We start from the raw sequence: 57,671 nt of genomic DNA, 5'->3' as shown, positions 1-57,671 counted from the left end.
CTTCTAACAAAAAATCAGAAACAACAGTAAAAAAACCTGATGATAATAGTAAAAAATCTAACAATTCCTCATTGAAATCGACCGATGAAAAACAACAAAACACTGTAAGTCCGAAAACAAATGCAACATCCAAAGCGAACACTACTGCAAAAACGGATTCAAAATCTAATGCAAAAACAGAATCAAAATCAACCGCGAATCAACATAATAATTCAAATAAAAAAAATACAAGCACGACAACAAAGTCTCCTGAGCCAGTCTTAAGTGTTACGATATCCGTTATAAGTAATGATCTAAATAAGACCATTCTTTCTCCGACGAAAGTATCCATTCACGAAGGGGATACTATTCTTACTGCTACAAGAAACATCCTAAAACAAAAAGGTATACCTATTAGTGTGAGAGGCAGCGGTGCGTCTGCATATGTAGAAGGGATTGGCAATTTATTTGAATTTGATCATGGACCATTAAGTGGATGGATAGCTGAAAAGAATGGCATCAAACTTGACCGCAGTGCCGGAATTAAAACAGTCAAAAATGGTGACACCATTCGATGGATATATACAACAGATTATACGAAGGATACGAAATAAATGAATAGAGGGTTTCGTTCATTTCATCCATTTGTTAGTTTCTTCTATTATGTGGGAGCAGCAGCACTGGTTATGCTAAATAAGCATCCGGTGTTTTTGTTTATTGGCGGCATCATTCTAATTTGTTTTAATATTGCTCTTGATCGAGGAAAGACATTGAAAAAGTGGTGGAGGACGCTAGTAATACTTTCCCTATTTTTTCTAATTGTGAATCCATTGATTAATCACCGTGGAACCCATATTTTATTTTATTTTGGACAAAACCCGATTATGTTGGAGGCAATTATCCAAGGGATAATTCTTGCCTTATCTTTATTTTGTTTAATGGTTTTGTTTTCTTCTTATAATCTAGTGATTACTGCTGATAAATTTTTATATTTATTTTCAAAATGGCTCCCACAATGGGCATTATTAACAATGATTTCTATGCGATTTGTTCCGTTATTACGGAGAAGATTGAAGGAAATTCAAACGGTACAGCGGGGCAAAGGCCTTTCGGTTAACTCGGGAACAATGAAAGAACGTGCAAAGAATGGTATTCAGCTTGTGCAAATACTGCTTACATGGTCACTGGAGGAAGCCTTGCAAACAGCTGATTCCATGGCTGGAAGAGGGTACGGATTACGAAAAAGAAGCCGCTACATTCCTTTTAAAATGAAAAGAAAAGATTGGCTGGCTATTATATATATGGCGATAGTTGGAAGTATCAGTATATTTGGATGGTGGCTTGGTGATGGTGTATTATCCATCAACCCTATTTTGGAACCGATTTTTTTAGAAGGCAGGGAATGGTTTTATCTTTTTATCTTTATTTTATTTTTAGGTTTTCCGCTAGGCATAGAGGAAAGAGAGGCACTTAGATGGCACTATTGGAAGCGAAAAATATAATATTTCAGTACCCAGATCAAGCAAGAAAAGCTCTGGATCAAGTCTCTTTTCGTGCGGAGCAAGGGGAGTTTATTGTTCTTTGCGGTCCGTCTGGAAGTGGCAAATCAACCCTATTAAGGCTGCTAAAAAAAGAAATTGCACCACATGGAAATGTATCGGGGAGACTACTTTTACAGAATCAACCTCTGTCTCAGTTTTCAAGTGAACAATTAGCTCAGACTATTGGAATGGTATTTCAGGATCCAGAAAATCAAATTGTCATGGATCAAGTCATGGAAGAACTGGTTTTTGGATTAGAAAACATCGGAATGCCGACAGAAGAAATGAGAAAAAAAGTAGCAGAAATGATTCATTTTTTCGGATTAGAACATTTACTTCATAAACGAACACATGAATTATCTGGCGGACAAAAGCAATTATTAAATTTAGCATCTGTAATCTTAATGGAACCGCAAATTTTACTATTAGATGAACCTACCGCACAATTGGATCCTGTCGCAGCGAAGGATTTTATCGGTATGCTTCATCGCATGAATGAAGAATTTGGGGTTACCGTAATCATTGCTGAGCATCGGTTGGAAGAGCTGTTTGCACTTGCTGATCGAGTAATTGTGTTGGAACAAGGAAGGAAAACACATGATGGACCTCCACGTAAAATTATAGAAGAAATAGGCAATCCGTCAAACAATATGTATTCTTATCTGCCTGGCAGTGCTGTACTTTATCTTGAGCACACACATGCAGTGCGTGAAGAAGAGATACCGTTAACGATTAAAGAAGGAAAACGCTGGATAGGCAACTTAACCATAGAAACAAAACAGCAAATGAAAGTAAAATTTCCAATGTCCAATCCCTTAATAAAAATGAGGGAGATTGATTTCCAGTATGATAGGAACCAAAAAAAAGTTCTGGATGATCTGTCAATGGAAGTGTATTCCGAAGAATGGCTTGCAATTGTTGGGGCGAATGGGACCGGAAAATCCACTTTGCTTAGAATCATGGCAGGACTACAGAAACCACAGCATGGGACAATCACATATAGAGGAAAGAAAGTAAAGGGGCCATTGCCAATAGAGATAGGATATCTCCCGCAAAATCCAAAGCTTTTCTTTTTACAAGATACGATTCTCTTGGAATTAACCGAGATTGCAAAGAAGCAAAAGCTAAACGATCCAGATGGGAAAATTATTAAAATCCTTGAAGCATTTGATTTAATAGAATTAAAGGATCGTCATCCATACGATGTCAGTGGCGGCGAAGTACAAAAGGCAGCCCTAGCTGGGGTAATGCTTTCAAATCCTTCTATCTTATTAATAGATGAGCCCACAAAAGGCCTCGATCCAGAAGCAAAAATGAAGTTAGGACAGTTATTGAAGTCTTTGCAAAAAGACGGTTTGACCATTGTCATGGTTACACATGATATCGAGTTTGCAGCCCAATATGCAACTCGTTGTGCAATGATGTTCCAGGGGAATATTACTGTTACAGACTCACCCGACAAGTTTTTTCGAGGGAATACATTTTACACAACTGTCATTAACCGAATAACTAGAGGAAGTCATGTTCCAGATGTATTAACGGTGGAGGAGGCACGAAAAGTATGGCACGTTCTCGGTACATCCTAGGAATTCTGGTAATCTTTCTCTTATTTCTTTTAGTTGCTTTTCAGTTGATTGCTCAACATCACTATATTATTGTAAGTATCTTGTTTATGATTTGCACATTTCTACCGTTCATCATACGTTTCGAACGACGCAATATATCTGGAAGGGAACTTGTGATGTTGGCTGTTCTAGCAGCAGTGGCGGCGGTCAGCAGGGTTCCATTTGCTTCTATACCAAGTGTACAGCCATCCACTTTTGTGATTATTGTAACAGGCATTGCCTTAGGCGCTGAAAGTGGATTTGTTGTAGGTGCACTAACTGCATTAGTATCCAATCTTTTCTTAGGTCAAGGACCTTGGACTCCGTGGCAAATGTATGCGTGGGGGATGATTGGCGTGGCAGCAGGATTACTAAGGGATACATGGTTCATGCGGACAACTATAACTAGATGCATCTTCGGCTTTATATCTGGAATTTTATTTGGCTGGATTATGAATTTATCATATGTTGTGGGAATTTTTCAAAACATTACCCTTGCCCAATTTATTGCATATTACGCAAAAGGCTTTTACTTTGATCTAGCACATGCCCTTTCAAATGTTTTCTTCTTGGCCATTTTTTCAAATAGTTGGGTAAAGATTCTATTAAGATTTCGAAAAAAGTATGGATTAATGGATATACAATGAAAATGAATGCACACGAGATTCGTTCGGAATTCTTGAGTGCATTTTTTTATTTATAACTCACTAAAAACGATAACGGACAGCATTTGAAAGGTAGGAAATCAAGTGTGTTTTAGAAAGGTTCAAAAGGACCAAGTAGGTAGAAAAAGAGGATCAAGTGTCCTTTAGAAAGGGTCAAAAGGACAAAGCAGGAAGAAAAAGAAGGTCAAGTGTCTTTTAGAACGGTTCAAAAGGACAAAGCAGGAAGAAAAAGAGAGTCAAGTGTCCTTTAGAAGTGCTTAAAAGGACAAAATAAGAAGAAAAAGAGAGTCAAGTGTCCTTTAGAAAGGTTTAAAAGGACAAAGCAGGAAGAAAAAGAGAGTCAAGTGTCCTTTAGAAGGGTTTAAAAGGACAAAGCAGGAAGAAAAAAAGGGTCAAGTGTCCTTTAGAAGGGTTTAAAAGGACAAAGCAGGAAGAAAAAGAGGATCAAGTGTCCTTTAGAAAGGTTCAAAAGGACAAAGCAGGAAGAAAAAGAGGATCAAGTGTCCTTTAGAAAGGTTCAAAAGGACAAAGCAGGAAGAAAAAGAAGGTCAAGTGTCTTTTAGAAAGACTCAAAATGACAAAGCAGGAAGAAAAAGAGGATCAAGTGTCCTTTAAAAGGAACAAAAGAACAAAATATGAAGTAATAGATTGTTAATATCCTATAGAAATGGTGTTATAAAAGTCGTAAGCCATTAAAAAGAAAAAAACTTACATTTACATAATCTCTTTAAGTAAAAATTAAGAAATCCCCCCCATAATAGGCTTATCTCAAAAACCATTAAAAATGGATATTTAATTGTGAAAGGAGTAAAGGGATTTGAAAAAGTGGATTATATCGATTGTTGTTCTCGTTCTTGTAATTGGAGGGGGATCCTGGTTTTATTACAGCAAAAAGCAAAATGAAAACCAGGTTATGGCGGTGGCCAATCCAGTTACATCTGTGCAAAAGGGGAAATTACAAGTTCAAATTAGCGGATTAGGATCTGTTGAATCAGCAAGTTCGGAAGATGTAAAAGCGAGTACTAATGCAGAGGTAGATGAAGTATTAGTGTCTACTAATGAAACGGTCTCCAAGGGACAAGAACTCGTTACATTCACTGATGGCAGCGATCCTATTACAGCACCGATAAAGGGAACCGTTACTTCCTTAACTGTCGCAAGCGGGGACAGGCTTAATAGTGGAACGGTTGTAGCACATATTACCAATTATAAGGATTTGCAAACCACAGTAAAAATTGATGAATTAGATATTTCAAAAATTAAGAAGGGGCAAACTGCAGAAGTAACTGCAAATGCTTTTCCTGATACAACATTTGCAGGGAAGGTCACGGACATTGCTGAGGAAGGTGACACATCAAATGGTGTATCCACTTTCAATGTTACCGTTCAACTGACAAGCCCAAAAAATCTTAAAGTAGGAATGACAACCGAAGCAAAAATCTTGACTGCGAGCAAGGATAATGTCCTTTATGTACCGGTAGAAGCTGTACATACGAATGGAAACCAGAAATATGTTATGGTAAAAAGCTCAGACGGACAGATTGCTAGTCAAGTGGTGAAAACAGGTATTAACAATGATAGTTATGTGGAGATTACAAGCGGTTTGCAGGAGGGAGAAGAAGTGCAACTTCCTTCTATTACAAAAAGTTCGACGAATAGCTCAGGCAACATGCGCGGCTTTGGCGGCATGGGGGGCATGGGAGGCATGAATGGAATGAACCGTGGTAACTGGGGCAATAACGGCGGAGGTATGAAAAACGGAGGAGGCAATTAATCATGACAAAACCTCTTATTTCCATTCAAAATATGGTAAAGGCATATAAAATCGGTGGAGAAACGGTTACTGCTCTCCACCGGATATCTCTAAAGATAGAATCCGGTGAGTTTTTGGCGATTATTGGTCCATCTGGTTCTGGAAAATCGACATTGATGAATATGATTGGCTGTCTGGATAAGCCCGATTCTGGAGATTATTTTCTGGAAGATAAAGACGTTGGCCGTATGAGCGATAATCAATTAGCTACAATTAGAAATCAAAAAATCGGTTTTATCTTTCAAAACTTCAATCTTTTATCCAAATTAACTGCATTAGAAAATGTGGAATTACCACTTTTATATAAAGGCATACCCACTCAGGAACGAAAAGAAATGGCACTTGAAAGTTTGAAAAAGGTTGGGCTTTTAGATCGTGCCGCTCATCTTCCAACACAATTATCAGGGGGGCAGCAACAGCGTGTTGCAATTGCTCGCGCCTTAGTATGCAATCCGCCGATATTACTAGCGGATGAACCTACTGGTGCATTAGACAGTAAAACAAGCAAGGAAATTATGGATGTCATGAAAGGGTTAAATGAAATAGGGCATACCGTTATTTTAATTACACATGATTTAGAAGTAGCCGAACAAGCAAAAAGAATTGTGCAGATAAAAGATGGCAAATTATTTGAAAAGGGAGGGGTTCCTCGTGAAGCTTCTTCCGTCCATTAAAATGGCACTACGAAATATTAAGAGTAGTAAATTAAGAGCTTTTTTAACGATGTTGGGGATTATTATCGGAGTATCTTCTGTTATCGTGCTCGTTTCGATAGGGCAGTCCTCCACCAAAACCGTGACGGACCAAATTAATAGTCTTGGAACAAATTTATTAACTGTAAATGTCCTCGATTCGAGTTCAAGTAATTTTAATGAGGCTGATGCAGAAGGTTTAAAGAAAATCACTGGTGTAAAAGATATTGCTCCTGCCGTTCAAGGAAGAATAACAGCAAAGAATGGTCGGACATCGACACAGGTAAGCATGATTGGAACAACGGCATCCTATAAAAATATACGGAATACACCTGTCTCAAATGGTCGCTTTCTGGCCGATATTGATAACGAGTTTCGAATGAAAGTAGCGGTATTGGGATCGGATACAGCACGAACCCTTTTTGGAGCGGATAATCCAGTTGGAAAATATGTTCAAATTAATGGGACTTCTTTTAAAATCGTTGGGGTATTAGCGTCAAAGGGAAGCTCCATAGGGGAAAGTGGGGATAGCGTAATTATTACTCCACTAAGTACAGCAGAACGTGTTCTTGCTTCACTAAATGTTCAAACAGTGTATGTGCAAGCCCAAAATGAAAAGCAATTAACCTTTGTCCAAAATATGCTTGAACGATCATTATTATCTATTTTTCATAGTCAAGACAGTTATAGTGTCGTAAGTCAACAAGATTTGATGGATACAATGAGTTCTGTTTCGAAGACAATGACGATGATGCTCGGAGGTATTGCGAGTATCTCACTATTGGTAGGCGGAATCGGTATCATGAATATTATGTTTGTTTCTGTGACTGAAAGAACGAAAGAAATCGGCATTCGTAAAGCGATTGGTGCAAAAAGAAAAGATATTTTAATCCAGTTTTTAATCGAATCTATTGTTCTTAGTGCGATGGGTGGAATATTTGGGATTGTAATTGGCTTTATTGCAACCAAAATCTATGGTTCGCTTACGGATTCGTCGATTGTCTTTTCTTTACCGGTGACCGCTATTGCCTTTATCTTTTCTTTATTAGTGGGAGTTGTTTTTGGTGTTTTCCCGGCAAACAAAGCTTCCAAATTACATCCTATTCATGCCTTACGATTTGAGTAAGCTAGGCGCTGGAGCTAGACATAGAATAGATTTGTAAATTCACTTAATGAAACGGTTGCGTATTTGGCGCAATCGTTTTTAACTCTCAAAGCTTTTTGAAGCGCTTTGATCCCCATTTTTTTATGGTCGATACTAATCTGGTAAAATAAACAGAAATGGAGGTTGTTTATCGAGATGAAACTATTAATTGTAGAGGATAATGAAAACCTGTTAGAATCAATGAAAAATATCCTTAGTGACGAATTTGAAGTAGAATCGGCAACAGATGGAGAAGAAGGGTTATTTCTAGCTTTTCAAAATATTTATGATGTCATTATACTGGATGTCATGTTGCCGGAAATAGATGGATTTGAGATTTTAAAAAAGCTTCGTGCGGATCGAATTATGACACCTGTTCTATTTGTTACCGCTAAGGATGCATTGGAGGACCGTGTGAGGGGACTTGAAATTGGTGGTGACGACTATCTTGTCAAGCCGTTTCAAGCACCGGAATTAATTGCAAGAATTCGCGCATTGTTAAGAAGAAGCGGAAGTCTAACCATTGAACATACAATGCGGTACCGGGGAATAGAGTTATTTGGAAAAGAACAAGAAATTAAAATAGATGGAACACCCATCAGATTAACGATTAAGCAATATGAGCTTTTGGAATATCTAATACAAAATCATGGGAAAATTTTAACAAGAGAGCAAATATATGACCGAATTTGGGGCTTTGATTCTGATACTACCGTTGCCATTGTCGAAGTATATATTCATCATCTACGGAAAAAGTTAGAGGCTTATGGCTATCATAAGGATATTCAGAATGTCCGCGGGGTAGGGTATATTTTGAAAGAATTTAAGGAGTAATATATGTTTAAGAAAACGCGAATAAACCTTACCATTTTAAATTCAATTGTTTTTATCGTAATCATCAGTATTTTAGGCAGTATGATTTACTCATATATCCGTCTTTATGTATATAGAGATGCAGATCGTTCATTGCAGGATATGGTAGGAAGAGTGGGATTAACGGGTGAAATTCCGAAATTTGGGGGGCAAGGACGGGACCCCCATAATAATATTATTGTTTTGATTTGGAATAAAAACAATGTGCTCATAAATAAGGATGATATTCAAGATAATTACCAAAATCATTTTATTCCGCACACTTATAATAAAATACAAACTACTGAAGTAGATGGGTATTATTTTCACACTATTTCTGTTCGCGCGACCATTAATAATCAGCCTGTAAAGCTGGAATTTATTCGTAATGTAGATATCGAAAGAAACATCTTGCGCCGCTTACTTTTGATGATGTTAATTGGGGGAGCGCTTGGAATTATTCTTGCTATTGCAGCTGGTTTATTTCTGGCGGGAAGAGCGTTGCGGCCAATCAAAAACAGTTGGGATAAACAACAGCGGTTTGTATCGGATGCTTCTCATGAATTAAGAACTCCATTAACTGTTATTCAGACCCGTGGGGATCTATTATTAAGGACACCAGAAGCCACGATTCAAGAAAAGCTTCCGGATATCTCGATCATTTTAAAAGAATGTCGCAGACTTTCAAAGCTTGTTGCGAATTTATTAACTTTGGCAAGATCTGACTCAAATGAATTGGAACTGGAACGAAAAGAATTTAATCTAGGTGAATTATTAAGAGATATAGTAGAGCACTTTTCAGAAGTAGCTTCCTTCCAAGGAAAGACGATTACATTAACATCTGCCCCCCCGATAACCTTTGTTGGTGACCGGGATAGGTTCCATCAATTGATTGTGATTTTATTGGATAATGCGATGAAATATACAGATGACAACGGATTAATTGAATTATCCTGTTTTGAGACGAAGAATCATATTGGATTAACGATAAAAGATAATGGGATTGGGATGAAGGAGGAAAATGTTGGTCGAATTTTTGATCGATTCTATCAAGTAGATAAATCAAGAACTAAATCCGAAAGTCTAGGACTTGGACTCTCTATTGCTAAATGGATTGTCGATAAACATGCAGGAAAAATAAAAGTAGAGAGCAAATTAGGGGAAGGAACGAAGTTTGAAATATTATTCTCAAAAAGAAAAAAAATATAAAAAGCGAGGCTGCGAATCGGTCGCAACCTCGTTATTTTTATATTTGTACGGATTCTTTCTTTTTTCTTTTCTTATTTGCCTTGCCGATAATAACTGCTAAGACCAGCCCAGTACCAGTCATTATTAGCATCCCAATTCCGGCAATGAGTCCGAAGATGCCACTATGCAATTTTCTTAATGTCATCCCAATAGAGTTCATACCGCCTTGTCCTTGTCGGTTAAAATTCATTTGGCCCCGTTTGGCTGGAGGTTGCTGGCCCATGGCAAAGGATTGTCCATTTTGCGATGATGAATTGTTATTATCGGAAGAATCTGAGCCTGCTCCTTGCTGATTTTCATAATTAGCTTGGTTTTGTTGAAACATAGCTTGTCTGTTTCCGAATGAATTTTCTCTGCTTTTTTCTTGAAAAAATAAGTAAATTCCTGAAACAGATTCAATAAATAAAAATATACAGGAAATGATTCCAATCCAATAATGTATTTTTCTTGTTTTTCTCATAATCCATTCTCCTTCTAAATAAATTTAATATGATTATGAGAGATATAACTTAATTTTTACTTAAAATTGATAAGGAATACTAATTAGAGGTCATAATAGAGAGGACAAAATAAAAAAAGACCTATGTACAGTCTTTTGTAAAATAAAGATGGCGAACCTGAAGAAATCATGATATGATTAAAAATGGTTGACATTAGTTTTTAGATGACAATATAAATACCCTATATTAACATTATCACAAATTCAAATGGATGTCAACTATTTTTCCTCGGAGGTGTTTTCATGGAATTTCAAAGCAATGAATGGAACCAGGAACAGGAGAGAGTAGACTACACGGTTAAAAAAGTAAGGAATCATATAAATACTTTAGTAGCAAGTGCTGAAAATGTGAAACAAGAGGCAGAGGAAATTCGCAAAAACTTCTGGGAAGACGTCACGGTCAATTTTGATGAACCGGATGATGTCATTGAAACAATGACCAGCATCAAGCAGCAAGTGGAATTGCTGTCTGAGCGGGAGCGAAGTTATGGTCATGTAGAAGAAAGCGTTAAAACATTGCAGAAACTTGCTTCCTCCCCTTATTTTGCAAGGGTGGATTTTCGTGAGGACGGGGAACCGTTAGAGCAAATCTATATTGGTATTGCCTCCTTTTTGGATGAAGCAGATAATTACCTTGTGTATGATTGGCGTGCGCCGATTTCAAGTATATATTATGATGGGATTCCGGGGCCGGTATCTTATAAAACACCGGAAGGAACACGAAAAGGTGAAATGGAATTAAAAAGGCAGTTTCTCATTCGCGATGGTGTCATTCAGTCAATGTTTGATACTGGTGTGACGATAGGAGATGAAATGCTGCAAGAAATATTGGGGGCAAAAGCCAATACGCATATGAAAAGTATTGTTGCAACCATACAAAAGGAACAGAATAAAATTATTCGCGATATTAAAAGTCAGCTTCTTTTTGTGCAAGGAGCTGCTGGAAGCGGGAAAACATCGGTTGCCCTGCAACGTATTGCTTTTCTATTGTATCATTTTCGGGAATCTCTTAGCGCGGAACAAATTATTTTATTCTCACCTAATCCGCTATTTAACAGCTATATTTCTAAGGTGTTGCCAGAGCTAGGTGAAAATAATATGATTCAGACAACTTTTTTCGACTATGCTCGCCATCGAATCGGCAAGGACTTGGAAGTCGAGAGCTTGTTTGAACAATTTGAAAACCGCCTTCAAGGTGTGAAGGAGCATGCGGAGATTCGGGATAAGGCTATTATGGTAAAAGGAAGCTTGGATTTTTACCATGTCATCGAAAAATATGTAAATCAGCTTTTGAAAGGTGGAGTACATTTTCGAGATATCGTTTTTCGAGGAAAGGTGTTAATTTCAAAACAAGAAATTTCTGAGCTATTTTACTCCTACGATTCATCTTACTCACTGCCTAATCGTTTCCCATTAGTGGCAAAAAGGTTGCTGAAAATCTTAGATGAAAAAGCACGTGAGGAAGAACAATCGGAGTGGGTGGAAGAACAAATGGACCTACTTGATAAGGAAGATTTTCTTGATGCCTTTAAAAATGTGAAATCCAATAAGAAAGGCGATGTTTTTGATTCCTTTGATCAAGAGAAAGCGTATCTTGCAAAGCAAATAGTTCGTCGTTATTTCAAAAAGTTAAAAAGAAGTGTAAAACAATACCGCTTTTTCCAAAGCAAAGCTCAATATGTTCATTTCTTAGAACAGGTTCCTAAGTTGTTAAGCTTGGAAAAGCAAGGGATTTCAGAATCGGAGTGGGAGTCGATTAAATCACATACCATCGGAAATCTGCGGAAAAAGGAAATACGAATGGAAGATGTAGTGCCTTATATGTATTTATCAGATCTTATAGAGGGGAAAAAATCGCAAACCTCTATGAAATATGTATTTATCGATGAAATTCAAGATTATACACCTATTCAGCTGGCATATTTACGATTTTTATTTCCTTATAGTAAATTTACGATGCTTGGGGATATTAATCAATCTATTCATGGAGCGGAGAATGAATCCCAAATTCAAATGGCGGAGGATATATTTGCGGGGCAAAAAAGTGAAATTGTCTATTTGAGAAAAAGCTACAGATCTACTTTGCCGATAACACGCTTTACAAAATCTATTTTAGCCGATGGGGAAGAAGTGGAATTATTTGAACGTGAAGGGGAGTTACCTAAGGTTTTGGTGACTAAAAATAAAAATGAAATGCTGGAAAAGATTTATGAAGAGGCAAAATACCTTTCAGAATGCAGCAATACAGTTGCGATTATTGGCAAATCAATGGAACAATGTGAAGAAGCCTATAAATATTTACAAATGCGCATGGATGTCACTCTTTTAGGTATAGAAACAAGAGAGTTTAATGAAGGAATCATAGTAATTCCTTCGTATTTGGCGAAGGGCCTTGAATTTGATAGTGTTATTGTTTTGAATGCATCAGATGAAGTTTATGGGAAAGAGACGGAAAGAAGACTGCTATATACAATTTGTACTAGAGCGATGCATCGTTTAGTGGTAACAAGTATAGGAAGTCCAACAAGATTATTAAATTCTGTACCAAATGATTATTATCATATTTCAGTTACAGAAACTACTGGAGAATGAAATGAACTTTTCATTCTTTTTTTTTAACAACTATACCAGGAAACCATATAATAAAAAAACGATATCAGAAAAGTATTAATTTCGTACCCTTGGCTGTTTCACCATTTGCTATAAATCCTAATAAGGCTTGGCTTCACAGCAAAAGGTCTATTGATAATAACGACAACAAAGTTGTGACTAAAGTTTTTGTACAAAAAAAATAACAAAGTTTAAGAAAACAGCCTTACCCCATTGTCCTTTCGAGATTTTGGGTATAAGATAAACAAGAAGCATACTGTAAAGGGGTTGGTATATTTGGATTCCAATGGTCCTGAGCCAAGTAATTACGAGGAAGTCAAAAATCTTACGTCGAAAAGGAATTGGTACTAACTAAATATCCACTCTGATGAAGGTGCAAGTGGCTTCCTCAATATAGGAGAGGAGGTTGTTTATGCTTGAAATTTACAAAACAAATGCAGAATCTAAAAAACTTGAAGTAGTGGATGAAATCACAAAAGGATGCTGGGTAAATTTAAGCTCACCAAATGAACACGAAATACAGAGAGTCGCAAAAGAAGCGAATGTCCCTGTTGATTTTATCCGTGATGCTCTGGATGATGAAGAAAGATCCCGAATTGAGAAGGAAGAGGGAGATGTCTTTATCATTATAGATTATCCGTATATGGTGAAGGATGAGTCCGGTTATTCTGTTTATGAAACACTTCCATTAGGAATGATTTTGACGGAGGAATGTTTCATTACGATTTCATTAAAAGACGCACCTGTATTAACGGAATTTAAAAACAATAAAATTAAAGAATTTTATACGTATAAGAAAACCCGTTTTGCTTTGCAAGTTCTTTTTGTTATTTCATCTTATTACTTAAGATATCTAAAACAAATCAATAAAAAAACAGATGATGTGGAACGAGAGCTTCATCATTCATCTATGACGAATAAGGAATTATATTCATTATTAGCATTAGAAAAAAGTTTGGTTTACTTTACCACTTCTTTAAAATCCAATAAAATGGTTCTAGATAAAATTCTAAGAATAAAATATTTAAAATTGTATGAGGAAGATGAAGATTTATTAGAGGATGTTATGATTGAAAACACGCAGGCAATCGAAATGGCTGCGACCTACAGCTCGATCTTAACAAGTATGATGAATGCTTTTTCATCCATTATTTCGAACAATCTAAACGTAGTGATGAAGTTTTTAACTTCGATTACGATCATTCTTGCTCTTCCTACGATGGTTGCTAGTTTCTTAGGAATGAACGTTCCGCTGCCATTTGGTTTGGAACATTATCCACATGGATTTTTATCGGCAATTTTAGTATCCATATTATTGGCAGCAATCATAGCGTTTATTTTTTGGAAAAAGAAATATTTTTAATTAAGAAAAGCGTATTTTAAAAAAGATTAGGCAACTCGTATAAGATGATCTCTGTATTGAACAGGGGTCATCTTATTTAAGTTCCATCGATATCTTTAATGGTTACAAATAGGTCATATAGTTTTAATTTCTTGTTTTAGTTCTTAATTTTTCATTCCTATCGCTGTAAAGTGCTGTTTACTCATTTGGTTTGCCCGAATTCAACAAAATAGAACCCTATAGGGCAAAGTATCTACTCTATAGGGTACATAATACTTGTGACCAGTCTTTTTACATATTATCGACAAAAGTACATAACATTTCTTTTGGGTTGCATACAATAAAAGGACATCAACATGTGAATAAAGGATACGGAATGGGGGTAATTTTTCATGGCAATAGAGGAAAAAGAGGAACACGTAAAAATAGACGAACAAAGGGCCTCACACCATTCTGAAAAGACGAAAAAAAATTTAATGACACGCTTAAATCGGATTGAAGGACAAATTAGAGGGATTAAAGGGCTGATCGAAAAGGATACTTATTGTGATGATGTCATCACGCAAATTTCAGCAACACAAGCAGCCTTAAATAGTGTGGCCAAAATATTATTAGAAGGACATATAAAAAGTTGTGTTGTAGAGCGGATCCAGCAAGGGGATTACGAAGTGCTGGATGAGATATTAACGACTTTTCAAAGACTAATGAAAAAATAAACTTTTACTTATAAGGATTATAACCAAATGAAGATAAAATAAGTATTACGCTTATAAGAGTAGTCATTATCAACATCAAATGCCTTTAAACGTTTTAAGCTAGTCTTGTTGGATGAGAAGTAAATAAATGAAGGAGGGCCGATTCAAACTTGAATTGGCCTTTATTAATCTAAAATTCTGTATACTAAAAATTCCATTGCGTAAATCCAAGTTCAGTGCTATGTTTTTATCTGTTGAGGCTGCAAATAGCCTATGATAAAACCAAAATGGAGGATTTTGCATGTTTAAAGTACATACATTAAAGCGGCTTCCAATCGCACTAGTGCTTATAGCAGTAATGTTAGTAACTGCTGCATGTGGAGGCAATAACACAAAAACTCAAGAGCAAACAACTTGGGATAAAATAAAGGACAAGGGTGAACTAACCGTAGCGACATCTGGAACCCTTTACCCAGCTTCATATCATGATTCCAAATCCGATCAATTAACAGGATATGATGTGGAAGTAGTACGCGAGGTTGCAAAAAGACTTGGCTTGAAAGTAAAATTTGTTGAAATGGCTTTCGATGGTATGCTTACTTCGGTTAACAGTGGAAAAGTAGATCTTGCCGCAAATGACATTGCAATCACAAAAGATCGTGAAAAGAAATTTAATTTTTCAGCACCGTATAAATATTCGTTTGGTTCTGCAATTGTTAGAAAAAGCGACAGCTCTGGCATTCATTCTTTGGATGATTTGAAAGGAAAAAAAGCGGCAGGAGAAGCAACCACTACTTATATGAAAGTGGCACGTGAGCATGGCGCAAAAGAAGTTATTTACGATAATGCAACCAATGATCAATATTTGCGTGATGTTTCTAATGGAAGAACAGATGTTATTTTAAATGATTATTATTTACAGAAACTAGCAATTGCTGCTTATTCAAAATTAAATATTATGATTGAACCGCATATTCGTTTTTCACCTAGCAGTGCTGGAATGATCATGAAAAAAGATAATCAAGAGTTAAAAGATAAGATTGATAGCACGTTGAAAAAAATGAAAGAAGATGGCACCATTACTAAATTATCCAAACAATTCTTTGGCGGAGATGATGTATCGAAAAAACCAAATATCAAATTCTCAAAATAAGCTAAGGGGGAAGGTCAATGAGCAATATTCAGTGGGAATATCTATTTAATCTTAAACTTGCCATCAAATCCTTCCCGTATGTGCTGCAAGGAATTGGTTATACCATGCTGCTGTCTTTCGTCAGTATGATATTAGGACTTATTATTGGCTTTTTCTTAGCTCTAGCAAGAACTTCTAAATATCAATTACTAAGATGGTTGTCTAGAATCTATATTTCCTTCATGCGTGGAGTGCCTATCCTTGTAGTATTGTTTATCTTATACTATGGATTTCCTATTATAGGAATTGAATTTACAGCTGTCACAGCAGCGATTATTGGCTTTACGTTAAATAGTGCAGCATTTATGGCAGAAATTTGGCGCTCCTCCATTTCATCTGTTGGAAAGGGACAATGGGAGGCAGCTGCATCTCTTGGTTTTACCTACTGGCAAACGATGAGAAGGATTATCCTGCCTCAATCAATTAGGATTGCAATTGCTCCTTTATTCAATGTATTTCTTGATTTAATAAAAGGAACCTCATTAGCAGCCATGATTACTGTACCAGAAATGTTTCAAAAGGCAAAAATCGTCGGTGGCAGAGAATTTGATTACATGACCATGTACATTTTAGTAGCACTCATTTATTGGGCACTTTGTACGTTAATCTCTTTTATCCAAGATTTTATGGAAAAGAAATATGAAATGGATATACAATAAGGGTCACTTCAAAATGAAGTGACCTTATTTTTATTCTATGTTTTTTTCCTTCTTTTTAAACTTCATTAAAAACTCATATACTACTGGAACAATAAGCAATGTTAATAGCGTAGAACTAGTAAGACCACCGATAACGGTGACTCCAAGGTCTTTCGAAATGAGTCCGCTGCCTTCAAATCCAAAGGCTAACGGCAATAAAGCACCAATTGTGGCGAGTGCTGTCATCAATATAGGACGAATCCGTGTAGCCCCAGCTTCTAACAGTGCCTCACGTGTAGATAGTCCCTCTTGTTGCTTATGAATCACACGGTCAATTAATACAATTGCGTTTGTAACTACGATACCGATAAGCATTAGAGCACCTATCATGGAAGAAATACTTAGAGTCTCTCCTGTAATGAGTAATGCCAGTAATCCCCCGATAATAGTGAAAGGAAGGGAGAAAAGGATAGCAAATGGTGCAAGTGCTCCACCAAATGTGATAACTAGAACTAAATATACAATTGCAATCGCGGCAAGCATTGCAAGTCCTAATTGAGAGAAGGATTCGTTAATATCCTCCGTTACACCACCCATAGACACTTCAACATTACTTGGAAGCTTGATTTTATCTACTTTTTTCTTTACATCTTGTGAAACTTTGGAAACATCTTTTTCTTTTATGACCCCACTCACACTGGCATAAATTCTTCCATCCCTTCTAGAGACAGAGTTCGGAGATTCACCAGTTTGTACTTTCATAACATCTTTTAAAGCAACATCAGTGCCAAGCGAAGATTTAACTTTTGTATTTGTGAGATCATCTACATTTTTGTAGGATTTTTGATCGACTGTTACATAAACATTTAAATCTTTTCCATCTTTCTTAATTGTAGTTAAGACAGGATTATCTCCAACACGGTTTAATTCCATTCCAATTTGGCCAGCAGTCAATCCATATCCTGCAAGCTTGCTTTGATTCGCTACCAGTGTATATTGTTGGTAGGATTTTGATAAACTGGAGCTAACATTTTTTAAAGAGTGATTCTGTTTCATAATGTCTTCAATATGTTGAATCACAGGCTGTATTTGTTCTAAGGTATCCCCGTATACAAGCAGCTCTAAAGAATTACTGCTTCCTGTAGAACCGAAATCTTGTGATTTCCATTCACCCTTATTTGACATAGTTTGCAGATCTTTGATGACCTTTTCAGGTTCTTTATCAAAGTTTTTCGCATCTTTATCATATTCTACATAAAATAATGCAGAATTATTTTCTCCAGGATTCATTGGATTTTCTCCGCCAACGGAGTATTGAATATTTTTGACTCCAGTACGATTTTCAAAGTATTTCTCGGCTTTATTTGTTATTTTTTCGACATCACTTCTTGTTTGGCCGGGATCTGGCTTATATGTTGCCATTACCATTTTTTGTTCATCGGATGGAATAAAGCTTACCCCAATAGCTGGGATGAGTAATAAGCTTCCGATGAAAATCAAAATAGCGAGTCCAAATGTAATCAACTTATGATCTAAAGACCAATTCAATATTTTTTTATAAAAGGAGGCTATCTTGCCATGTTCTTTTTCGGCTGTATGCTGTTTCTTAATGCCGTTCTTAAATAAGGAGTTTGCGAACATTGGAACGACCGTAATGGCTACTAGCAAAGAGGCAAGTAAAGCAAATACAATGGTTAAGGCAAATGGTAAGAACAACTCCCCAACCATACCAGAAACAAGGCCAAGCGGTAAAAATACAGCTATGGTGACAATGGTAGAGGACATAATTGGCCTAAACATTTCTTTGGTTGCTTCTCTAATTAAATCTTTACCTTTTAGTTTTTCTGTTGTTAACGACATTCTTCGGTAAATATTTTCAATAACAACGATGGAGTCATCGACGACGCGTCCAATCGCAACGGTCATTGCTCCAAGTGTCATGATATTTAAAGAGATATCCATTTGTTTTAAAATCAAAACAGCAATGATAAGGGATAATGGAATAGAAATAACCGAAATAATAGTGGATCGGTAATCCCTTAAGAATAACAAAATAATAATTACTGCAAATAATGCACCGATAATCGCTTTGTTTAGCATCGTGCTGACAGAATCTTTAATTGGTGTTGCCTGATCAAACATTTTCACGACTTTCAAACCAGCGTGATTCTTTTTTAACTCATTGATTTTCTTTGTTACATTATCTGCCACATCAACCGTGTTGGCATCGGTTGATTTTGATATTTGAACACCGATGGATTCTGCACCATTCGTTTTGGAAATAGATTCATGCTTCCCAACAATCTTCACATCCGCAATATCTGCCAGTTTCACAGTTGGAATTGCTGGTGCTGTAACAACTGAAGAAGAGGATTGGCCAGCATTGGCAACGGTCTGCCCCTGAGCATTTAAAGTGGACTGATTTCCCATCGGTACTTGTGGTGTGTATGGGATTTTAAGATTTTTCAAATCTTCCATCGTATGAATATTTCCATCTACCACTACAGATTTTTCTTTATCATCGAAAGTGATTAAACCAAGCGGTACAGAAACATCAGATCCTTGAATAAGCTGCTTGACAACATCCTCCGTAAGTCCATACTTTGCAAGTTTTTTCTGATCAAATGTGATATCAACTTCTTTTTCATATTGACCTGATGCCTGAACCTGGGAAACACCCTCAATTCCTTCCAATGAAGGAATAATATCATCTTCCACTGTTTTGGTTAACTCTTCAAGTGATTGTTTATTATTAGTAATACTAAGCGAAAGGATAGGAAACTCGTTAATATTGAATTTCGAAACCTTAGGTGATTGGACCTTATCGGGTAAAGCCACTTCAGAAATAGCGTCTTTTATCTCTGATTCCGCCTTGTCCATATCTTTTGAATATTGGTATTGGATTTGTATAGACGAAACATTTTGCGAAGATGTAGAAGTGACAACATCTACCCCAGATAAGTTTTTGATTCTTTGTTCGATTGGCTTCGTTACTTTTTCAGCAATATCATCTGGCGTTGCACCTGGATAAACCGTTGAAACCATAATTACAGGTGCTGTTATATTTGGTATAGTTTCCAGCTTCATCTTTAAGCCAGAATACAAGCCTGCCACGACGACAATAATCGTTATCAACCAAACTGCAAACTTATTTTTCATACAAAAGTTTATGATTTGATTCAAGTTATATCGCTCCTTCACAAGGTTGACCGACTGGTCATGTCAATTTATAATATAAATGACTGGTCATACATTAGCAAGTGAAAGTTCTGTTAAATTGCAACTTTCATCCAATAAAGGGAGAAGTTAAAGGAGAATATATATGTACGACACAAATCAATGGAAAGAGTTTTTCTTGCCATATAAATTTGGATTAGATGATTTAAAGACGAAAATTAATATAATGGTCGAAGAAGCTTTTTTAATGGGAGAAAATAATTCAATCGAGCATATTAAAACAAGGATTAAAACACCGTCGAGCATGCTGGATAAGCTAAAGAGAAAAAAAATCGAACCTACGTTGGAAAATGCAAAGAAGTATCTTTTTGATATAGTAGGCGTGAGAATCGTCTGTTCCTTTGTTTCCGATATTTATGAAATTTATAACCTGTTTTTAAAAAGAAAAGATCTTAAGGTAATAGAAGTGAAGGATTATATACATAATCCAAAACCAAATGGCTATCAAAGCCTTCATATAATTGTCCAAATACCGGTCCAGTTAACACATAGGGTGGAGCATGTAAATGCAGAAATTCAGTTAAGAACTTTAGCTATGGATTTTTGGGCAAGCCTTGAACATAAGATCTTCTATAAATATAATCGGGATATTCCCCAATATTTGAAGGATGAACTGAAAGAGGCTGCAGACAGTGTAAGGATGCTGGATGAAAAAATGAAGGGTATACGTGATGAAGTTAATGCCATTGATGCTATAAGAGATTCTATATTTTTACCATTATAGTTGAGGGAACAAATAAGGTTACGGGAATCGAGAGGATGCAATTCTTCTCTCGGTGACATTAAAAGAGGGGACCATGATGAAGCAAAAACGGAAGGAACTTATCAAAACCGCTATTAAATTATTTGCTGAGAAAGGTTTTCAATCTACATCAGTTCAAGATATTGTCAGCAATTATGGAATATCAAAAGGGGCGTTTTACAACTATTTTTCCTCAAAAGAGGAGCTTTTAGTTGATATATTTAGATATTACCATGACAAATTAAATAAGAAGATTTCCGAAATTGATGCGTTAAATATAGATCCAAAGGAAAAAATCAGAAAAAGAATTCAGCTTCAATTCCAATATTTTATGAAGCATAGAGATTTTATCGTTATGTATTTCCGTGAACAAAATCAATCGGTAAACGAAGAGTTACAAAAACTTATAAAGGCACATACAGTAAACATGCTTGAAAAAGAAGAGACCCTTCTGCTTGCATGTTATGGTGAATCCATCCAATCATCGGTGAATGATTTGGTATTAATTTGTTTTGGGATACGGAACGCGTATATGAAAATCACTGTATTTGACGGGATTGAGCTGGAACCTGAGCAGATATCCTACTATTTGCTGGAACGAATAGATGATGTTGTAGAAGGAATCAAGAGGAGTAAACTGGAACCGCTATTAACAAAAGCTCAATTTAAAGAATACATGAATGGTCTTCTCACCAATCAACAAAAGATATTATCCAATTTAATAGCGATGAAAGAAACCTTGGAATCATTAGGAATCCCTCAAGACAGAAAAGAAGAGTTATACAACGTCATCGAATATTTGATAGAAGAAAACAACAAGCAGGATGTTAAAAAATATATTTTTCAAGGAATGCTTACAAATTTTAAAACTATTAAGGAACTGGATCCTTTTCGGAAGGAAATAGCTGAAATTTTAAGTATTGAACTTTTATAATTACAATAAAAAAGCCGTCTTTCACACGGCTTTTTTTCTACCTATTTTTTGCTCCTCTAATTAATTTAATCACTAATAATATTACTGCAATAATTAGCAGCAAATGGATAAATCCCCCTGCTATATGGCCGATTAATCCTAGAATCCATAAGATAATTAAAATAATGATAATGGTCCATAACATGACAAACACTCCTTTCTTTTATGGTTACATTACCCAAAAGTAAAGCAAATTACACATATCTGGTTAATCTATTTTAAATTTGGGCAATATAAACCAATCTATACAAGGTAGGGGGTTTTTATCAGGATGAAAAGAAAGATCTTTCTCTTCCTTATGCTACTCTTCCTTATTATTTATATTGGAACTATAATATATCATGCATATAAACCTCTTCCTCCAGGTATCTCTTTTGAAGGAAAAAAGCATATTATAAATGATAAGGATATCTCCTTCTTAACGGATTTAACCTATTATGAGCAAAATGGCAAGAAAATAGAAAAGTCTATTTTTCCTCGTCTGGTTCAGGCAATAGATGAGGCGAATGAATTTATTGTGCTTGATTTTTTTCTTTTTAATGGCTATCAAAATAAAGGGCTTAATTTTCCGAAAGTAAGTGAGACATTAGTGAAAAGATTAATAGAAAAGAAAAAGCATAATCCCAACATTCGAATCATTGTCATTTCTGATGAAATAAATACTTCCTACGGTTCTTATAAATTAAAGGAGTTTGAAAATCTTAAGAAGAATGGCATAGATGTCATCATAACAAATATAGATAGGTTACGTGATTCTACACCTTTATATTCTGGATTATGGAGAATGTTTATAAAAGGTTTTGGACTTTCTGAAAAGGGCTGGTTGCCAAATGCATTAGCGGATAATGCACCGAAAATGACCATTCGTTCTTATTTGAAGCTATTAAATATCAAAGCAAATCACCGCAAAATATTTGCAACAGAAAACTCCGCTATTATTTTTTCAGGTAACCCTTCACATGATGCGAGTGCAAATTTTAACAATACTGCATTTGAAATAAAAGGACCCATTATTCAAGATGTACTTTTCTCTGAACAAGCTGCCATTCATTTGTCTGATCGTTTAAAAGTTCCTGCGTTTGATTCTAAAGAGGGGCGAAACGGCAACATTCAGGCTCAATTGCTTACAGAAGGAAAAGTGTATAAACATATCCAATCAGAATTAGCCAAAACAAAAAAAGGTGACGAAATATGGATGGCAATGTTTTATATTGCTGACAGGACCATAATTCACACACTGATAGAAGCTGCTAATAGAGGAGTAAACATCAATTTGATTTTGGACCCAAACAATAATGCATTCGGCCATCGTAAACATGGTTTACCCAATCATCCTGTGGCCCAGGAACTTATAAAAAAGGGAAATGGATTCATCCACATTCGGTGGTATAAAACGCTTGGGGAACAATTTCATCCGAAGTTAATATTCATACAGAAAAGAGACATTTCCATTATCATCAATGGTTCTAGTAATTTAACTTTTCGAAATTTGGCAGATTATAATTTGGAAACCGATGTTTTGGTTGTTGCCCCCAATGATTCTGCTATCGTGGAACAAGTGGATTCGTATTTTAAACGTATTTGGCTGAATCAAAATGGTCTTTTTACTTATCCATACAACAAAGAAAAAGATAAGTGGGTCTTTCTTGAAAGGGGAGTATACCGACTGCAGGAATTATTGCAATTAACAACCTACTAAAGGAGCCCAAAGTTGTTTGGAAGACTAACAAAAAAGCCTATACGTTCATAAGATATGGAGAAATACAAATAAGGAGAAAACAAGTATGAATCATCAGTTAGCATGGCATGAATCATTGGAACTCCATGAATTATTAACATTCCAGGCGAACTGCTTAATTCAATTAAAAATGTCTGTTAGAAAAGTTATAAATCATGAACTCCATGATTTATACCTTTATTCCATAAAATTGGTGGAAAAAAATTTAAAGGATTTATTGCCTTATGTGGACAATATTCCTAATGAATATAGCAGGCGCAAAAATGAGCAAAGCTTTTTTGCAGGGGATCTATTAGGTGCAGCAAAAGCAACAATTAAAATATATGCAAACGCCATAACCGAAACAACTTCATCTGAATTACGCTCTGTGTTTCAACGCCATTTAAATATTGTTATTAGTTGGTATACGAAAATTTTCGACTATATGAATAAGAATGGACTGTATCCTTCCTTTAATTTGCAGAAATTATTAGAAAAAGATGCTCAAACTGTTCAAAATGCATTAATAATGAAATATTAAGAAGAAAAGCGGTCAGAAACTCTTCTGGCCGCTTTATTATGAGTATGTTTACTTAAATTTTTCCTATTAAGGCAGGTATTTATTGTGCATCCAGAAATTCTCTAACTTGTTCAGGAGATTTGGCGTTAGCGCTGTGTAAATGTGCTAATTTTTCTCCATTTTTGAAAATTAACAGGCTTGGAATTCCCATTACAGAATATTTTTCTGCAAGATCCGGAAATTCATCACGATTAATTTCATACCATTTATATTGATTATAGTCCTTAATAACATCATCAATAAACATATTCATTCTAGTACAATCTGGACACCAGCCAGCGAAAAACTTCATGATAACAGGTTCATCACTGGAGATAAGTTGCTCAAATGTTTCAAGACTTTTCACTTCTTCCAAAACAAATCCTCCTTATTATAAACAACTCGCAGCTTAGCTAATCTTTCATTAGTATTGTATTCGTTCTATGATTTTCATTCAATTAATTTGTTTCTATTAGCTATTTTCTTATAAAATAGGAAATATGACATAATGTATGGCTTTCTTGAAGTGTGGTTTTATCATTATATAGCGATTAAGATAAAAATGGTCATGACAATGCCACAATTTGTGACTTTGTATCGTTGACATGAACCTGTATAATGTTATTATGACTATACTTGTTAAGTTTTGAACATACACCCTAAGAAATAGTAGGAGACGAATTTATATATGACTTCTCGAACAACAAAAACATCCAAAATAGATTACGGACTAGTATTAACCATTATGTTATTATGTCTTGTTAGTCTCATATCCATATATAGTGCACAAAAATCTGGTCAATACAGCGGAAACTTTGTTATGAAGCAAGGACTTTGGTATATTGTTGGTACCGGTTTAATCATATTGACGGTTCAATTGGACTCTGATCAGTTGAAAAAATTATCATGGTATAGCTATGGATTTGGGCTTTTTCTTTTAATTCTGCTAATTATTGCACCAAGCTCTATTGCTCCCCATATAAATGGTGCAAAGAGCTGGTTCAAGGTTCCTTTTATGGGAACATTGCAGCCTTCGGAGTTTATGAAAGTGTTTTTCATTTTAGCTTTATCCCGGGTTGTTACAGATCATCATCAAAAATTCATTGTAAAAACGGTAAAAACGGATTTTTGGTTATTAGTTAAAATCGGAATTGTTACCATGGCTCCGTTAGGATTAATTATGTTACAGCCCGATTTAGGAACTAGTTTAGTATTTATTGCGATTATGATGGGGATTATCTTCTCCTCAGGAATCACTTGGAGATTACTATTGCCGATTTTTGGAGGATTTGCAAGTATTGCCGCAATTGCAATTTATTTTGTAATTTGGAACCCGCAATTTTTAAGCAAGTATTTACATGTCCAACCATATCAATTTGGGCGTATTTATTCTTGGCTTGATCCGTATAACTATCAGAGTGATTCGGGATATCAGCTCATTAATTCCCTCCTTGCGATTGGGTCCGGTGAAACCCTAGGAAAAGGGTTCAATCACAGGGATGTATATTTGCCTGAGAGCCAAACAGACTTTATCTTTAGTGTAATAGGGGAAGAATTTGGTTTTATTGGAGCAAGTATTGTCGTCAGCTTATTTTTTATGCTGATTTACCATATAACAAAAGCCAGCCTGGAAACAAAAAATGATTTTTACTCCTATATTTGTTCCGGGGTAATCGCCATGATTACCTTCCACGTTTTTCAAAACATTGGCATGACGATTGGACTCTTGCCAATTACAGGTATTCCGCTGCCTTTTATTAGCTACGGAGGTAGCTCGATGATGGGGAATATGCTGTCTATTGGCTTAATCTTCTCGATAAGATATCATTATAAAAAGTATATGTTCTCTACGGAAATATAAAACAAAAGCCTGTAGAAGCTAATCTTCCACAGGCTTTTGTTCATTATTCATATGAAATAACTATTCCATTACTCCACAGTACCACTTTCTACAATTTGCACCTTAGGGATGATTTTAAATGTGACGTTCTGATAATCTGAATCCCACCACTTATCCCAATTGAAATGCCTCGAAACATTTTCAGTACGTTCTCCAATTCCAACAGGGTCGATTTTATGCCGTTGAAAATCCTTCAACAATGATAATGTTTCCTTTTCAATCCTTTTTTCAAAACCTTTTTCAAATTTACGCATTACCGTATTGGAAATCTTTTTCCCGGTGTATTCACGTATGATACCTTCTATATATATATGGATAGTGACTTCATAAGGTTGCTTTTTTGTATTTACTTTGATGTTATTACTAGAGCTAATGCTCCTTACAACAACTTCTTCGTTGTTAATTCTCACTGCTTGATTTCCAGCACTATGACGGTCTACAAGCAATTTAAAGAAAAACATTTTTTTCGGAGGAATTTTTTCCACCATCTTTTTTCTATTAAATAGGGCCATCCCGGTAATCCCAAGTTCAGTATTGTCTATTTGCTTAATGATTGGCAAATAGGTTGTTCTCCCCTTTTCATAGAGATATGCACCAAATAAATGCAGGTTTTGCCTAGGTACATCGAGGTATTTCATATTGTGGTCAAGTAAATCTTTAATATATATGCCATTACCAGTGTTTCCGTATTTCCCCATTAAAAGGGTAGATGCACTGCCATCCACTACTGCAAGGTGGATCCTTGAACCAATATTGGGGTCCCTTTGAAAAGAGTCGATTAATTCATAGAACCCGCGTTTGGCAAGGTCCTCACCGAATAAAACGACTTGGATACTTCCTGTTACTAAAGGCTGATCTGACTTCTTTTGGAGCTTTTCTAAAATTTCCCTTGTAACCTTTGATTTTGCAAGTAACACATTATTGAATACACTTTTGTCTGGCATATAAGTTGGATAAAGGACAGTTCCTAAAATTTTTCCTTCTGTCCAGTCAAAAGCAGTTGCAGTCTCAATATTTTGCTTATCTATGATTTGTTGCTGTACACACCCGCTTAAAATGAGAATGGTAGCAAGGAAAAGGAAAAAGCTTTTCTTCATGGATTTTTTTTCACCTTCTTTATAATGGATACCAATAAGAGAATAATCGGTATATAAATAAAATTGATGAGAAAACCGATGTTTCCGATAATATTATTTAACATGTCGATATGCAGACGTTTTTTTAATAATGGACTGGCAATCAGAACGACAAAGCTTATGAACCAGAGGGTATATGTATGTTTGATATGAATCGTTCTTTTTAACAATCGACTAGCACACCAAAGAGATAAACAAACATTTGGCAATATTATTAAACACCAATTGGCAATCCCAATATATTCGAAGCGTTCGACTACAGGTAGCCTAACAATTTTAAAGGTTGTTAATGTTGCCCAAATATCTTTCTGTAGCTGTTCTTCTCCGTAAAATGCGAAGGTAATGATAGTCATATATAGATATAATAAAGTAGTAAATACACCCCCGAGAATTGCCCATTTTTTCGATTTGTTTGGTTCTTTAATAAAAGGATAATAAATCATAATGGTTTCAAAACCCAAGTAGGTTAGAGTAGTGCTTTGTGCTGCTTTTACTATTTCATTCATAGAATGGTTGAAAAGAGGTAAAAAATGCCGAAAATCCCCATATGGAATGGCGGCACCAAGAATATAAACAATAAAAAAAGGAAGAACAAAAGAAAAGAAGGTAATTCCAACAATGGTACGAATACCTCCATAAATAATATAAATACAAAGCAATAGATAAGCTAAAGAAAACCAAAAAGTACTAAGATCAGGATACATCCAAACCTGTATGACTTCTATATAGGTGCGGAGAACTGTCAAAACTAGCATCGAGAAGTAGACGATAAAAAATATATCCAGTATTTTTCCTACCCATTTGCCGAGTACAAATTGATGAATATCCGAAAGATCTCCGTTTACCATTTCTAATTGTCTATACATAAGAGACATAACTAAAATGGTTACGACTCCTGAAATAATAACAGACTGCCAAGAATCATACCCGGCAATGTTTGCAATAATTCGCTGAAAACCCAGTGCACCTACCCCTATTTGCATACCACAAGTGGTGTGGAAAACCAGATATGGTGAAAATTTTCGATTTTCTGGTATCATTTGTGGTTGCATGCCATTACCTCCGCTGATTGGTTACTCATCTATATCTTTCTTTCGCTTTGCATCCTTAGGAGGAAAGCGAAATGTATTCTTCGTTTGTAAATAAAGTGGTCGCAGTATTTGTTTATTAAAACCTAAGCGCACAATGGTATCCTTCAAATCAGGAAATCTTAAAGGATATAGCGGCTCCAAATATGGCCGTCCTAACGAAGTTAATCGAATTAAATGGGTTAAAAGGATGCAAAAACAAAATACGATACCAAGCAATCCCCAAAGCTGCGCAAATAGTAAAAATGGGAAGCGCAGAATACGAATGGTATTACCAATTTTATAAACAGGTGTTGTAAAGGACGCCAGCGCTGCCAAGGCAATTAAAATAAGCAGAACATTACTGGTAAAGCCTGCGTCTACAGAGGCTGTTCCAATAACGATACCACCCACGATACCGATTGTTTGTCCGATTTTTGTTGGTAGTCGTGCTCCAGCCTCACGTAACAGCTCAATCGTCAATTCCAGCACTAATGCTTCCAGAATAGGAGGGAATGGCACTCCTTGACGTGAACTAATTAATGTTGACATCAGGTTGGTGGGAATTAAATGATAGTGATAAGTTAAGGCAGCTACATATAATGGGGTAACCAATATTGAGAATAAAACGGCGAAAATCCGCAAAAGTCTAAAAAAAGTGGCAATCCCCCAGTTAATATAGTAATCCTCGAAAGATACGAAAAACTCGATAAGCGTTGTCGGACCAATTAAAGCATGAGGAGAACCATCCACCACAATGACGGCTTTCCCTTGACTTAATACACCTGCAGCTCGATCTGGTCTTTCTGTATCAAGAAAGACTGGGAAAGGGGAGGAATGATTGTCCGATAATATTTGCTCAATAAACGAACTATCACTAATCGCATCAAAATCAACGGCCTTCAACCTTTGCCTGAGGGTGTCAATATTTTCAGTATTAGCTGTTCCGTTAATATAAAGTAAGGCTACTTTGGTTTTGGAAAAGTTCCCAACCTTAAATTCTTCAATAATTAGCTCCTTAATAGGCAATCTTTTTCTAATTAGATTTAAGTTTTGATCAATCGATTCGATGAATGCTTCCTTTGGACCAATAACGCTAAATTCAATTTCAGGAGCACTTACGGTTCTTGTTACTTGTTGTTGAGCAGAAATAAAAGCAAACTTACTATTATTCTCGTGCTCTGTTCGAAGCAAAACATAGCCATTATATAATTTTTGCTCAATTTGTGATAAATCTGTACTTATCTCAAAATCTGCTACAGGCAGAATTTTATTAAGGTCTTCAATCTTTTCAAACCATTCCTCCAATAAATAAGGAAGAACATCTTTTTGAATAATTTCCTCATCTGTTAAGGTAGAAATAAATTTTAAGGAAAAATGCAAATTGGTTCGAGAATTGAAGAATTTTACCTCTTTCAAATCATGAGACTTGGGTTGATTTCCTTGCATATTTTGTTGTTGCGGTTGCTGGTTGCTAGTTGTCGCTTCTTTCTTTTTCCAACTTTTTTTAAAAAAATTCATATCCATTCCCCCGTATGGAAAATTTAATGGCCCAGTAATCTGAGGGAAAATCCAGCCATTTTATAACAATTAGTCTTTACCAATAAAAGGAGTAATATGTAAAAGAAGAGAAGACAGTAAAAAAAGCGGAGGGATGGAGGGTCAGGTTCCTTTTCCCAGAAGAAGAATAACAGGTATGCAGTTTCAAAAAGGCGAGAAAAGTAGGGGAAATGTTCCATAAAAAAATGGGGACGTTGTACCTGTCCCCATTTCCCTCTATTTATGTAAGAATATCTTTTCAATATCGTCCAGCATTAAGTTGGCAGCTATTACCCCGCCTGCTGTATTCCAGATTACGTCATTTACTTTATGAACATTTCCGGCTTTAGCAACTTTTAAGTTTTTAAAGAGAGGATCATTAATATATTCCTTTTCTAATGAGGATGCTCCTCCATCGCCAGTGTCATATGTGAAATAGAATAAAATATCTCCATCCATAGCTGGAATTCTTTCCTTTGTTAGATTACGCTCTGCAAAATCGTCTGCATCTTGTCCTTTAGCTCTTGCAAACCCAAGCTGGTCAAGAATAACACCTGCAAAGGTATCTTTATGATAAATACGAACATCTCCAGACATAAAACGTAAAAGAGATACCTTCATATTTGTTTTGTCTCCAAGTTTTTTCTTGATATCAGCGATTCGCTGATTAAATTGTTGGATTACTTCTTTTCCTTTCGCTTCTTGATTAACTGCTTTAGCATAAAGGGAGAAGTTCTCCTTCCAATCACCACGTAATGTTTCTGCAAATACAGTAGGAGCAATGGCGCTTAATTGATCATATATTTTTTCTTGGCGCATTTTGTTCCCAATAATTAAATCTGGATGCAGCTTTGCAATTGCCTCCACATTCACTTGATCCTCTGTACCAACAACTTTTACATTTTTCATTTTATCCTTAATGTGGTCATACCAAGGATTTCCTGTCCATGATTGAACTGCTCCAACAGGTTTTATACCTAATGCCAGTAATGCTTCTGTTCCCTCATTAGTTAAAATGACAACACGTTTAGGTGTTCCCTTAATAGTTGTTTTCCCCATTGCATGTTCAACTGTATAGTTTTTTCCTGCAGCATTACTATTTGTTCCTTTTTCCTTTTCCACTTCGCCAGATTTATTATTTCCACATGCAGCTAAAAGAAGAAGGGAAAGTATAGCAATTATGGTAAATATGGATTTTGTTTTCCCCATTATGTATGTACCTCCTCAATATGATTGATAATCATTATCATTTACTCCTCCTCCATCATATAAGTAGTGCAGCAGACTGTCAATATATAATTGAAAACGATTATCAAAATCATTGACTTCATGCTCAGCATTACCTAGACTAATGGTAGAGAATGATGGAAAGGTAAAAATGAAATGGTCTTAAAACAAAATTGGCAGAAGTTTATTGGAATTATAATAGCTGTCTTATGCTTGGTCTGTTTGATGGGGATGAGTGTAATATATGGATATACAGATACATCCATAAAAACAGCTATTCAGTCCTTTACACATTTTAATGGATCCAATAAGCATGTTATTATCACAACTGTTCGCTTACCAAGATCTCTTATTGCTGGTTCAGTAGGGGCATGTCTTGCAATGTCCGGTGTTATAATGCAAACTTTAACAAAAAATCCCCTTGCATCGCCAGGAATTCTTGGAATAAATGCAGGTGCGGGTTTTGCTGTTGTCATTGCAGTAACATTGTTTAATATTACGAGTTTACAAGCATTTGCTTGGGTATCATTTGCCGGGGCAGCATTAGCGGCAATTATTGTTTATTTATTAGGGAATACAGGCAGAGAAGGATTAACTCCTATGAAGCTTACCTTAGCGGGCGCTGCTATTGGTGCGTTATTTTCCTCCTTTACACAAGGTCTACTAACATTAAATGAATCGGCATTGGAACAAGTACTATTTTGGCTTGCTGGTTCTGTTCAAGGAAGAAAATTACAAATTTTAACATCTGTGCTGCCATATATGATAATTGGATGGGGTGCAGCACTCCTTTTAGCTGGAAAAATGAATATACTAGCTATGGGAGACGATGTGGCAAAGGGGCTTGGCTTAAAAATAGGCTTAGTCAAAATTGGTGCTGGTTTGATTGTTATCTTTCTTTCTGGAAGTGCAGTTGCAGTTGCGGGACCAATTGGATTTATTGGAATTGTCATTCCTCATATTGCTAGAAAAATAATAGGAATCGATCATCGCTGGTTACTCCCTTTTTCGGCGCTATTAGGAGGTATCTTACTGATTGCAGCAGATATTGCTGCTAGATATGTGATTATGCCATCAGAAGTGCCGGTTGGTGTAATGACTGCCATTATCGGTGCGCCATTCTTTATTTATTTAGCAAGGAAGGGGTTAACGAGTCGATGAGTCAATATAAAAGTTTACGTCTATTAAAAGGGAAAATATCATTTCTCCTTGACCGTCGCGCTCTCTGGACTACAGGTGCATTATTTCTTTTATTACTGGTTGTTTTTGTTATAAGTACTGGTTTAGGTGATATGAAATTAAATCCTGTAAGGGTTTTGAAAGTATTTTTTGGCGGAGGATCTTCCTTGGATCAATTGGTGGTGATGAAATTCCGCCTTCCTAGGATTATCGTTGCTTTGTTCGTTGGTATGGCTTTAGCTGTTGCTGGATCTATCTTACAAGGAATTATCCGTAATCCTCTGGCTTCGCCGGATATTATCGGTATCACGGGGGGAGCAAGTGCAGCTGTAGTTGGTTTTCTTGCGTTATTTAGCAATGCAGATAACATTTTAACTGTTAGTATTGATTGGTTACCAGTTGCAGCTTTTCTTGGAGCAACAATAGTCGCGTTTTTGGTATATTTTTTGTCCTGGAAAAATGGTGTTTCACCTATACGTCTAGTATTGATTGGTATCGGAATTTCCGCTGTTATGCAGGCAATCACGACAATGCTTATGTTAAAGGGACCAATTTATCGAGCTAGTGAAGCGAATATATGGATTACCGGTACAGTTAATGGCTCCAATTGGAGTAATGTATATATCATTATTCCAACGGTATTAGTACTTGTTATTATCTCATTTATATCAGCTAGAAGAATTAATATTCAAGAGTTAGGTGATGAACTTGCTACTGGTGTGGGAAGTCCTGTACAAAAACAGCGATTTTTTCTTTTAATCTTAAGCACAGCCTTAGTTGGCACAGCAGTTGCCTTCGCTGGCGGAATTGGATTTGTTGGATTAATGGCACCACATATGGCGAGAAGATTAGTAGGTTCAAGTTTCGGTGGCTTACTTCCGACTGCTGCATGTATAGGAGGAATACTTGTCATGCTTGCAGATTTAATAGGAAGGACAATTTTTCTGCCGCTTGAAATACCAGCAGGTGTTTTTACTGCAGCAATTGGTGCACCATACTTTATTTATCTATTATTTCGGGCAAAAACTGCATAGAACTTAATTAACAAAAACTTTTTGATTAGGAAGGAGTATACACCATGACCGGGACAATAGAAACAAAGTCTTTAACATTAGGATACGGTGATTCAATTATCATAAATGAATTAGATATCGCCATTCCGAAAGGTGAAATTACTGTTTTCATAGGAGGAAACGGGTGTGGAAAATCTACATTATTAAGATCAATTGCACGGCTTTTAAAGCCCGAATCAGGATCTGTCCTTTTGGATGGAAAGGATGTCGCAAAACTCCCTACAAAAGAAGTGGCGAAAAAATTATCCATTTTGCCGCAGTCTCCTGTTGCGCCGGAAGGGTTAACGGTACTTCAGCTTGTAAAGCAAGGTCGGTTTCCTTATCAATCATGGTTAAAACAGTGGTCTGAGAAAGACGAAGAGATTGTCATGAATGCATTAAAGGTAACCGGAATGGAAGAGTTCAAAGATCGTCATGTCGATGAACTTTCTGGAGGACAAAGACAGCGGGCATGGATTGCAATGACGCTAGCTCAGGACACGGATATCATTTTACTTGATGAACCGACAACCTATTTGGATTTGACACATCAGATTGAAATATTAGATTTATTATTTGAATTAAATGAGAAAGAAAAACGCACGATTATCATGGTACTACATGATATTAATTTGGCTTGCAGATATGCTCATAATATTGTTGCGATTAAAAACAAACAAGTATACGTTCAAGGAAAACCAGAAACCGTTATTAGCTGCCAAATGATAAGGGATGTTTTTGAAATGGACTGTCAAGTAACAATGGACCCGCTTTTTGGCACACCGCTTTGCATTCCCTTTGGAAAAGGTCGTTGTATTTTAAAGGATGAAGCCATCAATGCTATCTAATTTAACAGACAATGAAGCGAATGAACTATCAAAGTTCCGCTTTATCAATCAGATATCCGAGGGCAGGGGAAGTATTGCAGTTATCGAGTTATTTGATCATACAACATTAATAGAGCATCTAAATAATATTGGAAAACTAATTGGCTCACCAACACAAAGGGTTACAGCTTCTTTATTAACGAAAAGAATGGCTTTTTATGCAGTTATCCATTTATATACTATGAGTGTTTTAAACAAAAGGTTAAATGTTGATATAAAAAAAATGAAGCTTGTTGAAAAAGAAAATGATTTATTGTGGCTGCCGGATTTCTATCTAGGGGATTGTATCGTAAGTGAATCGTATGGTAATCGGACTCAATGGAGAGAAACGATTGTAGAAGATCTATTTACTCACTTTTTCCACCCATTGATAGAAGCACTTAGAGAGGCTACGAGATTTTCAAAAATGGTGATGTGGGAGAATATTGCTATTTATGTATTTTGGTTATATGAGACCATTATGAAGGAAGAAAAAGATATAGAAATAAAACAAAGAGCCGAAGATGATTTTCGTTATATATTGCAGGAGGCGGAAGGATCCTTATTTGGTCCATATTTACAAAATCCACTTGCTAGATTTAATGGTGAAAAAATATACCGTGAAGAATTTAATGAATGGATTCGTGTACGAAAAACTTGCTGCTTATCCAATTTATTAAACGCAAAAGACGGAAAAAGATGTAAAACATGCCCCAATGGGTGCAATATGTCTCCTTTTAAACAGGATACAGGGACAGGTCCCTCGTCCCAAAAAAGAAGCAGAGGATAATAAAAAAACGCCCCATTAAAGGATCAGGGGACGCCTTCTTATCCTAGGAAGCTGCTTCGGCCAGTAGGTCCACTATATGGACAGCTTCCACTTTGCTTGATAATCCTTCTCTTTCAATACCAAGCTTCATTTGTAGCAAACAACCAGGATTTGCTGTCACAATGGTGGTTGCATTTGTGGCTTTGGCATTTTTCATTTTCGAGTCTAGAATCTTCATCGACATTTCGGATTCAACAATATTATATATTCCGGCTGAACCACAGCAGCTGTCTGCATTGTTCATTTCGCGATATTCTACACCTTTGATTGCTTTCAATAATGTTCTCGGCGCATCGGAAGTTTTCATGACATTCCGCAAATGGCAAGAGTCCTGATAGGTTACAACACGATGTGATAATCGTAACGGAACTTTACGATGAAACTCTAAGTCTACTAGAATTTGAGTAATATCTTTCAGCTTATTTTTAAATGCAATCGCACGCTTTTCCCATTGAGGGTCGTCCTTTAGTAAATGATCATAGTCAATTAAAAAGGCTCCACAGCCGCCAGCATTTGTAATGATATAATCTGCGTTTATATTTTCAAAGGCTTCAATATTTCGCTTTGCCATTTCTATTGCTTTTGTTTTTTCTCCGCTATGGCCGTGCAGTGCTCCACAACAAGCTTGTGATTTTGGAATGACAATTTCACAGCCTGCTAATTGAAGCAGTTTGATTGTTGCTTTATTTGTAGCTAAAAACATAGTATCCATCAGACAGCCGGAAAAGAAAGCAACTCTTGTTGTTTTTACACCATGAGCCGGTAAATACTCGGGTCTGTTTTTCATTTCTTTTATAGTTGGCACCTTCGGCAACACTTTCTCCATGGTTGCCATGCTCTCAGGGAACAGCTTCATAAACCCAATTTTCCTAGTCATCTTTTGTAATCCGGACCGCTGATAAAACCCTAATAAACCAGTCACGGTTTGCATTCGGTTTTGATGTGGAAAAAGTCCTTCAAAAACAGCTTTTCGAATACTTTGTACTGGAATAGAATGCTTTTTGTTTTGATGAATAATATCTCTTGCTTCTTCCAGTAAATGACCGTATTTTACACCGGAAGGACAAACAGGCTCACAAGCCCGGCATCCTAAGCACAGGCTTAAAGATCGTTCTACATCCTCATCCGGTTCAATGATTCCATCCTTTACAGCTTTCATTAAGGCAATTCTACCCCGCGGAGAATGGATTTCCTGGAATCCGGATTCAATGTAAGTTGGACATGTAGGAAGGCAAAAACCGCATCTCATACAGTTTAGTAATTCATCCTCATCCATCCTTTCGGCAAATTGCTTTGCTATCATTGCTTGCTCGTTTACCGTTGTCATTTTGTCACCACCAAGCGTTTCCTACTCTCTTTCGCAAAAACCTTGCCAGGGTTCATAATATTGTTTGGATCGAAACTATCTTTGATTGCCTTCATCGCAGCAATTCCGGCTTTTCCTAGTTTCCATTCAAGATAAGGGGCTTTCATGGCTCCAACTCCATGTTCCCCGGTAATCGTACCTCCGAGTTCTATTGCTTTAGCAAAAATTTCTGCAAAAGCTTGTTCGACCCTTTCAATCTCGTCGCGATCGCGGATATCGGTAGGACATGTAGGATGGAGGTTGCCGTCCCCTGCATGACCGAAAGTTGCAATCCTGACATTATATTTATCAGCAATTTCATTGATAGCGCGGACCATATTCGCAATTTCAGATCTCGGGACTGTCGCATCCTCTAAAATAGTCGTTGGTTTTAATCTTGCCAAAGCAGAAAGCGCAGCACGTCTTGCAGCAGTTAAATTTTCTGCTTCTTCATTAGTCTTAGCAATTTGCACAGACTCCGCTAATTCTTCCTGACAGATTTCCGCTATTCTTTTCATATCCCGTTCTACAATTTCAGGAGAACCATCTTGCTCTATTAAAAGAACAGCCTTCACATTAGTTGGTAAACCAATTTTAGCGTAGTCCTCCACCGCAACTAATGTCGGTTGGTCTAAAAACTCAAGGGTTGCGGGAATAATCCTATTGGCGATAATTCTTGATACAGTTCTTGCAGCAGCTTCCATATCCTGATACAGTGCCAGCATCGTTTTCTTTGTTTCCGGCATTGGAATCAGTTTAAGTGTAGCTTCCGTGATGATACCAAGTGTACCTTCCGATCCAACAAATAGCCTTGTTAAATCATAACCAGCAACATCCTTCGCAAGCTTGCCGCCCGTTCGTATGATATCTCCATTAGGAAGAACAATTTCTAATGCCAAGACATAGTCACGGGTAACTCCATATTTTAGACCTCTTAGTCCACCTGAGTTCTCATTTAAGTTCCCCCCAATTGTTGAAATTTTCATCGAGCTAGGATCTGGGGGATAGAAAAGCCCTGCAGCCTCTACCGTCTTGGTCAAGTCAAGCGTAATAACACCTGGTTGAACGGTAACAGCAAGATTTTCTTCATCCAGCTCCAGAATTTTATTCATATGTTTGAATAAAATCACAATCCCTCCCTCTGTCGGACAAGTACCTGCACTGAGATTCGTACCAGACCCGCGTGGAACGATAGGAATTTTATATTCGTTGCATAGTTTTACGATTTGCGATACTTCCTTTGTATTTCGAGGTGCCACAATCATATCTGGCATAGATTGAAATTGCGGTGTGGCATCATAGGAATATACTAGTCTACCAGCCTTTGAATCATCGACGTTATCTTCTCCAACAATGGAAACGAAAGCATCTTTTAGAGTGGAAGTAATCAAGAAAACACACCTCCCGTAATATTTATTGATTTAAGTATAAAAAAAGCGAGGAATCCTCGCTATGTATATTTGAACAAAAAAAATGTAAAATTGACTTTCTAATTTGTATTATTATCTAAAATCTGTAAACATAAGTAAAGAATTGTTTGATCTCTTGGTTTTTTAGGATTTAAACCAGTTAATTCCTCCGCCTTTTTTAGCCTGTAATGTAAGGTATTAATATGTATATGCAGATGATTAGCGGTTTCTTTAATAGAATAGTCATATTGAAAATATGCTTTTATAGTATCAAGAAGTTCGTGCTCCTTTAATATTGGTTTAAGTGTGCGTTCTACAAATAACATCTTTGTCTCCATTCGCATATCATCCATAATCATCTCTAAAGTGAGGTCATCATCGAATGCAATCCAATCTTTTTCCTTTACAGAACGGAGAGCGCGTTCAGCTTGTAAAAATGTCTTTTTTAAATCCTTCGCGGATACAATATTCCCCACTCCAAAAATAAGTTCTTCTTTCATTTTTGTTTTTAAAAGGTTCAGTTTTTGTTTTAGCTGTTTCTTCTCAAGCGGCTTGTTTGCATCGAGTAATAATAAGAAGCGATCTTGCCCCCATCTTACCATTACATCTTTATTTTCTAAGGTATTCTGCCACTTTTTAATGAATGGTTCGCTTGTTAGCTGATTTTGCAGAACCTTGACCATAACTAATTGTCTAGGTACAGTTAAATCAATTCCAAGTCTTTCCCCACGATTGATAAAAGTGGAATCCCATTCTCGAAGCTCCAGCCAATCAAAAACAAATGTCTCCATTGCCCGAATATGTCGACTTGTTTCCTCCATATAGATGTTTTCTTTAATCAGAAGTTCGGTCATCTTTTTTAATAATTCCCCATACTGTGACACTGCTTCCGGACTCCCAGTAATTCCAATGACACCAACTACATTATCTCCAGAAAAAATAGGCAAATTGATGCCAGCCTTCACTCCTGTTAGCTTTTTTTCATCTTCTTGTGTGATAATCAGCTTCCTTTCAGTTCGACAGGTTATTAAAGCGCCTTCATGAAACTGACCAATTCTCGTGTAATTGGTTGCAGCAATAATAATTCCGTTCGTATCCATTAGGACTATCTCTTCATTTAATAATTTGCGAACTTCTTGAACTATCTTTTTAGCTAAACTAGCTTGTAACAAAATTGGCACCTCGTCTTGCAGTTTACTTTACTCCTATTATAGATGAAATATTTGTTAAAAGCATAAAAGGTTGAGTATCTAAATTTGCTTGAAAGTTTCTCGTGGCCATAGAAAAAAACGAGAAACTTTGTTTTCGCCCGGTTAATTTTTTTTACTTCATGATCTTGAATGTAACCTTTATTACAGAAAGGTAGAATGTGCCCGAAGTTGTTGGAAAGGCAAAAGAACGGGCACAATCAGGGAAGGAAAGAGCCCGAAGCAGTTGGAAAGAGATAAGAACGGGCAAATTGCGCGAAGGAAAGAGCCCGAAGTTGTTGGAAAGGCAAAAGAACGGGCACAATCAGGGAAGGAAAGAGCCCGAAGCAGTTGGAAAGAGATAAGAACGGGCAAATTGCGCGAAGGAAAGAGCCCGAAGTTGTTGGAAAGGCAAAAGAACGGGCACAATCAGGGAAGGAAAGAGCCCGAAGCAGTTGGAAAGAGATAAGAACGGGCAAATTGCGCGAAGGAAAGAGCCCGAAGTTGTTGGAAAGGCAAAAGAACGGGCACAATCAGTGAAGGAAAGAGCCCGAAGTTGTTGGAAAGACAAAAGAACGGGCACAATCAACGAAGGAAAGTGCCCGAAGTTACAGGAAAGACAAAAAATCGGTCATATTCAATACTTGTTCCTATCATCTAATAATTCTCTACTCTAATGCATTTGATTTCCATATGGGAATTGCGAAGAATATTGCTGATGCTGCTGATAAGATTGCTGCATTTTTTGTTGATCTGCTTCTTCAAGCTTATACCAGCCTTTGCGAAACATGATATTATAGAGCTCGCGCTGCTCATTTTGAGTTTCGTTAAAAATAGATAATAAATCTTGATAAAGACCTTGGTGACTTGCTTCGTTTAATGCATTGTTATAAGAAGCAGTCATATATTTCTCCATTGATAATAAATCATTTGCAAAGTCACGGTCATTCATTTGTGGTGTTTTTGGAACTTGCGTTTGTGGATTCTGTATACCTTCTTGGTTTTGCATAGTAGAACACCTCCTATAATTACATCATTGGTTGATTTTGTTGAATGGATTGGTTGGCTTGCTGCAAATGGTGCTGAAGATGACCGAGAATTTGACTATAGTGACGTTGGTGCATCTCTCCACATTTTTCACAAGCAGCTTTTATTTCTTGATCTTGACAATGCTCAGCTGCAAAATGTGCTTTTTTCATGGCAAGCAAATTCCAAGCTAACATGTCGTCAATATAAGACAAATCCTTCGTAGAAATAATGCTTGGTGGCTGGTTCATTGACGTTTGCTGATTTTGTTGTTGATATGGCTGCTGCATAGCAATACCTCCTTTAATGGTTAACGTTTTTTATATTGGTTATTTTGACTATTTACTTTTCCGCCGCCATCCCCTTCAACCGTAGGACCTGCATTTCCTTTTACACTTGCTGCACTTACACCAGCCTTGGATGGATTTTTCTTAAGTCTTGCCATCGCCAATATCACCTCCAAATGCGTTTCTAAAAATTAGAATTCCCATTAACATCTTTAATATGACTTAAATGTCATTTCATTAGGCGAAGTGAAATGATAAAAGAAAGAGGGATATCTTAGAAGATTGCTTATTGTCTGATCCATAATTAAAATTTATAAATTTTTTGAGAATTAATTATTGATGGAATTTGAATATTCATTTATATTAGAAGTAGTAAAACTCATTCGCGAGATATTTTTTTGGCAGTAAAATGAATGAGTATTCATTCAAAGTATCGTCGAAGGGGGAAATATCATTGGGTTACAGTATTAAAAAAGCAGCTGTTTTAGGATCTGGTGTAATGGGCTCAGGCATTGCTGCTCATTTGGCGAATATCGGGATTCCGACATTATTGTTGGATATTGTACCGAAAGAACTAACGAATGATGAGGCCGCTAAGGGTTTAACATTAGAGGATAAAGCAGTTCGAAATCGATTTGCAAATAATGCGGTGCAAAAACTATTGAAACAAAAACCAGCTCCATTAACTACAAAGGACAGTCTAACATTGATCGAGACAGGCAATATGGAAGATGACATAGCAAAGCTTTCAGAAGTAGACTGGATCATTGAAGTAGTTGTGGAAAACTTGAATGTAAAAAAGATCGTATTTGAACAAGTAGATAAATATCGTAAGCAGGGTACTATCGTAAGCTCTAATACATCAGGAATTTCTGTTGAAGCAATGGCGGAGGGCCGTTCCGAGGATTTTAAAAAGCATTTCTTAGGTACGCACTTTTTTAATCCGCCGAGATACCTAAAGCTGTTAGAAGTTATACCAACCAAAAATACAGATGCAAAAGTTCTAGAGTTTATGAAAACTTTTGGTGAAGATGTTCTTGGCAAAGGTGTTGTAGTTGCAAAAGATACACCTAACTTTATTGGAAACCGGATTGGAACTTATGGTCTTTTAATAACGGTTCAAGAGATGCTCAAAAGTGGATACAGCATCGGTGAAGTAGACTCTGTAACGGGTCCACTACTAGGAAGACCGAAAAGTGCAACGTTCCGTACTCTTGATGTGGTAGGGTTGGATACATTCATCCATGTGGCAAATAACGTATATGAACAAGTGGAAGGAAAAGAAAAGGAAGTATTTGCAGTACCTGATTTCATGAAAAAAATGTTTGAAAAGGGTTGGTTAGGTAGTAAATCTGGCCAAGGTTTCTACTTGAAAAAAGGAAAAGAAATATTAGAACTTAATCCAGAAACCTTGGAATATGAAGAACGGAAGAAGTTAACTTCACCATCCTTACAAATGGCAAGTCAACAAAAAGGAACAGCCGCAAAAATGAAAGCGCTAATATATGCAAAGGACAAGGTTGGCAGCTTATTATGGAATATTATGGCTCCGGTCCTTGTGTACTCAGCAGAATTATTGGATGTGATTGCGGATGATATCGTTTCGATTGATAACGCCATGAAATGGGGATTTGGATGGAAGTTTGGTCCATTTGAAACTTGGGATGTAATTGGTGTTGAGAAATCGGTTCAGTTAATGGAAGAGTCAGGATTAATAGTTCCATTATGGGTAAAAGACATGCTGGAAAAAGGAATTAATTCTTTCTATAAAGAGGAAGACGGAGTTTCATTTTACTATCACAAAGGCGAATACAAACAAGTAAAGCGCAATCCTAAGATAATTGATTTAAGTCAATTGAAAAAACAAGGTAAATTAATCAAAAAGAATACTGGTGCAAGTCTAATTGATATTGGAGATGGGGTTGCATTATTAGAATTCCATTCCCCAAATAATGCAATTGGCCTTGATATTATTCAGATGATTAATTTTGCCGTCGATGAGGTCGACAAACATTATAAAGGGCTTGTCATCGGAAATCAAGGAAAGAACTTCTGTGTTGGTGCCAACTTAGCCTTAATGCTGATGGAAGCACAGGACGATAACTTCTTTGAATTAGATATGGTTGTGCGTCAGTTCCAAAATGCAATGATGAAAATTAAGTATAGTCCAAAACCAGTAGTAACAGCACCATTTGCGATGACATTAGGCGGTGGAGCCGAAGTTTGCCTTCCATCCGTACATATTCAAGCTACAATGGAAACCTATATGGGTCTTGTAGAAGTAGGGGTTGGTCTCCTTCCTGGAGGAGGCGGAAACAAAGAACTTTACATTAAGCACTTGAGAAATATGCCTAATGGTATTGAGTTTGATTTGCAAAAGGTTGCAAACAAAGTATTTGAAACGATTGCTATGGCGAAGGTCTCAACTTCTGGTGAAGAAGCACGCTTAAATAATTTCTTAAGTAAAGCAGACGGCATCAGTGTAAATGGCGATCATCAATTGTATGATGCGAAACAAGCTGTTCTAGCTCTTTATGCAAAAGGATATAAACCACCTGTTCGCAAAAAAATTCCAGTAGTCGGTGAAACAGGATATGCGACGCTTTTACTAGGTGCACAAGCAATGCATTTGTCAGGTTACATTTCTGAGCATGACATGAAGATAGCAAAGAAAATTGCATATGTGATTGCAGGTGGTAAGGTGCCATACGGAACAGAAGTAGATGAGCAATATCTGCTTGATTTAGAAAGGGAGGCGTTCCTAAGCTTAATTGCAGAAGGAAAGACACAGCAAAGAATGCAATATATGCTGGCAAAGGGAAAGCCATTGAGAAATTAACATAGTATTCTTCTAAATAATTGGACATATATTCGAAAGGTGATTTTATCTAGCAGTATATCGCCTGGAAAGAGGGGAAGAAAATGCGTGAAGCGGTCATTGTAGCTGGTGCAAGAACACCGGTTGGAAAGGCAAATAAAGGCACACTTGCCAATGTTCGTCCTGATGATTTAGGAGCATTGGTGGTCAAAGAGACATTAAAAAGGGCCGGAAACTATGAAGGAAATATAGATGATTTAATCATCGGGTGCGCGATGCCGGAAGCGGAACAAGGATTAAATATGGCCCGTAATATCGGAGCTCTTGCTGGGCTGCCAGATACAGTTCCAGCCGTAACCATTAATAGATATTGCTCTTCAGGGCTTCAAGCAATTGCATATGGGGCAGAACGAATTATGCTTGGAGCATCGGACACCATTTTAGCAGGCGGTGCGGAATCTATGAGTCTTGTACCGATGATGGGGCATGTGGTACGCCCTAATGCGACGCTGGCTGAAACAGCACCACAATATTATATGGGAATGGGTCATACTGCCGAACAAGTTGCAACAAAGTTCGGGGTTTCTCGTGAAGATCAAGACGCCTTTGCCGTTCGCAGTCATCAAAAGGCAGCGAAAGCAATTGCAGAGGGAAAATTTCAGGATGAGATTGTTCCTGTCGATGTGACGCTTCGTTCCGTCGATTCCAATCATAAATTAGTAGAAAAAAAGATTACATTTACACAAGATGAAGGGGTTCGGCCTGATTCAACCGTTGAAGTTTTAGGAAAGCTTCGTCCAGCTTTCTCCGTAACAGGAAGTGTTACTGCCGGAAATTCATCTCAAACAAGTGACGGAGCGGCTGCCGTACTATTAATGGATAATGAAAAAGCAAAATCATTGGGCTATAAACCAATGGCAAAATTCCGTTCCTTTGCAGTAGCGGGGGTTCCACCTGAAATCATGGGGATTGGTCCAGTTGAAGCGATTCCGAAAGCATTGAAAATTGCTGGATTAGAATTATCCGATATTGGTTTATTTGAATTAAACGAAGCATTTGCATCCCAATCCATTCAAGTGATTCGCAAACTCGGTCTAAATGAAGAGATTGTTAATGTTAACGGAGGAGCCATTGCTCTTGGACATCCGCTCGGCTGTACTGGAACCAAATTAACTCTTTCACTTATTCATGAAATGAAAAGACGCAACGTACAATTTGGAGTAGTAACGATGTGTATCGGTGGCGGTATGGGGGCAGCAGGAGTATTTGAACTTATTTCATAATGAAAAAGCAAATTCGGTAATGATTAAATAGCCCTAATTCATACGCACAAATGTATACGATTAGGCGTAAGAATGCCATCAATATTATGTTAAAGAATATTAAGGAGGAAATTACCATGACAAATCAAACCGAAAAATTGATTAAAGGCGGCAGCTTTTTAATTGAAGATATTTCTTATGAACGAATCTTTACACCGGAAGACTTTTCTGATGAGCAAAAAATGATTGCAAAAACGACGGAGGATTTTATTGATAATGAAGTATTGCCACAAGTAGAGTATTTAGAAAAACATGAGTTTGACCGTTCTGTCAAACTGTTAAAATCTGCTGGAGAACTTGGCTTATTAGGAGCAGATGTACCAGAAGAATACGGTGGTCTTGATCTCGACAAAGTAAGCTCTGCATTAATCGCTGAAAAAATGGCAAAGTCTGGTGGTTTCTCTATTTCCCATGGTGCCCATGTGGGAATCGGTTCACTTCCTATCGTATTATTCGGAAACGAAGAGCAAAAGCAAAAATATCTGCCTGCTCTGGCTACTGGTGAAAAAATTGCCGCTTATGCATTAACAGAGCCTAGTTCAGGATCCGATGCGCTTGGAGCAAAAACAGTGGCAAAATTGAATGATGCAGGTACTCATTACATTTTAAACGGTGAAAAGCAATGGATTACAAATGCCGGATTCGCAGATGTATTTGTTGTTTACGCAAAAATTGATGGCGATAAATTCTCCGCATTTATCGTGGAACGTGAATTTCCGGGTGTATCAACAGGCGCTGAAGAGAAAAAAATGGGTATAAAAAGTTCCTCTACACGAACTCTAATACTAGAAGATGCAGAGGTACCTGTCGAAAATCTATTAGGTGAAGTTGGGAAAGGACATAAAATTGCCTTTAATATCCTAAACATTGGCCGTTATAAGCTAGGAGTGGGTACAGTTGGTGGTGCAAAAAGTGCTTTTGAAATTACTGCAAAATATGCGAACCAACGTAAGCAATTTAAGACACCAATTTCTAATTTTAATTTAACAAAAGAAAAACTTGCAACAATGGCAGCGAAAATCTATGCGTCAGAAAGTTCTGTTTATAGGACAGTAGGACTTTTCGATGAAAGAATGAGCCAATTAACAGAGGAACAATCTAAAAACGGCTTAGAGGTTGCAAATTCCATTGCTGAATATGCAATAGAATGCTCCTTGAACAAAGTATTCGGATCTGAGGTCCTTGATTATGTAGTGGATGAAGGCGTACAAATTCATGGCGGATATGGTTTCATGGATGAGTATGAAATTTCAAGAGCTTACCGTGATTCCCGTATTAACCGTATTTTTGAAGGAACAAATGAAATCAACCGTCTAATTGTTCCTGGTACCTTCATGAAAAAGGCATTAAAGGGTGAATTACCTCTACTTCAAAAAGCACAAAGCTTACAAGAAGAGCTAATGATGATGATGCCTGAGGAAGTAGGCGATGCTCCATTAGACCAGGAAAAATATTTAACTCGCAATGCGAAAAAGGTTGCATTGATGATTGCAGGATTAGCGGCGCAGAAATATGGAACTGCTCTGGAGCAAGAACAAGAAATATTGGTGAATGTAGCAGATATTGTTTCCTTAACTTATTCTATGGAATCAACGGTACTTCGTACGGAAAAAGCACTTGTAAGAGATGGTGCAGATAAGTCTGAGCAGAAACTTCTGTATACCCAAATTTTTTGCCAAGAAGCCTTCAATGAAATTGAACAATTGGCGAAAGAATCGTTAGTAGCAATAGAAGAAGGCGATACATTAAGAATGATGTTATCAGCATTGCGAAAATTAACACGCCACAATCCTATTAATGTTATTGCGAAAAAACGTGAAGCTTCTGTCAAACTTATTGAAGCGGAGAAATACGTTCTTTAATAGAAATGAGCCAACTGATCTTTCGATTGGTTGGCTCATTTTTTTAATAAACGGGCATCCTAAGTAAGAATTATTTTCGTTTTGATGGCTCTACTGAAATTTACAATCCTATTGGTTCCTTGGATTAATGACTTCGGATAGATAGTACCATTCCTGCTGCGATAGTCATTATCTCTGGTATTTCATACATTTTTAGTAGTCAGTATATTATTTGACCGGCAGCCATCTTTTAAAGAAGAGCATTCTGATTTTCCAATAAACTTATGATCGCCGCTTGGAGAAGGTATATATAATTCGTTAAAAATCCAAGAATTCGGAAAAACCTTATCGTTTGTCTACTATTGATTTTGATCTATCAAATGATTATGGCTCCTATGTTAACATATGGTTATATGCAGGATTTTTATCGGGTAAAACGAAAATGGGTATAGAGTGTAAACTTATCATTTCCCTTTACAATAGAAGGTAAAATATAATAAATGTCGAATAGTATTATTACAGCATCGAATGAACGATCGATAAGAATAGGAGTGACATAGATGTCTTTGACTTTTTATTGGTATCCTAAATGCGGTACATGCCGTAAAGCTAAAAAATGGTTGGAAGAGCATAATGTTCCGTTTACGGAAGTACATATAGTTGAAACACCGCCCTCCAAACAAGAATTAGCAAAGTTATACCATTTAAGTGGAGTAGAGTTGAAAAAATTCTTTAATACAAGTGGTCAAAAATATCGTGAGCTTGGATTAAAGGATAAAATAAATAGTGCAACAGAGGATGAATTGCTTGATTTACTTGCATCTGAAGGTATGTTAATAAAGCGTCCACTAGTCACAGATGGAGAAAAAGTATCTATTGGATTTAAGGAAGAAGAATTTGCGCAAAAATGGCTATAAGAATATAGAATATCTTGATTTATACACAGCTTTTATGTAAATATAAACATGTTAAGCTACTAATCATGAGTCGATTATCGGCATAATGAGATAGGCTGGGTGAGTACATATTTATAGGATTTTCACCTTTTATTTTGAACATAATGATGGAGGGATTTTTCAATGAGTTTACCAAGTGAATTACGTTATTCAGAAGAGCATGAATGGGTGAAAGATGAAGGGGAAAATGTTCGCATTGGAATTACAGACTTTGCACAATCTGAACTAGGAGATATCGTTTTTGTAGAGCTTCCTGAAGTTGGAACAGAGGTACAAGTAAACGAACCATTCGGCAGTGTCGAATCTGTTAAAACAGTGTCAGAGCTTTATGCACCAATTAGCGGAAAAGTGGTTGCTGTGAACGAAGAATTAAATGACAGTCCTGAATTTGTAAATGAGTCTCCATATGAAAAGGCATGGATGATTGTTGTAGAACCGTCCAATAAGGAAGAACTAAATGAACTATTGACTGCAGAAAAATATCAAGAAATGATTAACGAAGAATAATAAAAAACACCTTGGTATATCCAAGGTGTTTTTCCATAGATAGGTGGTAAACAATGAAAGAGCAAACATATGAAGAATTCACTAAAATGATGGAAAATAAAGAAGATAACTTTACCCTCTACTTATATACTCCGTTATGTGGAACGTGCCAGGTTGCAGGAAAAATCTTAAGTATAACAGAAGAACTATTCCCATCCCTGCATATGTTTAAAATGGATTTAAATTACTCTCCGAAACTTGCAGAGGATTTTCAGGTTGAAAGCGTCCCTTGCTTACTTTTATTCCAAAATGGACAGTTAAAGGAAAGAGTCTATGCTTTTCACTCTGTTCCTTTTATATATGAAAAATTGAATTCGTTTTATAATAGAGAATCTAATTAACAATAATTTATACCGATGTTAGCTAAATAATTACATATTTCTTGGGAAATAGCTGAGACAACCGTCATAAATTGATGATAGTTGTCCTTTTTTGTTCTTAAGTGCGAAAGTTGCAGATAAATATTGGGAGGAATTATTCCGGAGCATAAAGTATTTTACAATTAAATAAATGATTGAGGATGATTTTAATGGAAGCCTGTATAAGTAAATTAAAATACCATTTTATTGCTAGAAGTCATCTACATACTTTACTGCCAAGTGAGCCTTTTACCTTTTGTATATGTACAGAAAAGGATTCATGGATTATACAATTATCCAAAGATGGCTTTTCCTATGAAAAGTCCAATCAAGCAGATGAAATAGCTACAAAAATTATCACTGTATCATCTGTTGCGTTTGAACTTTTAAAAGGAAAAGTGCGATTATCCAAATTGAAAAAATATAATGATATTGTTTATGAGGGATCTTTTCGGCACTTCCTCTTATTAGAATCGATTTTATGGCTTTGTCGGGATTATGAGAAGGGAATGGAAGCGATTTCTGTGTAAATGTTTAATAAAAAGATTTACTTAACAATATTTTTCCTTTGACATGATGAATTAATGCATGATAAAATCACTATCGTAATTAATTAAATGAATTTAATTTCAATTGAATAAATGTGTGCTCTTATCAAGAGAGGTGGAGGGATGTGCCCTATGAAACCCGGCAACCATCAGCGACTAACTGAAATGGTGCCAATTCACACAAAACAATGATAGATATTGTTTTGGAAGATGAGAGAAAGGATATTTGTTAATACGTGCCTTTCTGCTCGCCTGCGGAAAGGCATTTTTAATTTTTTTAAAAAAAAGAAGAAATTTAAACTTATGGACGAACTTTTTGAAAAGTTGTCTACGTCTAGTTTCAGCATCTACGGATTTCTCTGTCTCTTCCCTAAGATAAGTCAACATCAGCTAGTGTGTATTCCTTATCTCAGGCGAAGACTACGAAGGTGAAATAATATTACAAATTTCATAGATCCGTACCCCCAATGAGCAAGGCGCTTTTGTATTTGTTCTATTGGGACAATCGAGAAAAAAGAAGGTGAAGAATTTGATCACGATTCAACAAGTGAAAAAACAGTTCAAAACTAAAAATAAAGTGGTAACAGCTGTTGATAATATCGATTTACAAATTAATGAAGGGGAAATTTTCGGGGTCATCGGATATTCAGGAGCTGGAAAAAGTACGCTTATCCGAATGTTAAATGGGTTAGAACTTCCAACGTCTGGTGTAGTACAAGTCGCGGGACAGGAGATTTCAAAAATTAAGGGAAAAGCCTTACGAAAAGCAAGACAAGATATCGCAATGATTTTTCAGCATTTTAATCTATTATGGTCTCGCACAGTTCGTGAAAATATTGCTTTTCCATTAGAAATTGCCCGCGTACCAAAAAACGAACGTATGAAAAGAGTGGATGAGCTGATAAAGCTCGTTGGGCTTGAGGGAAGAGAAAATGCCTATCCATCCCAGTTAAGTGGAGGACAAAAGCAAAGAGTAGGGATTGCTCGTGCCTTAGCCAATAATCCGAAAGTTCTTCTTTGTGATGAGGCTACTTCAGCTCTTGACCCACAAACAACGGATTCGATATTAGATTTATTAGTAGATATCAATAAACAATTGGGACTAACCATTGTATTAATTACACATGAAATGCACGTCATTCGAAAAATTTGCCATCGGGTTGCAGTAATGGAAAATGGAAAGATAGTAGAGACAGGGCCGGTTTTAGAAGTCTTTAAAAACCCTAAGCAGAAAATTACAAAACGCTTTGTCAGCCAAGTATCTGATCAAGAAGATGCAAATGAAGTAGTATCTCATTTACTTCGAAAGTATCCTGATGGTCAAGTGATAAAGCTAACATTTATCGGCGCTGGTGTTGAACAACCTGTTATTACCGATTTAATTCGGAAGTTTCCATTGACTGTGAATATTCTTCAAGGAACTATTTCGCAAACACAAAATGGATCCTATGGAACGCTTTTCCTTCATTTAGTTGGGAAAGAAACAGAAATGAATAACGCAGTAAATTACTTGAAAGAACAGCAGGTTGGAGTGGAGGTGCTACAAGCAAATGATTGAAAAATTATTTCCGGATGTTGTTTGGCAAGATATGTGGGACGCTACAAAAGAAACACTTTACATGTCCTTTTGGTCAGTTCTTGCAACATTTATTCTTGGTATCATATTAGGATTATTATTATTCTTAACAGCTAAAGGAAACATATGGGAAAATTGTTTCATCAATTCCATTATTGGTGCGGTTGTAAATATATTCCGGTCTATTCCATTTATTATTTTAATTGTATTATTAATTCCTTTTACAAAAATAATAGTAGGAACGATCATTGGAGAAGATGCTGCATTGCCAGCACTGATTGTCGGTACTGCTCCTTTTTATGCAAGACTTGTAGAAATTGGACTCCGCGAAATTGACAAAGGTGTTATAGAGGCAGCCAAATCAATGGGAGCTACTACTACAACTATTATATTTAAAGTTCTATTACCTGAATCTATGCCTGCAATTGTTTCAGGTATAACGGTAACGGCCATTGCAATTGTTGGATATACGGCTATGGCCGGGGCAGTAGGTGCAGGTGGGTTAGGAAACGTTGCATATATGGATGGGTTTGAAAGAGGCCGTACAAATGTAACGGTTGTTGCAACAGTACTTGTATTAATTATTGTGTTTATCATCCAATTTATTGGAGATTTTATAACAAAAAAATTAGATAAACGTTAAATTTATTAGGAGGTTTTAGTAATGAAAAAATGGTTAGGTATTTTCATAGCTTCTTTATTAATTGTTTCACTAGCTGCATGCGGCTCGAAAAATTCATCTAGTAATAGCGATAGCAAACTTACAAAATTAGTTGTAGGTGCGTCAAATACACCTCATGCTGTAATTCTAGAAAAAGCAAAGCCGATTTTGAAGAAAAAAGGCATTGATTTGCAAATTGAAAAGTATACAGATTATGTAATACCAAATAAAGCATTAGATTCTGGTGAACTCGATGCAAACTATTTTCAGCATATTCCTTATTTAGAACAACAAATGAAAGACAATGGCTATAAATTTGCAAATGCTGGTGGAATTCACATTGAGCCGATGGGAATCTATTCAAAAAAATATAAATCACTAAAAGACCTTCCAAATGGAGCAAAAATTTTAATGAGTAATTCTGTAGCAGACCACGGAAGAATTCTATCTTTATTTGAAGCAAATGGGCTAATAAAACTTAAGCCAGGTGTCGATAAAACAAAAGCAACTATTAAAGATATTGTAGATAATCCAAAACATCTTAAATTCGACTATAAATATGATCCTGCATACTTAACAACCGCTTATAAACATGGTGAAGGCGATGCAGTAGTTATTAATTCTAACTTTGCAATTGATGTAGGTTTAAATCCTCTTAAAGATTCTATTGCTATTGAAGGAAAGAATTCACCATATGTGAATGTAATTGCAGTTCGCAAAGGTGACGAAAATAAAAAAGCAATCAAAACGCTAGTGGACGTATTACACTCAAAAGAAATTCAAGACTTCATCTTAAAAGAATGGAAAGGTGCAGTTGTACCTGTATCCGCAAAATAATACATGATCAGTTAATGCTCCGGGTTGCCCCGGGGCATTTTTTGCATACAATCCACCTTATTGGAGTATTTAGAACAATTTTTAAGAATACCTTCTATATAATATTTGTTATGGAGCCGCAGAAGTGATTAGTGTAGATAATGGAAGAAAATCAACTTTGTTTTATCATGTTTTTCTTGTTACCATGAAAAATGTAAATAAAAAGAAGGGATTGGTTCATTATTAACTCTCTTAAAATCAAGTACACAACTGACATGGAAAAAGCATTGCACAGTGCACATGGTGTAGGTTATGAAGTGTACAAGCGAAAGCATGGAGTAAGGATGCAAATTGAGAAAAAAAGAGAGAGGGAATATATTAACTCCCAACGAATTGTAGCAGACCTTGGTCGTAAATTAACTACTGGAATAAATTAATGAAAGAAAGCCGGCATTCTTAGCGCCGGCTTTCTTGTGGCTATATTTGTATCGGTTATGGCTTTGTGTATTGAAGATACTATCCTAGGTAAGCTTTAATTTTAGGCCATCTTTTTACGTAAAAGAAGTTTAATCGAAAGTGGAATGACGAACTTATTATGATTACAAATTTACATAACAATAATGTTCAAGAAAAGAGCTTTTGATTACGTAAAACATACGTGGTAAATTAGATGTTGTGAGTAATATACTACAATATTTTTTAATCATCGTTCTTGGTTGTTTTTACTTTTAATTTGTTATAAGATTAGAATGAGAATAGATTGAGAATGAGATGTAGAAATTTTTATATACAACGGAGGTATAATCATGGCAGGTTCAACGTTAATTATTAAGGATCTTCATGTTGAAATTGAAGGGAAAGAAATCTTAAAAGGTGTAAATTTAGAGATTAAAGGCGGAGAAATCCATGCAATCATGGGTCCGAATGGTACTGGTAAATCCACTTTATCATCTGCGATAATGGGTCATCCTAAATATGAAGTCACACAAGGCTCCATCACTTTAGATGGCGAAAATGTTTTGGAAATGGAAGTAGATGAGCGCGCACGTGCAGGTCTTTTCTTAGCGATGCAATATCCAAGCGAAATCGCTGGGGTAACAAATGCTGACTTTTTACGTTCTGCAATCAATGCACGTCGTGGAGAAGGCAATGAAATTTCTTTGATGAAATTTATTCGTGAGTTGGATAAAAAAATGGAATTTCTAGAAATGGATCCGGATATGGCACAACGTTATTTAAATGAAGGATTTTCAGGCGGAGAGAAAAAACGCAATGAAATTCTTCAATTGATGATGCTTGAGCCAAAACTAGCTATTCTTGATGAGATTGACTCTGGATTAGATATCGATGCCTTGAAAGTAGTATCAAAAGGTATCAACGAAATGAGAAGCAGTGAGTTTGGTTGTCTAATCATCACTCACTACCAACGTTTACTTAACTATATAACTCCTGACTTTGTTCATGTTATGATGCAAGGCCGTGTTGTAAAATCCGGCGGTCCTGAATTGGCTCAGCGCCTAGAAGCAGAAGGATACGATTGGATTAAGCATGAATTAGGTATTGAAGACGAAACTGTTGGCCAAGAAGCTTAAGGTTAGGAGGATTAACATGACTGTAGAAACAAAACTATCCGTTAATCAGGATTATGTCCGCTCTTTTTCTCAAGAAAAGGGTGAACCAGAATGGTTTACGAAGCTTCGTGTTGATGCCTTCCAAAAGGCTGAAGAGCTTCCTATGCCAAGACCTGATAAAACTAGAATTACAACATGGAACTTTACTCAATTTGCCCAACATGCAGTGGCAAGCGAACCATATTCAACATTAGATGCTTTACCAGAGGCAGTTCGTTCCCTAATTGAATTGGAAAACGAAAGTAAAAATCTATATATTCAACATAATCAAACTCCAGCTTACTTATCTATTTCAGACGAGTTAAAAGCAAAAGGAGTTATATTCACCGATATTGTAACTGCTATTAAAGAACATTCAGACTTAGTTCAAAAATACTTTATGCAAGAGGCAGTTAAAATAGATGAACACAAATTAACAGCACTTCACGCTGCACTAATGAATGGGGGAATATTTTTATATATTCCTAAGGATGTTGAAATTAGTGAGCCTGTACAAACGGTTTATGTTCATGATCATGAGGACGCACCATTATTTAATCATGTACTAGTGGTTGCAGATGATAATAGTTCTGTTACAGTTGTTGAAAACTATGTATCAACAAATGAAAAAGCAAGCGGAATTGTGAATATCATTACAGAATTAGTGGCAAATAATGGTGCAAAAATCTCTTATGGTGCCGTAGATACTCTGGCCGAAGGCGTAACAACTTATGTAAATCGCAGAGGATTTACAAAACGTGATGCACGCATTGAATGGGCACTTGGCATGATGAATGATGGGAATACTATCTCTGATAATACAACAAAACTTGTTGGCGACGGCTCTATCGCTCATTCTAAAACCGTAGTTGTTGGACGCGGTAAGCAAATTCAAAACTTTACAACACAAATTACTCATTTTGGTAAAAACACAGAAGGCTTCATCTTAAAACATGGGGTTATGAAAGATGCTGCATCTTCTATTTTTAACGGTATAGGAAAAATCGAGCATGGAGCAACAAAATCAGATGCTGAGCAAGAGTCTCGCGTGCTCATGTTAAGTGAAAAAGCTCGCGGGGATGCGAACCCTATGCTGCTTATTGATGAAGATGATGTAATGGCTGGACATGCTGCTTCAGTTGGCCGTGTTGATCCAGTACAATTATATTATTTAATGAGCCGTGGAATTTCCCGTAAAGAGGCAGAACGCTTAATTATTCACGGATTCCTAGCCCCTGTAGTAAGTGAAATGCCAATTGAAGCTGTTAAAAAACAGTTGACAGAGGTTATTGAAAGGAAAGTTAAATAATGAATGCAAATGAGATCCGTAAACTGTTTCCAATCCTCGATCAGGAAGTAAACGGACACCCGCTAGTCTATTTAGATAGTGCGGCAACATCGCAAAAACCACTTTCCGTCATTGAAGCTGTAAACCAATATTATCGACTAGATAATTCAAATGTTCATCGCGGTGTTCATACACTAGGTACAAGAGCAACAGATAAATATGAAGGCGCACGCGATAAGGTACGTAAATTTATCAATGCTTCGTCGAGAGAAGAGATTGTATTCACTCGCGGTACTACGGCATCGCTTAACATGATAGCAAGCAGCTTTGGAAATGATAATGTGAAAGAAGGAGATGAAATTGTGATCTCCTACATGGAGCATCATAGTAATCTCATTCCTTGGCAGCAATTAGCAAAACGAAAAGGTGCTACTTTAAAATATGTTCCCATGCAAGAAGATGGAACGATTCTGTTAGATGATATGCGAAGAACAGTAACTGACCAAACAAAAATAGTGGCAATTGCACTTGTTTCCAATGTACTTGGTACAATGAATCCGATTAAGGAAATTGCAAAAATCGCCCATGAACATCATGCATATATGGTAGTAGACGGTGCACAAGGTGCTCCACATATGAAGGTGGATGTTCAAGATTTAGACTGTGATTTTCTGGCGTTTTCTGGTCATAAAATGTGCGGCCCGACTGGAATTGGCGTTATGTATGGAAAGAAACAGTTGCTTGAAGAAATGGAGCCTGTAGAATTTGGCGGAGAAATGATTGATTTTGTTGATCTATATGATTCAACATGGAAGGAATTGCCGTGGAAATTTGAAGGAGGAACCCCTATCATTGCAGGTGCAATTGGTTTGGGAGCAGCAATTGACTTTCTTGAAGAAATTGGTCTTGAAAATATTACAAAGCATGAACATGCATTAGCAGAATATGCTTTGAACAGATTGTCAGAAATAGATGGGCTTACTGTATACGGTCCTAAAGATCCAACAAAGCGTGCAGGACTAGTAACCTTTAATTTGGAGGATGTACATCCTCATGATGTTGCAACCGTATTGGATGCTGAAGGTATCGCTGTTCGAGCCGGTCATCATTGCGCGCAACCATTGATGAAATGGTTAAATGTATCCGCAACTGCACGTGCAAGCTTTTATTTGTACAACACCGAAGAAGATATTGACAGACTTGCACGCGGTCTTGTTAAAACGAAGGAGTATTTTAGCGATGTCCTTTAATAATCTAGATGCATTATATCGAAGAGTTATTATGGATCATTATAAAAATCCAAGAAATAAGGGTACCTTAGAAAACGGTAATCTTACAATAGATATGAATAACCCAACCTGTGGCGATCGTATTCATTTAACCATGAATGTTGAAAATGGCATTGTAACAGATGCTAAATTTGAAGGAGAAGGCTGCTCTATTTCAATGGCATCTGCTTCAATGATGACACAAATGATTAAAGGAAAAGACGTAGAAACCGCTGAAGCCCTCTCCCATATTTTTTCCGACATGGTGCAAGGAAAAGAATATGAGGGTGACATGGATTTAGGTGATATGGAAGCACTTCAAGGAGTTTCAAAATTTCCAGCCCGCATAAAATGTGCTACGTTGGCATGGAAGGCAATGGAAAAAGGCTTAGGCAAGGAAAAGGAGTAGCACTTCGAAAAGCGGAAGTGCCTTGCACAATGGTGAACGGATTTCGTAGTCTTTAACTGAGATAAAGAAAACACAGTAAGGTAGTTCACGAACAAGTGAAAATAGCATCCATTTACAACTGATGTTGACTTATTGTAGGGAGGAGACGGAGAAAATCCGTTAGCCGATAGGCAAGGTGAAATTTGCAGTGCCAATTTCACTTGAAGCTAGATAAAGTAAGGGAGGAATGATGGAAATGGCAAAGAAAATGCCTGAAATCGGCGATTATAAATATGGCTTTCACGATAAAGATGTTTCGGTATTCCGCTCTAAACGTGGGCTAACACGTGAAATTGTCGAAGAAATATCTAAAATGAAGAATGAACCACAATGGATGTTAGATTTTCGTCTCAAGTCATTGGAACATTTCTATAATAAACCAATGCCACAATGGGGCGGCGACCTATCTGGATTAAACTTTGATGAAATTACTTATTATGTAAAACCATCAGAAGCACAAGGACGCACTTGGGATGAAGTACCCGAGGAAATCAAAAATACCTTTGATAAATTAGGAATTCCTGAAGCAGAGCAAAAATATTTGGCAGGGGTTTCTGCACAATATGAATCTGAGGTTGTTTACCATAATATGAAGGAAGACCTTGAAAAAATGGGTATTATCTTCAAGGATACAGATTCTGCTTTACGTGAAAATGAGGATATTTTCCGTGAACATTGGGCTACAGTAATTCCGCCGACAGATAACAAATTTGCTGCACTTAACTCAGCTGTTTGGTCAGGAGGATCATTTATTTATGTTCCAAAAGGCGTAAAGGTTGAAACTCCGTTGCAAGCATATTTCCGTATTAACTCGGAGAATATGGGACAATTTGAACGTACATTAATTATTGTAGATGAGGGTGCACATGTTCATTATGTTGAAGGATGTACAGCACCAGTTTATACAACTAATTCTCTTCATAGTGCCGTAGTGGAAATTATTATTAAGAAAAATGCTTATTGCCGTTATACAACCATTCAAAACTGGGCAAATAACGTTTATAACTTAGTTACTAAACGCGCTGTATGCGAAGAAAATGCTACAATGGAATGGATTGACGGTAACATCGGTTCGAAATTAACAATGAAGTATCCTGCCGTTATTTTAAAAGGAGAGGGTGCTCGTGGTATGACTCTTTCTATTGCAATCGCAGGGAAAGGCCAACACCAAGATGCGGGTGCGAAAATGATGCACTTAGCCCCTAATACTTCTTCTACTATCGTGTCTAAATCAATCTCAAAACACGGAGGAAAAGTAACGTATCGTGGGATTGTTCATTTCGGACGTAAGGCAGATGGAGCAAGAGCAAATATTGAATGTGATACTTTAATTATGGATAATCAATCTACTTCTGACACTATTCCATATAATGAAATATTAAACGATAATATCTCATTAGAGCATGAAGCTAAGGTATCAAAAGTATCAGAAGAACAACTCTTCTATCTTATGAGCCGTGGTGTATCAGAACAAGAAGCAACAGAAATGATTGTTATGGGCTTTATCGAGCCATTTACAAAAGAACTTCCTATGGAATATGCGGTAGAAATGAACCGCCTTATCAAGTTTGAGATGGAAGGTTCTATTGGTTAATAGCTAAAAAACCTATATATATTGCAGGTTTGAGGAGTTTTTATATCGTGCCAACTTGGTGGCGTGCCAAATTCGTGCCAAGTTGACCTTATCTTTTAGTGTAGGAGGCGAACTTTTGAAGTTCGTCTTCTTCTATTTTTTCAGTAATATCAAGATAAGTATCAGCTGTTGTTTTGATGGTTTTATGCCCCAATCGATTTGATACATATTTAAGGCTTACACCTGATTC

Annotated in this window: 55 protein-coding genes and 1 riboswitch (2 of these 56 running past the window's edge); of the genes, 40 read left to right on the top strand and 15 right to left on the bottom strand. The window is 36.6% G+C overall.

The features are described 5' to 3' along the window. From CWO92_RS17005 to CWO92_RS16965, 9 genes are all read left to right on the top strand, one after another. Nucleotides 1–593: the 3' portion of a DUF4430 domain-containing protein gene (locus CWO92_RS17005; RefSeq protein ID WP_101355405.1), read on the top strand. Its footprint begins 202 nt before the window's first position; 593 of the gene's 795 nt are visible here — the last part of the coding sequence; its start codon lies beyond the left edge, outside the window; its stop codon occupies nt 591–593. Beyond that, on the top strand, nt 594–1,481 hold the full coding sequence (locus CWO92_RS17000) for an energy-coupling factor transporter transmembrane component T (RefSeq protein WP_101355404.1): 888 nt from the start codon (nt 594–596) through the stop codon (nt 1,479–1,481). It abuts the gene before it with no gap. Next, the gene (locus CWO92_RS16995; RefSeq protein WP_101355403.1) at nt 1,454–3,106 is read left to right on the top strand and encodes an ABC transporter ATP-binding protein; all 1,653 of its coding nucleotides are present in this window, start codon (nt 1,454–1,456) and stop codon (nt 3,104–3,106) included. The genes CWO92_RS17000 and CWO92_RS16995 overlap by 28 nt, the downstream gene beginning before the upstream one ends. Further along, nucleotides 3,082–3,771, top strand: a complete 690-nt coding sequence (locus CWO92_RS16990; protein ID WP_101355402.1) for an ECF transporter S component — start codon at nt 3,082–3,084, stop codon at nt 3,769–3,771. Before CWO92_RS16995 ends, CWO92_RS16990 begins: the two co-directional genes overlap by 25 nt. Before the next feature lie 835 nt (nt 3,772–4,606). Then, on the top strand, nt 4,607–5,563 hold the full coding sequence (locus CWO92_RS16985; RefSeq protein ID WP_101355401.1) for an efflux RND transporter periplasmic adaptor subunit: 957 nt from the start codon (nt 4,607–4,609) through the stop codon (nt 5,561–5,563). 2 nt (nt 5,564–5,565) lie between these two features. After that, nucleotides 5,566–6,276 (top strand): ABC transporter ATP-binding protein, encoded by a 711-nt coding sequence (locus tag CWO92_RS16980; protein WP_101355400.1) that lies wholly within the window; start codon nt 5,566–5,568, stop codon nt 6,274–6,276. Beyond that, nucleotides 6,254–7,420, top strand: a complete 1,167-nt coding sequence (locus CWO92_RS16975) for an ABC transporter permease (protein WP_101355399.1) — start codon at nt 6,254–6,256, stop codon at nt 7,418–7,420. Before CWO92_RS16980 ends, CWO92_RS16975 begins: the two co-directional genes overlap by 23 nt. A 174-nt stretch (nt 7,421–7,594) precedes the next feature. Then, the gene (locus tag CWO92_RS16970; RefSeq protein WP_101355398.1) at nt 7,595–8,272 is read left to right on the top strand and encodes a response regulator transcription factor; all 678 of its coding nucleotides are present in this window, start codon (nt 7,595–7,597) and stop codon (nt 8,270–8,272) included. A gap of 3 nt (nt 8,273–8,275) precedes the next feature. Beyond that, entirely contained in the window at nt 8,276–9,499 is a 1,224-nt protein-coding gene (locus CWO92_RS16965) for a sensor histidine kinase (protein WP_101355397.1), read from the top strand. A gap of 37 nt (nt 9,500–9,536) precedes the next feature. Here the strand turns inward: CWO92_RS16965 and CWO92_RS16960 are convergent, their stop codons facing one another. Continuing rightward, the gene (locus tag CWO92_RS16960) at nt 9,537–9,998 is read right to left on the bottom strand and encodes a PepSY-associated TM helix domain-containing protein (RefSeq protein WP_101355396.1); all 462 of its coding nucleotides are present in this window, start codon (nt 9,996–9,998) and stop codon (nt 9,537–9,539) included. Nucleotides 9,999–10,280: 282 nt separating this feature from the next. Here CWO92_RS16960 and helD point away from each other — a divergent pair, with 282 nt between their 5' ends. The 5 genes from helD to CWO92_RS16935 all read left to right on the top strand — a co-directional run bounded on the left by helD (nt 10,281) and on the right by CWO92_RS16935 (nt 16,535). Then, complete coding sequence (gene helD / locus CWO92_RS16955) at nt 10,281–12,629, top strand: RNA polymerase recycling motor HelD (protein WP_101355395.1); 2,349 nt, start codon at nt 10,281–10,283, stop codon at nt 12,627–12,629. Nucleotides 12,630–13,059: 430 nt separating this feature from the next. Beyond that, a complete protein-coding gene (locus CWO92_RS16950; protein WP_101355394.1) occupies nt 13,060–14,010 on the top strand; it encodes a magnesium transporter CorA family protein in 951 nt (316 codons plus the stop codon). A gap of 371 nt (nt 14,011–14,381) precedes the next feature. Further along, a complete protein-coding gene (locus CWO92_RS16945) occupies nt 14,382–14,705 on the top strand; it encodes a metal-sensitive transcriptional regulator (protein ID WP_101355393.1) in 324 nt (107 codons plus the stop codon). Nucleotides 14,706–14,985: 280 nt separating this feature from the next. Beyond that, nucleotides 14,986–15,837 (top strand): transporter substrate-binding domain-containing protein, encoded by an 852-nt coding sequence (locus tag CWO92_RS16940; protein ID WP_101355392.1) that lies wholly within the window; start codon nt 14,986–14,988, stop codon nt 15,835–15,837. Nucleotides 15,838–15,854: 17 nt separating this feature from the next. Beyond that, nucleotides 15,855–16,535, top strand: a complete 681-nt coding sequence (locus CWO92_RS16935) for an amino acid ABC transporter permease (RefSeq protein ID WP_101355391.1) — start codon at nt 15,855–15,857, stop codon at nt 16,533–16,535. 30 nt (nt 16,536–16,565) lie between these two features. Here the strand turns inward: CWO92_RS16935 and CWO92_RS16930 are convergent, their stop codons facing one another. Continuing rightward, the gene (locus CWO92_RS16930) at nt 16,566–19,697 is read right to left on the bottom strand and encodes an efflux RND transporter permease subunit (protein ID WP_101355390.1); all 3,132 of its coding nucleotides are present in this window, start codon (nt 19,695–19,697) and stop codon (nt 16,566–16,568) included. Between the two features lie 139 nt (nt 19,698–19,836). Between CWO92_RS16930 and CWO92_RS16925 the strand changes: the two genes are divergently transcribed. Both CWO92_RS16925 and CWO92_RS16920 read left to right on the top strand, forming a co-directional pair. Then, nucleotides 19,837–20,475 (top strand): GTP pyrophosphokinase, encoded by a 639-nt coding sequence (locus CWO92_RS16925; RefSeq protein WP_101355389.1) that lies wholly within the window; start codon nt 19,837–19,839, stop codon nt 20,473–20,475. Nucleotides 20,476–20,551: 76 nt separating this feature from the next. After that, complete coding sequence (locus tag CWO92_RS16920; protein WP_207767811.1) at nt 20,552–21,427, top strand: TetR/AcrR family transcriptional regulator; 876 nt, start codon at nt 20,552–20,554, stop codon at nt 21,425–21,427. 37 nt (nt 21,428–21,464) lie between these two features. On the opposite strand, the gene CWO92_RS25020 is transcribed toward CWO92_RS16920, so the two are convergent. After that, entirely contained in the window at nt 21,465–21,611 is a 147-nt protein-coding gene (locus CWO92_RS25020) for a lmo0937 family membrane protein (RefSeq protein WP_106426832.1), read from the bottom strand. A gap of 126 nt (nt 21,612–21,737) precedes the next feature. Here CWO92_RS25020 and CWO92_RS16915 point away from each other — a divergent pair, with 126 nt between their 5' ends. Continuing rightward, a complete protein-coding gene (locus CWO92_RS16915) occupies nt 21,738–23,165 on the top strand; it encodes a phospholipase D family protein (RefSeq protein ID WP_101355387.1) in 1,428 nt (475 codons plus the stop codon). A gap of 85 nt (nt 23,166–23,250) precedes the next feature. Further along, the gene (locus CWO92_RS16910; RefSeq protein WP_101355386.1) at nt 23,251–23,724 is read left to right on the top strand and encodes a spore coat protein; all 474 of its coding nucleotides are present in this window, start codon (nt 23,251–23,253) and stop codon (nt 23,722–23,724) included. Between the two features lie 79 nt (nt 23,725–23,803). On the opposite strand, the gene CWO92_RS16905 is transcribed toward CWO92_RS16910, so the two are convergent. Next, nucleotides 23,804–24,118 (bottom strand): thioredoxin family protein, encoded by a 315-nt coding sequence (locus CWO92_RS16905; RefSeq protein WP_101355385.1) that lies wholly within the window; start codon nt 24,116–24,118, stop codon nt 23,804–23,806. 312 nt (nt 24,119–24,430) lie between these two features. Between CWO92_RS16905 and rodA the strand changes: the two genes are divergently transcribed. Beyond that, on the top strand, nt 24,431–25,603 hold the full coding sequence (gene rodA / locus CWO92_RS16900) for a rod shape-determining protein RodA (protein WP_101355384.1): 1,173 nt from the start codon (nt 24,431–24,433) through the stop codon (nt 25,601–25,603). Nucleotides 25,604–25,671: 68 nt separating this feature from the next. On the opposite strand, the gene CWO92_RS16895 is transcribed toward rodA, so the two are convergent. The 4 genes from CWO92_RS16895 to CWO92_RS16880 form a co-directional block, all read right to left on the bottom strand. Further along, nucleotides 25,672–26,739, bottom strand: coding sequence for a Ger(x)C family spore germination protein (locus CWO92_RS16895; RefSeq protein ID WP_101355383.1), 1,068 nt, complete (start codon nt 26,737–26,739; stop codon nt 25,672–25,674). Further along, nucleotides 26,736–27,830 (bottom strand): GerAB/ArcD/ProY family transporter, encoded by a 1,095-nt coding sequence (locus CWO92_RS16890; protein ID WP_101355382.1) that lies wholly within the window; start codon nt 27,828–27,830, stop codon nt 26,736–26,738. Before CWO92_RS16890 ends, CWO92_RS16895 begins: the two co-directional genes overlap by 4 nt. Nucleotides 27,831–27,851: 21 nt before the next feature. Further along, nucleotides 27,852–29,366 (bottom strand): spore germination protein, encoded by a 1,515-nt coding sequence (locus CWO92_RS16885; RefSeq protein ID WP_101355381.1) that lies wholly within the window; start codon nt 29,364–29,366, stop codon nt 27,852–27,854. Between the two features lie 255 nt (nt 29,367–29,621). Next, entirely contained in the window at nt 29,622–30,593 is a 972-nt protein-coding gene (locus CWO92_RS16880) for an ABC transporter substrate-binding protein (protein ID WP_101355380.1), read from the bottom strand. A gap of 174 nt (nt 30,594–30,767) precedes the next feature. On the opposite strand from CWO92_RS16880, the gene CWO92_RS16875 reads away from it, so the two are divergent. From CWO92_RS16875 to CWO92_RS16860, 4 genes are read left to right on the top strand one after another with little or no spacing between them, the layout of a single operon-like run. Then, on the top strand, nt 30,768–31,772 hold the full coding sequence (locus CWO92_RS16875) for a FecCD family ABC transporter permease (protein WP_101355379.1): 1,005 nt from the start codon (nt 30,768–30,770) through the stop codon (nt 31,770–31,772). Next, nucleotides 31,769–32,824 carry a FecCD family ABC transporter permease gene (locus tag CWO92_RS16870; protein ID WP_101355378.1) on the top strand — a complete coding sequence of 352 codons (1,056 nt, stop codon included), beginning with the start codon at nt 31,769–31,771 and terminating at the stop codon, nt 32,822–32,824. Before CWO92_RS16875 ends, CWO92_RS16870 begins: the two co-directional genes overlap by 4 nt. A 44-nt stretch (nt 32,825–32,868) precedes the next feature. Beyond that, nucleotides 32,869–33,690, top strand: coding sequence for an ABC transporter ATP-binding protein (locus tag CWO92_RS16865; RefSeq protein ID WP_101355377.1), 822 nt, complete (start codon nt 32,869–32,871; stop codon nt 33,688–33,690). Continuing rightward, nucleotides 33,680–34,498: an IucA/IucC family C-terminal-domain containing protein gene (locus tag CWO92_RS16860; RefSeq protein ID WP_158177164.1), complete on the top strand. Its 819-nt coding sequence runs from the start codon at nt 33,680–33,682 to the stop codon at nt 34,496–34,498. Before CWO92_RS16865 ends, CWO92_RS16860 begins: the two co-directional genes overlap by 11 nt. A 43-nt stretch (nt 34,499–34,541) precedes the next feature. Here the strand turns inward: CWO92_RS16860 and CWO92_RS16855 are convergent, their stop codons facing one another. The 3 genes from CWO92_RS16855 to CWO92_RS16845 form a co-directional block, all read right to left on the bottom strand. Then, on the bottom strand, nt 34,542–35,864 hold the full coding sequence (locus CWO92_RS16855; RefSeq protein WP_101355375.1) for a (Fe-S)-binding protein: 1,323 nt from the start codon (nt 35,862–35,864) through the stop codon (nt 34,542–34,544). Beyond that, nucleotides 35,861–37,273, bottom strand: coding sequence for a glycolate oxidase subunit GlcD (gene glcD / locus CWO92_RS16850; RefSeq protein ID WP_101355374.1), 1,413 nt, complete (start codon nt 37,271–37,273; stop codon nt 35,861–35,863). Before glcD ends, CWO92_RS16855 begins: the two co-directional genes overlap by 4 nt. A gap of 98 nt (nt 37,274–37,371) precedes the next feature. Then, nucleotides 37,372–38,463, bottom strand: coding sequence for a CdaR family transcriptional regulator (locus CWO92_RS16845; RefSeq protein ID WP_101355373.1), 1,092 nt, complete (start codon nt 38,461–38,463; stop codon nt 37,372–37,374). A 197-nt stretch (nt 38,464–38,660) separates the two neighbouring features. Here CWO92_RS16845 and CWO92_RS25495 point away from each other — a divergent pair, with 197 nt between their 5' ends. Next, nucleotides 38,661–38,843 (top strand): hypothetical protein, encoded by a 183-nt coding sequence (locus CWO92_RS25495; protein WP_165786697.1) that lies wholly within the window; start codon nt 38,661–38,663, stop codon nt 38,841–38,843. Nucleotides 38,844–39,151: 308 nt separating this feature from the next. Here CWO92_RS25495 and CWO92_RS16830 read toward each other — a convergent pair whose 3' ends face one another. Genes CWO92_RS16830 through CWO92_RS16820 form a run of 3 tightly spaced genes read right to left on the bottom strand, consistent with a single transcriptional unit; the run spans nt 39,152 to nt 39,949 of the window. Further along, a complete protein-coding gene (locus CWO92_RS16830) occupies nt 39,152–39,487 on the bottom strand; it encodes a spore coat protein (RefSeq protein WP_101355370.1) in 336 nt (111 codons plus the stop codon). Between the two features lie 19 nt (nt 39,488–39,506). Beyond that, complete coding sequence (locus tag CWO92_RS16825; protein ID WP_101355369.1) at nt 39,507–39,794, bottom strand: hypothetical protein; 288 nt, start codon at nt 39,792–39,794, stop codon at nt 39,507–39,509. A 20-nt stretch (nt 39,795–39,814) separates the two neighbouring features. After that, complete coding sequence (locus CWO92_RS16820; RefSeq protein ID WP_101355417.1) at nt 39,815–39,949, bottom strand: YuzL family protein; 135 nt, start codon at nt 39,947–39,949, stop codon at nt 39,815–39,817. 296 nt (nt 39,950–40,245) lie between these two features. On the opposite strand from CWO92_RS16820, the gene CWO92_RS16815 reads away from it, so the two are divergent. The 16 genes from CWO92_RS16815 to sufB all read left to right on the top strand — a co-directional run bounded on the left by CWO92_RS16815 (nt 40,246) and on the right by sufB (nt 57,442). Then, on the top strand, nt 40,246–42,630 hold the full coding sequence (locus tag CWO92_RS16815) for a 3-hydroxyacyl-CoA dehydrogenase/enoyl-CoA hydratase family protein (RefSeq protein ID WP_268877600.1): 2,385 nt from the start codon (nt 40,246–40,248) through the stop codon (nt 42,628–42,630). 83 nt (nt 42,631–42,713) lie between these two features. Continuing rightward, nucleotides 42,714–43,892 (top strand): acetyl-CoA C-acetyltransferase, encoded by a 1,179-nt coding sequence (locus tag CWO92_RS16810; RefSeq protein ID WP_101355367.1) that lies wholly within the window; start codon nt 42,714–42,716, stop codon nt 43,890–43,892. 116 nt (nt 43,893–44,008) lie between these two features. Continuing rightward, nucleotides 44,009–45,793 carry an acyl-CoA dehydrogenase FadE gene (locus tag CWO92_RS16805; protein ID WP_101355366.1) on the top strand — a complete coding sequence of 595 codons (1,785 nt, stop codon included), beginning with the start codon at nt 44,009–44,011 and terminating at the stop codon, nt 45,791–45,793. Nucleotides 45,794–46,332: 539 nt separating this feature from the next. Continuing rightward, a complete protein-coding gene (locus CWO92_RS16800; RefSeq protein WP_101355365.1) occupies nt 46,333–46,689 on the top strand; it encodes an arsenate reductase family protein in 357 nt (118 codons plus the stop codon). A 162-nt stretch (nt 46,690–46,851) separates the two neighbouring features. Further along, nucleotides 46,852–47,235, top strand: coding sequence for a glycine cleavage system protein GcvH (gene gcvH / locus CWO92_RS16795; RefSeq protein ID WP_101355364.1), 384 nt, complete (start codon nt 46,852–46,854; stop codon nt 47,233–47,235). A 53-nt stretch (nt 47,236–47,288) separates the two neighbouring features. Further along, complete coding sequence (locus tag CWO92_RS16790; RefSeq protein ID WP_101355363.1) at nt 47,289–47,615, top strand: thioredoxin family protein; 327 nt, start codon at nt 47,289–47,291, stop codon at nt 47,613–47,615. Nucleotides 47,616–47,803: 188 nt separating this feature from the next. After that, nucleotides 47,804–48,163: a hypothetical protein gene (locus CWO92_RS16785; protein ID WP_101355362.1), complete on the top strand. Its 360-nt coding sequence runs from the start codon at nt 47,804–47,806 to the stop codon at nt 48,161–48,163. Between the two features lie 118 nt (nt 48,164–48,281). After that, nucleotides 48,282–48,398, top strand: a riboswitch (SAM riboswitch). Nucleotides 48,399–48,710: 312 nt separating this feature from the next. Then, on the top strand, nt 48,711–49,739 hold the full coding sequence (locus CWO92_RS16780; protein WP_101355361.1) for a methionine ABC transporter ATP-binding protein: 1,029 nt from the start codon (nt 48,711–48,713) through the stop codon (nt 49,737–49,739). After that, complete coding sequence (locus CWO92_RS16775) at nt 49,732–50,400, top strand: methionine ABC transporter permease (RefSeq protein WP_101355360.1); 669 nt, start codon at nt 49,732–49,734, stop codon at nt 50,398–50,400. The genes CWO92_RS16780 and CWO92_RS16775 overlap by 8 nt, the downstream gene beginning before the upstream one ends. Nucleotides 50,401–50,421: 21 nt before the next feature. Continuing rightward, entirely contained in the window at nt 50,422–51,255 is an 834-nt protein-coding gene (locus CWO92_RS16770) for a MetQ/NlpA family ABC transporter substrate-binding protein (RefSeq protein ID WP_101355359.1), read from the top strand. 254 nt (nt 51,256–51,509) lie between these two features. Next, nucleotides 51,510–51,671 (top strand): YuzK family famiily protein, encoded by a 162-nt coding sequence (locus CWO92_RS26755; protein WP_474994309.1) that lies wholly within the window; start codon nt 51,510–51,512, stop codon nt 51,669–51,671. A gap of 369 nt (nt 51,672–52,040) precedes the next feature. After that, entirely contained in the window at nt 52,041–52,826 is a 786-nt protein-coding gene (sufC, locus tag CWO92_RS16765) for a Fe-S cluster assembly ATPase SufC (RefSeq protein ID WP_101355358.1), read from the top strand. Nucleotides 52,827–52,842: 16 nt separating this feature from the next. Further along, a complete protein-coding gene (gene sufD / locus CWO92_RS16760) occupies nt 52,843–54,153 on the top strand; it encodes a Fe-S cluster assembly protein SufD (RefSeq protein ID WP_101355357.1) in 1,311 nt (436 codons plus the stop codon). Beyond that, nucleotides 54,153–55,382 carry a cysteine desulfurase gene (locus tag CWO92_RS16755; protein ID WP_101355356.1) on the top strand — a complete coding sequence of 410 codons (1,230 nt, stop codon included), beginning with the start codon at nt 54,153–54,155 and terminating at the stop codon, nt 55,380–55,382. The genes sufD and CWO92_RS16755 overlap by 1 nt, the downstream gene beginning before the upstream one ends. Further along, on the top strand, nt 55,372–55,809 hold the full coding sequence (gene sufU, locus CWO92_RS16750) for a Fe-S cluster assembly sulfur transfer protein SufU (protein WP_101355355.1): 438 nt from the start codon (nt 55,372–55,374) through the stop codon (nt 55,807–55,809). Before CWO92_RS16755 ends, sufU begins: the two co-directional genes overlap by 11 nt. Before the next feature lie 235 nt (nt 55,810–56,044). Next, on the top strand, nt 56,045–57,442 hold the full coding sequence (sufB, locus tag CWO92_RS16745; protein WP_101355416.1) for a Fe-S cluster assembly protein SufB: 1,398 nt from the start codon (nt 56,045–56,047) through the stop codon (nt 57,440–57,442). Between the two features lie 88 nt (nt 57,443–57,530). On the opposite strand, the gene CWO92_RS16740 is transcribed toward sufB, so the two are convergent. Next, nucleotides 57,531–57,671, bottom strand: the end of a protein-coding gene (locus tag CWO92_RS16740; RefSeq protein ID WP_101355354.1) for a tyrosine-type recombinase/integrase. 1,017 nt of this gene lie beyond the right edge of the window; the window shows 141 of its 1,158 coding nt (coding positions 1,018–1,158); its start codon lies beyond the right edge, outside the window — the gene reads right to left on this strand; the stop codon is at nt 57,531–57,533.

Origin of the sequence: Heyndrickxia camelliae (assembly GCF_002844575.1) — a bacterium.
Classification (GTDB): Bacteria; Bacillota; Bacilli; order Bacillales; family Bacillaceae_C; genus Margalitia; species Margalitia camelliae.
Note: the sequence above shows the minus strand (reverse complement) of the source record. Positions and strands in the feature narration are given on the sequence as shown.

Excerpts from the sequence above, each read along its gene's own strand:
- CWO92_RS17000 (WP_101355404.1), top strand. The coding sequence starts at position 594 with ATGAATAGAGGGTTTCGTTCATTTCATCCATTTGTTAGTTTCTTCTAT.
- CWO92_RS16995 (WP_101355403.1), top strand. The coding sequence starts at position 1,454 with ATGGCACTATTGGAAGCGAAAAATATAATATTTCAGTACCCAGATCAA.
- CWO92_RS16990 (WP_101355402.1), top strand. The coding sequence starts at position 3,082 with ATGGCACGTTCTCGGTACATCCTAGGAATTCTGGTAATCTTTCTCTTA.
- CWO92_RS16980 (WP_101355400.1), top strand. The coding sequence starts at position 5,566 with ATGACAAAACCTCTTATTTCCATTCAAAATATGGTAAAGGCATATAAA.
- CWO92_RS16970 (WP_101355398.1), top strand. The coding sequence starts at position 7,595 with ATGAAACTATTAATTGTAGAGGATAATGAAAACCTGTTAGAATCAATG.
- CWO92_RS16965 (WP_101355397.1), top strand. The coding sequence starts at position 8,276 with ATGTTTAAGAAAACGCGAATAAACCTTACCATTTTAAATTCAATTGTT.
- CWO92_RS16960 (WP_101355396.1), bottom strand. The coding sequence starts at position 9,998 with ATGAGAAAAACAAGAAAAATACATTATTGGATTGGAATCATTTCCTGT.
- helD (WP_101355395.1), top strand. The coding sequence starts at position 10,281 with ATGGAATTTCAAAGCAATGAATGGAACCAGGAACAGGAGAGAGTAGAC.
- CWO92_RS16950 (WP_101355394.1), top strand. The coding sequence starts at position 13,060 with ATGCTTGAAATTTACAAAACAAATGCAGAATCTAAAAAACTTGAAGTA.
- CWO92_RS16945 (WP_101355393.1), top strand. The coding sequence starts at position 14,382 with ATGGCAATAGAGGAAAAAGAGGAACACGTAAAAATAGACGAACAAAGG.
- CWO92_RS16940 (WP_101355392.1), top strand. The coding sequence starts at position 14,986 with ATGTTTAAAGTACATACATTAAAGCGGCTTCCAATCGCACTAGTGCTT.
- CWO92_RS16935 (WP_101355391.1), top strand. The coding sequence starts at position 15,855 with ATGAGCAATATTCAGTGGGAATATCTATTTAATCTTAAACTTGCCATC.
- CWO92_RS16925 (WP_101355389.1), top strand. The coding sequence starts at position 19,837 with ATGTACGACACAAATCAATGGAAAGAGTTTTTCTTGCCATATAAATTT.
- CWO92_RS16920 (WP_207767811.1), top strand. The coding sequence starts at position 20,552 with ATGAAGCAAAAACGGAAGGAACTTATCAAAACCGCTATTAAATTATTT.
- CWO92_RS25020 (WP_106426832.1), bottom strand. The coding sequence starts at position 21,611 with ATGTTATGGACCATTATCATTATTTTAATTATCTTATGGATTCTAGGA.
- CWO92_RS16915 (WP_101355387.1), top strand. The coding sequence starts at position 21,738 with ATGAAAAGAAAGATCTTTCTCTTCCTTATGCTACTCTTCCTTATTATT.
- CWO92_RS16910 (WP_101355386.1), top strand. The coding sequence starts at position 23,251 with ATGAATCATCAGTTAGCATGGCATGAATCATTGGAACTCCATGAATTA.
- rodA (WP_101355384.1), top strand. The coding sequence starts at position 24,431 with ATGACTTCTCGAACAACAAAAACATCCAAAATAGATTACGGACTAGTA.
- CWO92_RS16895 (WP_101355383.1), bottom strand. The coding sequence starts at position 26,739 with ATGAAGAAAAGCTTTTTCCTTTTCCTTGCTACCATTCTCATTTTAAGC.
- CWO92_RS16890 (WP_101355382.1), bottom strand. The coding sequence starts at position 27,830 with ATGCAACCACAAATGATACCAGAAAATCGAAAATTTTCACCATATCTG.
- CWO92_RS16885 (WP_101355381.1), bottom strand. The coding sequence starts at position 29,366 with ATGAATTTTTTTAAAAAAAGTTGGAAAAAGAAAGAAGCGACAACTAGC.
- CWO92_RS16880 (WP_101355380.1), bottom strand. The coding sequence starts at position 30,593 with ATGGGGAAAACAAAATCCATATTTACCATAATTGCTATACTTTCCCTT.
- CWO92_RS16875 (WP_101355379.1), top strand. The coding sequence starts at position 30,768 with ATGGTCTTAAAACAAAATTGGCAGAAGTTTATTGGAATTATAATAGCT.
- CWO92_RS16870 (WP_101355378.1), top strand. The coding sequence starts at position 31,769 with ATGAGTCAATATAAAAGTTTACGTCTATTAAAAGGGAAAATATCATTT.
- CWO92_RS16865 (WP_101355377.1), top strand. The coding sequence starts at position 32,869 with ATGACCGGGACAATAGAAACAAAGTCTTTAACATTAGGATACGGTGAT.
- CWO92_RS16860 (WP_158177164.1), top strand. The coding sequence starts at position 33,680 with ATGCTATCTAATTTAACAGACAATGAAGCGAATGAACTATCAAAGTTC.
- CWO92_RS16855 (WP_101355375.1), bottom strand. The coding sequence starts at position 35,864 with ATGACAACGGTAAACGAGCAAGCAATGATAGCAAAGCAATTTGCCGAA.
- CWO92_RS16830 (WP_101355370.1), bottom strand. The coding sequence starts at position 39,487 with ATGCAAAACCAAGAAGGTATACAGAATCCACAAACGCAAGTTCCAAAA.
- CWO92_RS16825 (WP_101355369.1), bottom strand. The coding sequence starts at position 39,794 with ATGCAGCAGCCATATCAACAACAAAATCAGCAAACGTCAATGAACCAG.
- CWO92_RS16820 (WP_101355417.1), bottom strand. The coding sequence starts at position 39,949 with ATGGCAAGACTTAAGAAAAATCCATCCAAGGCTGGTGTAAGTGCAGCA.
- CWO92_RS16810 (WP_101355367.1), top strand. The coding sequence starts at position 42,714 with ATGCGTGAAGCGGTCATTGTAGCTGGTGCAAGAACACCGGTTGGAAAG.
- CWO92_RS16805 (WP_101355366.1), top strand. The coding sequence starts at position 44,009 with ATGACAAATCAAACCGAAAAATTGATTAAAGGCGGCAGCTTTTTAATT.
- CWO92_RS16800 (WP_101355365.1), top strand. The coding sequence starts at position 46,333 with ATGTCTTTGACTTTTTATTGGTATCCTAAATGCGGTACATGCCGTAAA.
- gcvH (WP_101355364.1), top strand. The coding sequence starts at position 46,852 with ATGAGTTTACCAAGTGAATTACGTTATTCAGAAGAGCATGAATGGGTG.
- CWO92_RS16790 (WP_101355363.1), top strand. The coding sequence starts at position 47,289 with ATGAAAGAGCAAACATATGAAGAATTCACTAAAATGATGGAAAATAAA.
- CWO92_RS16785 (WP_101355362.1), top strand. The coding sequence starts at position 47,804 with ATGGAAGCCTGTATAAGTAAATTAAAATACCATTTTATTGCTAGAAGT.
- CWO92_RS16775 (WP_101355360.1), top strand. The coding sequence starts at position 49,732 with ATGATTGAAAAATTATTTCCGGATGTTGTTTGGCAAGATATGTGGGAC.
- CWO92_RS16770 (WP_101355359.1), top strand. The coding sequence starts at position 50,422 with ATGAAAAAATGGTTAGGTATTTTCATAGCTTCTTTATTAATTGTTTCA.
- CWO92_RS26755 (WP_474994309.1), top strand. The coding sequence starts at position 51,510 with ATGGAAAAAGCATTGCACAGTGCACATGGTGTAGGTTATGAAGTGTAC.
- sufC (WP_101355358.1), top strand. The coding sequence starts at position 52,041 with ATGGCAGGTTCAACGTTAATTATTAAGGATCTTCATGTTGAAATTGAA.
- sufD (WP_101355357.1), top strand. The coding sequence starts at position 52,843 with ATGACTGTAGAAACAAAACTATCCGTTAATCAGGATTATGTCCGCTCT.
- CWO92_RS16755 (WP_101355356.1), top strand. The coding sequence starts at position 54,153 with ATGAATGCAAATGAGATCCGTAAACTGTTTCCAATCCTCGATCAGGAA.
- sufU (WP_101355355.1), top strand. The coding sequence starts at position 55,372 with ATGTCCTTTAATAATCTAGATGCATTATATCGAAGAGTTATTATGGAT.
- sufB (WP_101355416.1), top strand. The coding sequence starts at position 56,045 with ATGGCAAAGAAAATGCCTGAAATCGGCGATTATAAATATGGCTTTCAC.